Consider the following 55,997-nt stretch of genomic DNA (forward strand, 5'->3'; position numbering starts at 1 on the left):
GACCTGCACGCGCTGTTGATCCTTCTGACTCAACATGATCGTCTCCCTGGTCATAGTCCCAGGGTGACATAGTCACGGAACTGTTAGGGGGTGACATTATTGCTGAACTACTACATTTTTCGCGATCTTTCATTGACACAAACCGCCGCCGGGGCTATACTCGGCTCAAAGTTCGCAGCCCAACGTCGCAGTTATGCGTGCCACGTCCATTCATTGGGTCGGACCGGGACTATACGGCAGCGGACGACGGAGCGGCACCGAACCAAATATCGTGGTAGGGCGCGGCGGACCATGAAGCCCGGCCGGGGAGCGTGTACGGCTCCTGTGCTGGGCTTCTGCGTTTTGTGTAACGCGGCACCGACCGCCGGAACGATGCATCGATGGCCGACGTACAGTGGGGTAGATACTGAGTGGTCGGAGGTTCCGTGAACGGCAATCGCGTGGAGGTCTTGGGCCGTTCCGCGAAGCGGCGGGCGGCACCCTGCGGGATCGGGTGAGCCGGATGGGCGAGATGACAACGGTCGAGACGTACCTGGCCGCGAGCCGGCGCGATCGGCGTCTGACGCGGACGACGCTCCACTACATCGCCGACATGATCGACTACTTCGGCAAGGCCCGCGTGTTCGAAGGCGTGTACGGGATGGATTCCCAGCTCGACGAGATCGTCAGCTTCTTTCGCGGGTACGCGATGAGCATGGAGCGGCGGCTGCTGCTCCTCGTCGGACCGCAGGGCTCCGGCAAGTCGATGACGGTGGACCGCCTCAAGCGCCGGCTCGAAGAGTACTCGCACAAGCCGGACGGGGCGCTGTACGCGGTGGAGCGGTGCCCGTTCCACCAACACCCCTTCGACCTGATCCCGGCGGACGCGCGGGAGGCGGAAGGGCTCTGGTGGCACGAGGAAGCCGTGCCGTGTCCGGTCTGCGAGCAGACGGTCGCCGCGTGGGGCGGATGGCGGGCCGTACCGGTGCGGCAGATCTTCATCTCGGCGCGGGACAAGATCGGGGTGGCGAAGCACACGCCGACCGATCTCCGCCGTGAGGACATCACGAACTTTGTCGGCAACATCAACTTTGCGATGCTCAAGGAGCGCGGGTCCACCTACGATCCCGCGGCGTACGACTTCGAGGGCAAGGTGATCTGGGCCAACCGCGGGGTGCTCGATTGGACCGAGGTGTTCAAGAGCCGCCGCCAGCTGCTGTCGCTCCTGCTCGAGCTGATCCAGTCGAAGCGGATCGACCTGGCCAACTTTCCGACCGTCCACGTCGACTCCGTCGTGATCGGGCACACGAACTACCCCGAGTACAACGTGTTCCTCTCCGAGGACATCATGGAGCCGCTCCGGGGGAGGATCCACAAGATCGACTTCCCCTACAACGTGGACGTGGGTGGCGAGACGCGGATCTACCGGGGCCTGGTCGAGCGGGCGAATCGGGTTCGCGGGGAAGAGAAGCACGTTCCCTCGGACGTCTTCGACCTGGCGGCGACCTACGCGGTGAAGACCCGGCAGGAGTCGCAGGGCCTCAAAGGACTCTCTCCGCGCTTCTTTGAAGACGCGTTCTCGCTGGCCTATACTCGCGCCGGACGCTGCATCGATCTCGAGGTGATCACCGACGCGATCGAGCAGACCTTTGCACACCAGTCGATCAAGGACCTCAACCAGAAGGACCTGTTGAAGCTGTTCGAAGAGACCAAGGTCGAGTTCATCAACAAGAAGGTCGACGTGATCGTGGAGGAGATCGTCCCGAGCCACTTCTACGACTACGCGCAGAATCTCTACCTGAACTACCTCGACGTCGCGGCCCGCAGCGTGCTCGGCGAGGCGCTGTCGGACAGTGAGAAGGAGCTGCTCGACGAACTGGAGGGCGTGCTCGTGCAGAAGCGCCAGATCAGCCGCCAGGGGCGCGTCGCGTTCGAGAACGTCTTGCTGGAACGGCGGGACGAGCTGCGCCGGATGAGCTACCGCGACAACGAGCACCTCGCGGGCGCGATCAACGAGGTCGTGTTCAACAAGATCAAGAACTGCCTGCGCCTCTACGAGAAGACCGAGGAGATGGACCAAAAGAGCCGCGACCTGCTGGACGTCCTGCAGCGCAGCGCCGTCGAGGAGCACGGGTACTGCCCGTCGTGCGCGCCGTCGCTGTTCAAGATCATCGGCCGGAGCTTCTAGGGGACCCGGGGCGCGTGTCATGAAGATCCACCGCGGACGCATCGCCCAGTACAAGCACGATGCCCTGCTGCGGGACTATCTCAAGCAGAACCTGAACGACCTGATTCAGCAGAAAGAGCTGATCATCGACGGACGGGTGAAGACCCAGATCGCCACGCTGGATCTGCCGACCCTCAAATTCGGCGAGGACGCGCAGTTCCTGGCCCAGGGCGGGGGCGGCGGCGGCGCCGGGGCGGGCGGCGGTGCGCAGGGGGCCGGCGGCGAGCAGGTCCAGGCACTCGGCGGCTTGCTCGGCGGAGACCACCACGGCCGGGAGCTGACCGTCGAGCTGGACTTCGACGAGTTCGTCCGGTTGGCCCAGGAGGTGCTGCTCGACGAGCTCTGCCTGCCGACGTTCCACGAGCCCACCCGTTCCGGCGAGGTGGAGACCCAGGACACGCCGGAGCTGGACGATCTGGACCGGATCGGGCTCCGGGCCGACCTGAACCTCGAGGAGACGATGGCGCAGAGCCTGCTGCGCAACGCCCGGGAGCGGGGGCAGCTGCAGTACGACGTGGATGTGCAGCAGGACGGGTGGTACTTCATTGAAGATCCCACGACGTTTCGGAACCACCGCTCCGTGGAGATCTACGTCCTGGATATCTCCGGCTCGATGCGCGGCGAGTACCTCGCCCTCGTGCGCAAAACGATCTTCGTCCTCTGGCACTATCTCGAGCGGCGCTATCCGACGAACCTCCGCCGGTACGTCGTCTTCCAGGACGTGGCCGAGGAGAAGGGGCGTGACGAGTTCTTCTGCGTGGAGTCGAGCGGCGGGACGCACATCAGCACCGGGTTTCAGAAGGCGGTGGAGCTGCTGGCCGGGGTGACCGAGTACGACAAGTTCCTGTTCATCTTCACCGACGGGGAGACGAGTTCCGGCGACTTCGACGTGGCGAAGCGCGCGTATGAGGAAGCGCTCGGCGCGTTCGATCTCGTCACCTACGGCCACGTGAACCCCGGCGGCCGGGGCGTCGGCGGCTTCAGCGAGCACGTCCAGGAGACGGTGCGGTCCCGCCAGGGCGCCATCTTCGCGAACCTCGTCGATCTCGAGACGATCCGCGCGACGATGCGGGAGTTTCTCGGCTTCTTCGATGCCCGGGCGGCCGCGGCGGCGCCGCAGTGACCCGCGAGGGGACGGCGATGCTGAGCGAATACGAGCCGGTCATCCGCCGGTTGGAGGGGTTGGCCCACGACCGCGGCCTCGCGTTCGACCCCGTGATCTTCCAGATCACGGACAGCGACGCGATCGCGGAGGTCGCCAGCATGGGCCTCCCCAACCGGTTCATCCACTGGTACTGGGGCGGGGCGTACAAGGAGCTCGTGACCCAGCAGAACAAGGAAGTGTTCACGATCCTCGAGCTGGTGCTCAACACGGCGCCGTCGCACGCGTTCTTGCGGAGCGCCAACACCTATCTGCAGAACGTGTTGGTGATCGCCCACGTCCTCGGCCACGCCGACTTCTTCGCGAACAACCACTGGTACCGCAAGTCCAACAAGAACATGCTGAACCACACCGAGCAGCACGCGCGCCTGATCCGGAGCTACGAGCTCCAGTACGGCCGCGAGCGCGTCGAGAAACTGCTCGACGCGCTGTTGACGGTGGCGACGTCGGTGAACGCGTTCGAGCGGAACCCGCAGGAGCGGCGGAAGCGCCTGATCTACTACCTGGAGGAGCGCGCGCCGCTCGACGAGTTCGAGCGCGTGCTGCTGGACGCGATCTGCGAGGAGGCGGAGTACTTCGACCTCATCCAGCGGACACACCTGATCAACGAGGGCTGGGCGACGTTCATCGAGGCCGAGCTGCTCACCCGGCTGCTGACCGCCCGCCAGTGGGCGAGCCTGTCCGTGCAGCTCTGCAACCGGCCGGCGCCGTACACGATCGGGTACACGCTGTTCAAGCACGTGCGCGACCGCGAGGGGTTCGCGCGGGTGCTAGAGATCCGGCGGTTCTACGAGGACGTGAGCCTGATCGACGTCGCCCTGACGGCAGAGATGGTGCGGCGCCTCGATCTGTTTGTCTACGATCCCAAGGAGAAGCAGAAGAGCTACGACCTCCCGAAGGTCAAGGACATGCTGATCGCGCAGAAACTGTACAAGGGAGAGCCGCGCGTGGAGGTGGACCCGGCGTCGCAGGGCCGGGACCTGCTCCTCGTGCATATGGACGAAGACCGCAAGCTCGAATCAAAGCGCGTCGGGCTGTTCCTGAAGGCCGTGTACGCGTTGTGGCGGAACCCGGTCAAGCTCCGTGCGAACGGCAAGGTGTACACGTACGACCGCCGAGGGCTCTCCTCGACGTAGGGACTCTGCTATAATTGGCGTGAATCGGACGCGGTGGGCGTTGCGGAGGCGGTCCATGATCTGGATGAAGGTACGTACGGTGGCGATGGACCAGCAGATGAACCCCGTCGTGCTGCTCGTCGATCAAGCCGAAACGCTCGCGCTGCCGATCTGGATCGGCACGCCGGAGGCGCAGTCGATCGCGCTCGAGCTGCAGGGCGTGAAGATGCCGCGGCCCATGACCCACGATCTGATCCGCGCGATGCTCACGCACCTCACCGTGAACGTGAGCCGCATCGTGGTGACCGATCTGCAGAACGGGACCTACTTCGCCGAGATCCACTTGACCCGGAACGGCGCGGACGTCGTCGTCGACTCGCGGCCGAGCGACGCGATCGCGCTCGCGCTGCGCACCGAGGCGCCGATCTACGTCGAGGAGAAGGTCGCCGCGACGGCGATCCCGCTGAAGAAGGCGTTCGACGAGCACGAGGTGGAGGAGTTCAAGAAGTTCCTGGACGGCGTCAAGCCCGCGGATTTCGAGAAGAAGCAAAAGGACCGCAAGCTGGAAGAATCGTAGCCCCGCCCCCCTCAGGCCATCACCACCCCGCCCGACAGCACCAGCGTGTGCCCTGTCATGTACGCCGCGGCGTCCGACGCGAGGAACACGGCCGCGCGCGCGACCTCCTCGGGCCGGGCGAACCGGCGCAGCGGAATGCGGGATGTGATCTGCTCGCGCTCCGCGATCGTCCGGTCGGCCTGGAACGCGGTCTCGGTGTAGCCGGGCGCGATCGCGTTCACGCGCACGTGGGGCGCGAGGTCGCGCGCCAGGCACTTCGTGAGCATCAGCACGGCGGCCTTGCTGACGTTGTAGTGGAGCGGGCCGGAGCCCGGCTCGATGCCGCGCATCGACGCGATGTTGACGATCGCGCCGCCCCCGCCTTGCTTGATCATGACCTGCGCGGCGGCTCGGCCGGCGAAGAACGGCCCGGTCACGTGGACCGCCATCATCCGCGACCAGCGCGCTTCGTCGATCTGCCACAGCGTGGCCCGGTCCACGATCCCGGCGTTGTTGACGAGCACGTCCAATCGCCCGAACGCCTTCACCGACTTCGCGATCAGGCCCTGCGCCGCGGCCGGTTCGCCGACGTCGGCCTGCACGGCGACCGCCCGTCCGCCGCTCGCCACGATCGCCTCGGCCACGGCGCGCGCCTCCGCGATCGACCGGGCGGCGTTTACCACCACGGCCGAGCCCTCCCGCGCGAACGCCTGGGCGATCGCGCGTCCGATGCCGCGGCTCGCGCCGGTCACGACGACGACGCTCTCCCGCAGCCGCATCAGGACGGCTTCGGCGCGGATGCCGGGGCGCCGCCGTGCGTGGTCCGCAGTGTCCTGGATGCGGCTTCGACGCTGCGGGCGACCTCACGATACTCGCGCAGCACGCGATCGCGTGCTGCGGCGATCTCGGGCAGCCGATCGGCGGCGCTCGCCGGCACGCGATCCTCGTCGAGCACGCGGGCGCGCGCGTCCGGGGTCACGAGGACGTCCACCTCCAGATCCTCCCACTCCAGCCGCGCGTGCTCGATGCGGGGCGGGCCGCTGAGGTTGAAGTAGTAGGCGAGCGTGGTTCCGTCCGGAGCGATCCAGTGATAGACGTTGTAGGGCCGATCGGTCCAGTAGTATGCGACGGTGAGGGTGCCGGCGGGCAGCGTGAGACCGCCGACCGTCCCGGGCCGCTCGAGCGTGTACAGGAGCACCGCGCGGTCGGCCGTCATCTCCGCGGCGCGGCATGCGTACGTTTTGGTCTCCCCCGCGAGCGTGCGCTTGATCTCGAGGACCTGCATGCCCAGAGGATTCCAACCGCCGAACTCCTTCCCCTCCGTCGGCGGCGTGCCGGCGCGGTCTGACACGCGACGCGGCGGGGCATGGTACCAAATGGACACCTGCGCCGCCCTCCGGGCGTCGGCAGGAGCACGGGTCGCCGGAACGAATAAGCAAACGAGGCAAGCCCGCAGGGTGGGTGTTCCGGCCCGCACTGAACACTACGTCGGGGGGGCGGGGTTGACGACGCGGCACCTGGGTCTTGTCCTGATCGCGTGTGGGTGCGCGGTGCTCGCTCCGCTGGTCCCGCGCGCGGACGCCGCGTCCACCTATACCGTCCGTCAGGGCGACAATCTCTGGACGATCGCCGCCCACCTGAAGGTGAATCTCCAGCAGCTTCTGTCCGCAAACCATCTCACGGCGACATCCATGATTCACCCGGGGGAACGGCTGCGTGTACCCGATGGTCCCGCGGCGCTTCCCGAACAGGGCGCGGCGGCCGCCACGGGGTACGAGGTCCGTCCGGGCGACACGCTGACGGGGATCGCCGCCCGTTTCGGCGTCGGCGTCCAGGCGCTCGTCGCCGCGAACCATCTCTCGCTCGCCTCGACGATTCGACCCGGTCAACAGCTGGCCGTTCCCGGCGCGGTTGCTGCTGGCGCACCGGCGCCCGCTGTGACGAAGACCGCCGCCGTTCCGACGACGACCGCAGTCGTTCCGGCGAATGAGACGCCGCGGCAACCGGCGAACGTGGCCGCCGTCCAGGACGCTGTACCGGCACAGACCGAAGGCGCGGGATCTGAGACGGTGGCCGCGACCTCGACCTCCCGGGCCCCAGGGCGACCCGCGGTCAGAACCGCGCTCGCCCCGGTCCGCACGTCCCTGCCGTCCCGCGGCGCCGCGTTCACGTCGGGGGTGGTACGGACCGCGCTTCGCTTCCTCGGGCGCCCCTACCAGTGGGCCGGCATCGGGGACCGCGGGTTCGACTGCTCGGGGTTGGTGTTCCGCGTGTTTGCGGTGATGGGGCTCAGCCTGCCGCACTCTTCCTTCGATCTGTTCCGCGACGGGATCTCGGTGCCGCGCTGGGCGCTCTCTCCAGGCGACCTGGTCTTCTTCCATACGTACGGGTACGGTGCAAGCCACGTAGGCATCTACCTCGGCGCCGACCGGTTCGTGCACGCGTCCAGCGATCGCGGTGTGGTCGTGTCGTCGATGTCGGAGCCGTACTACTACTACCGCTACCTCGGGGCACGCCGGATCTAAGCCGTCGTCGAGCACCCACGGTCATCCGAGCGGCGTGCGGCGCTCGGGATGGGCGGGTCTTCCCCCCGGTCACCCGGCGTAGGCGCAGGCGGGGTCGCTGGCCAGCGGATCGCCATAGCGCGCATACGCCCGCGCGCGGGATCCCCCGCAGCTCCCGGCGAATGCGCAGTGTCGGCATCGCCCCGAGAACTCCGACCGGCGGATTGCACGGAGCAGCGGATGGCGCCGGTAGATCTCCACCAGCGGGTCGGAGCGGACGTTGCCGAGCGACACCGGCAGGAAGCCCGACGGGTGCACGTCGCCATTGTACGCGACGAAGACGACGCCGTTCCCGTCGCGTGTGGCGACGCTCGGCGTCGCCGCCCCGCCGGCCGGCGAGCCGAGGAGATGACGCAGGCGTCGCGATAGGCGCGCGTACAGGGGCCCGAGGCGAAACGCGCCGGCGACATCATCCCCGAGGTATTCGCGCCGCTGCGCGGCCACGCGTCGGAAGAACGGGGCCTCGACGGTCCGCACCACGATCCCGAAGCAAGACGCGTCGACCAGGAAGTGGCACACGTCCTCGTGCTCGTTCGGGGAGATTTCCTCGCAGCTTGTTCCTCGGCCCACCGCGACGAGGAAGAACACTTCCCAGATCCGGACGCCCGTCGTCCGGAGGAACGCGCACACATCGGCGAGCTCCCCCACGTTGCGGCGCATCACGGTCGTGTTAATCTGCACCGCGAACCCTTGGGCGGCGAGGGTACCCGCCGCCCGGCGCGTCGCCTCGAAATGGCCGTGCACGCCCCGGATCGCCTCGTGGGTCTCGGCCCGGGCGCCGTCGAGACTGATCGAGAGAGCGCGGACCCCGCGCGCGCGGACCTGATCGAGCAGCGCGGACGTGAGCCGCGGCGTCACCGACGGCGAGAGCGCCACCCGCACGCCGACGTCGGCGGCGTGGTCGAGAAGCGCGAGCAGGTCGCGCCGCATCAGGCAGTCCCCGCCGGTAAGAATCAGAATCGGGCTGGGCTCGCCGAACCGCGAGATCTCGTCGATGAGTGCCGTGCCCTCGGCCGTGGTCAGTTCATCCGGCAGCGGCTGGAGCATCGCCGATGCGCGACAGTGCCGGCAGGCGAGCGCGCAGGCCCGCGTCGTCTCCCAGAAGACAAGGAGCGGCCGTTGTGCGAAATCGAGGGATCCACCCGGTCCGCCTGGCTGCATCACAGTTGAGCATAGGCGATCGCATCCGGCGCCGGATATCGGGTTGAGACCCGATTGCCGGCACCGACGAGCGCCTCGGCGCCGGACAAGGGAACCGTTGCTGCGGGAATGAAGACGACAGACGGCTCACGCCGTCGCGGAGGCGAGACAGATGGTCGTTCATCCGCTCGAGAAGGATCAAGCGCCCCCGGAGGCGCGCGCGATCTATGAGGCGATCGAACGGCAGGGCGGTCGCGCGTCCAACTTCATCAAGATCCTCGGGCATGCGCCGGCGATTCTCAAAGCGTTCCATGCGCTCAACGAGGCCGTCTTCGCGGAGGGAGCGCTGCCGGCCAAGCTCAAGGAGCTTGCGTTCCTGCGCACGTCCCTGCTCAACGGGTGCTACCGGTGCGCGCTGGCCCACAGCGCCTCCGCGAAACGGCGCGGGTACACGGACGAGCAGATCGCGGCGCTCAAGGAACCCCAGGGACGGCGGCGCGCCGATCTGTTCGATCCCGTGGAGATCGCCGTGCTCCGGTTCACGGATCTGCTGACGACCCGCCCCGGCAACGTGGATCCGAGCGACCTGGACGCGCTCGGTCGCCACCTCGCCGGGCCGCAGATCGTGGAGCTGGTCGCGACGATCGCCACCGCGTCCTGGACCAATCGGATCAACGAGGGGTTGCTGACGCCTCCCGGATAGCGCCCGGAGGCGTGCTGCGCGGGCGCCGGTCTCGAAGGGCCCGGCCTCGGGGCGCGCGGCGACTCCCCATGAGGGAAGGACCGCTGACGGCCGGACAGCCACCGACCCTGCGCGTGCGTCTCTCCGTGGCCGTCGCGCTCGGGAAGGCGACGGCGATGCTCAGCCGCGCGCTGCGCCGCGGCGGCGGAACCACGATGCCGGGGCGCGTCGCCCGCGCGGTCGAACCGGCGGTTGTCGGGCTGCTGTCCGCGCGGCTTCCGCTCGGCAGCGTCGTGATCGCCGGGACGAACGGCAAGACCACCACCGCGCATCTGCTCGCGCACATCATGCGCTCGCTCGGGCACCGGCCCGTGCACAACCGCGCCGGCGCGAACCTCGCGGCCGGGATCGCCTCCGCCCTCGTGGAGAACGCGGACCTGCTCGGTCGGCTCCGCGGCGACCTGGGCATCTTCGAGGTCGACGAAGCCACCGTGCCCCGCGTCGTCCCCGCGCTCGGCCCCCGCGTCGCGGTGTTCCTCAACCTGTTTCGAGACCAGCTCGATCGCTACGGCGAGATCGACTACATCGCCGGGTTGTGGCGATCGGCCGGTGCCGCGCTGTCGCCCGACCTCGCGGCCGTGGCCAATGCCGACGATCCGCTGGTCTTCGAGGCGGTGCGCGAGCTGCCGGGGACGCTCGTGACGTTCGGCATCGAGGACGACCGGTACGCGCGCCCGGCGCTCGAGCACACCGCGGAGGCGCGCTACTGCTATCGATGCGGGACCGCGTACGCGTACGAGGTCACCTACTTCGGGCACATGGGCCGGTGGCGGTGCGTCACCTGCGGGGTGGCGCGGCCGTCGCCGGATCTCGCGGCGCGCGACCTAGTGCTGTCGGGACCCGACGGCAGCGAGTTCACGATCGACGCGGGCGCCGCCGGGACGGCACGCGTGCGCACGGTCCTCCCCGGGCTGTACAATGTGTACAATGTCCTCGCCGCGGTGGCGGCGGCCGGTCGCCTCGGGGCCTCGCTCGGCGCGGCGGCGTCGGCGGTCGGCTCGGTCGCGCCCGCGTTCGGCCGGGCCGAGCGAGTGTCGGTGGACGGGCGTGAGGTGCGCCTGCTGCTCGTCAAGAACCCCGCGGGGTTCAACGAGGTGCTGCGGGTGGTGCTCGCCGCGGGGCCGCCGGCCGTCCTCCTGATCGCGATCAACGACCGGACGGCCGACGGGCGGGACGTGTCGTGGCTGTGGGACGTGGATGTCGAGATGCTGGCCGGGCGCGTCGGTCACGTGGTCGTGACGGGGATTCGCGCCGAGGACATGGCGCTCCGGCTGCAATACGCGGGTATCCCGCCCGAGGCAATCGAGGTCGAGCACGCGTACGACCGCGCGCTTCGGCGCGCCCTGGATCGCGCGGCGCCCGGGGGACTCTTCGTGCTGCCGACGTATACTGCGATGCTCGCGCTCCGCGGCGTGCTCCAACAATGGGGCGCGGTGAGGGGGTTCTGGGAGACGTGACGCCCACGTTGCGCATCTGTCACCTCTATCCGGATCTCTTGAATCTCTACGGCGACCGCGGCAACGTCATCGTGCTGGTCAATCGCGCGCGGTGGCGTGGCATCGAAGTCGCGGTCACGGAAGCGACACTCGGGACGCCGATCACCGCCAACGATGCGGATCTCTACTTCATCGGCGGCGGCGAGGACCGCCAGCAACGCGTCGCGGTCGCGGACCTACTCCAGCGCAAGCGCGGGCCGCTGGCGGACGCCGCGGCGGCCGGGGCGGTGGTGCTGGCCGTGTGCGGCGGGTACCAGCTCGTGGGACGGTTCTACCGCCCCGCGGAAGGGGAAGATCTGCCGGGAATCGGGCTCCTGGATCTGTGGACGGAACACGCCGGGCCGGGCACCCCCAGGCTCATCGGGAACCTCGTCATCCAGCCCGAGGGCGGCGAGCCGCCGATGGTCGGGTTCGAGAACCACGGCGGGCGCACGTACCTCGGCCCCGGCGCGAAGCCGCTCGGTCGGGTCGTTTCAGGGTTCGGCAACAACGGCCGCGACGGGTGGGAGGGGGCCGTCGCCGGTCACGTCTACGGCACCTACCTCCACGGCCCGCTGCTTCCGAAGAACCCCGTCTTCGCGGATCGGCTGCTTCGGGAAGCACTGGGGCGGCGGTATCCGGGCCTGGAACTCGCTCCGCTCCCCGACGCGCTCGAAGCGCGTGCGCGGGAAGCGGTGCTTGCCCGCGCCGGCAGGTCGGTGCCGGCGTGAGGACGCGCGTATTGGTCGTCCGTCGAGGAGAGGTGAACACGGCCTCGGGCGGGGCGGCGGGTAGGCTCGCGTATCCCGCCGGCTACGGCGGCAGTTCGAACGTTGGAGGGGACGCATGAGCACGGCATCGCCGGCTCAGCACGGCAGCATCGCGGCCGCGATCGGTTGGATGTTGCTTATCTCGATCCTGCTGTTTTGGCTGCCGGTGGTCGGCCCGCTCATCGCGGGGATCGTGGGCGGACGGAAAGCCGGCGGCGTCGGTGCCGCGATCTTGGCCGTGATCCTGCCGGCGCTCTGCCTCGGGGCCGCCCTGCTCGTCTTCGGGACGACCCTGACCGGCATCCCGTTGCTGGGAATGCTCGCGGGTCTCGGCACGACCGTGCTCGTGCTGCTCCACGCGGGACCGCTGCTGCTCGGGGCGATCATCGGCGGCCTGACCGTCTAGCACAGCCTCTGAGGCGGTGTCTCCCCATCGGGCGCGGACGTACGCTGTTCCTGACGAGGGGGCCCTCCACGGAGCCGCTCGTCAACCCGGGAGCCCGAGCGGCAGCAGCGCGAGCGCCATCAGCACGCCGACCTGCTGATGCAACATCGCGGTGCCTCGGAGCGCGCCTCTCGTGAGCGTCCTCGGGTCCGTGTCCTCGCGGACGACCTTCCACGTGCGCACGGCAAGCGGCAAGGTGACGAGGGCGACGAGGGAGAGCGGCGGGAGATGCCGCAGAACCACCCCCGCCACCAAAGCCAGATACGCCCCCGCGAGGAGCGCGCCATATTCGACGCGTGTGCCGCCCGGACCGATCACCGTCGCGAGGGTGCGCTTGCCCCGAGCCCGATCCTCCCCGAGGTCGCGCAAATTGTTCACGACGAGGATCGCCGTCACGAGGGCGCTGATCGGGATGGATGCCCACAGAGCGGCCGGCGAGAGGGTGCGCACCTGGACGTAGTACGTGCCGAGCACGATCACGGGACCCATGAAGACGAATACTACGGCGTCGCCGAGCCCCATGTACCCGAGCGGCAGCGGGCCGCCGGTGTACGCGTAGCCGGCCAGGATGCTCAAGATGCCTACCGCCAGGATCGGCCACCCCGCGACGGCGACCAGCCAGAGCCCGAGGATGCTCCCTACGCCGAGTAGGATCAGCCCGCCGACGCGCACCGCGGCGGGCGACAGGAGTCCCCGCTGAATCACGCCGCTGGGCCCGACCGACTCGGGTGTGTCCACACCGCGCACGTGGTCGTAGTAGTCGTTGATGACATTCGTGCCCGCGTGGATCGTGACGGAGGCGACGAGCGTCACCAGGAACAGCAGCGGCGAAAACCGGCCCGCGCGCACGGCGACCGCCGAACCGACGAGGACGGGCGTGACCGACGCCGTGAACGAGTACGGGCGCATGGCCAGCCACCACGTGCCGAGCGCGGCGTTCATCTTGATCCGGGAGTATCGCTGGGGCAGCGGGCCGTCGGTCTGCGGTAGGGATGCCCGGTGACGCCCGGGAACCTGCCCATCACACATCTGATCACGACCACGAGGATAGGATAGGGAGGATACGATGTCAACCGCCGTCCGTCTGACATTCGTGACCGCCGAGGGCCGCTTCGCGGGAGACGTACCGGCCGCGGGCGTGTTTCACGAGGCGCTCGAGCACCTGCTCCCGGAGGCGCTGCGCGTGGGGCGGCGCGTCACCATTCGCACGCCGGCCGGCGATGCGGTCTATCCGGACATGTTCGTCGGCGAAACCGTGGCACACTTTGGGACCGGAGAGTTCGCGGTGCGCTCGGAGCCGCTGCGTGGCGGGGCGAGGCCGTGGCGGACGCTGGGCGTGGACCACTTGGCGCTGGCCGTGCACGACAGGCAGGACGCCCGACGGCTGCTCGAGGATGGCCTGGGCATGCAGGTCGTGCGGGACGATCCGCACCAGACCGTCCTGACCACGGGGTTAACGGCTGTGTTTTTGTTCGACGCGACGCCGGGCCCGCTGAATCCGGGACTCCCGTCCCGCGTACACCATCTCGGATTCGTCGTCGACGACCTAGACGCCGCGTGGCAGCATGTGCGTGCGCGAGGGTACGCGTCCGACTACATGGTGCTCGAGCGTGACGAGCGATGGTCATTGTACTTCTTCTATGAGAACGGGGACGCCCGGTTCATGATTCAGCTCTCGGAGATCAAGGCAGAACAGCGCGGCTTCGACCATCCGACACGGTTTACGGACCGCATGTTCGACTACAGTCGGCACCGGTACGGTGTGCGATTCGACGATCGGCAGGGCTAGCGCAGACGCACCCGCCCAGGCGGCCGCGTTGCGAACGGCCGGGATTGGGATAGTATACTAATGGGGGACTTTCGGCTCGCGGCCATGGTGCGGAGCATGCGTCCACCCCAAACCGGCAAGGTGTCAGGAGTCACGATGATGACGCGCTACCCGATGGCCGTGCTCGTGATCGCGTGCCTGCTCGCGGCGGGCACCGGGGCGTACGGTGCTGCGGCGACGCCCGCGGGCGCAGACACGCTCCAGCCCATCTTCGGCCGGCTGCTCGGTGATCCGTCGGTCATTCGCCTGAGCGCCGTGCCCGATCCGCAGGCGGGCGACTACTCACGGATCAATATTTACGCAGAGCACGCCGCGATTCAGGGCCTGCGCATCGATCAGCTGTGGATCCGTCTACTCGATGCGAGTTTCGACGCCGGCCAGCTTCGACAGGGCGCGCTCAAGGTCCTCAACGTTCGCGACAGCGCGGTCTATGGACGGGTGGCCACGGCGAGCGTCGAAGACTTCCTGAACCACGAGAACACGGTCAAGGACGCGAAGTTGAGCACCGACGGGGATACGACGGCCGTGGAAGGGACCGTCGTCTACCAGGGCCTCCCCACGCACGTGCAGATGCAAGGCGTGTTCCAGGTCTACGGCCAGCCCGAGATATTCTTTCACATCCAGACGCTCGTCGTTGACAGGATTCCCATGCCCCAGCAGCTCGCCGACCAGTTCGAACGTCAGATCAACCCCGTGGTGGACTTCCGCGGGTGGCCGGTGGCGTTTCCTCTCCGCGCCTTCCACCAAACAGGCACCGCGTTCGTGCTGAGCAGCCAGGCCGATCTCTCGCAGCCGTGCGATGCCTGCGGCGGCGCCCCCGTACAGTTGAAGCCCTAGCGGACCGCGTCCACCGAGACGTCGGTTTCTTCGGATCCGACCCCGTTCCCGTGAGCCGCGGTCCCGCGGCAGTATTGGCTCGTGCCGCGGCACGGTATCGCGCCGCCTAACCGTCTACGGGGAGGGGGTTTGTGGCATATTCTAGATATTCACGCTTCACAAACTCCAGTTCCTGGGTTCAGAGCAGGGCGGAGGCGGGGCATGACCGGGCGTCTGATTGCCATACGGTCGGCGCGGGGCCGCGAGATCGCCCCGCTCGTGGTCGTGTTCCTAGTGTACGTTGTCGCCGCCAAGCTCGCGCTGAGGCTTGCGATCGTCAACCCGAGTGCGACGCCGGTGTGGCCGCCGACCGGGATTGCCATCGCATCGCTCCTCCTGTTGGGCGTGCGCGTCTGGCCCGCCGTCTTCGCGGGGGCGTTTCTGGTCAATGTGACGACCGCTGGGACGGTGTGGACGTCGCTCGGCATCGCCTCCGGCAACGCCTTGGAGGCCGCCCTCGCGGCGCGGCTCATCACGGTGTACGCCGGTGGCGTCAACGCGTTCGAGCGTCCCCGGCACATCTTCGCGTTCGCGGCGCTGGCGGCCGCCGTGAGCCCCGCGGTCAGCGCGTCCGTCGGGTCGACCAGTCTCGCGCTTGGCGGTTTCGCACCGTGGGCCGACTATCCACGCGTGTGGCTGACGTGGTATCTTGGCGACGCGACCGGGGCGTTGATCGTGGCTCCGTTGCTCATCCTGTGGGGGCTCGACCGCTCCGTGCGGTGGAGCCGCGACGAGGCGCGCGAGCGAGTTGCGTTCACCCTCCTGCTCGTGGCCGCCGGCTGGATGGTGTTCGGCGGCGTGTTCTCGCTGGAGTTCCTCACGGTGCCGTTCTTCGTCTGGGCGGCGTTCCGGTTCGGCTGTCGCGACACTGCGACCGTCATCGCCGCACTCTCGGCGATGGCGGTCTGGGGCGCGATTCGGGGCGCGGGGCCGTTCGCTGGCGCCACGCCCAACGAATCGCTGCTGTTGGTGCAGGCGTTCATGGCCGTCATGGCGATCGTCGCGCTCCCGCTGGCCTCGGTCGTGTCGGAGCGGCAGCGGCTGTACACGCTCGTGGAGCGCGAGGCCATGCGGGCCGGCCGCCTTCGCGACGTCACGCTCGAGACGCTCAACGCCATCGTCTCCTCGGCCATGTCCTCCAGTGACCTCCCCACGCTCCTGGAGTCGACCGTCGATCTGGCGCTGAAAGCACTGGGGTGCGAACGGGGGGGGATCTGGGCCGGAGGCGTCGAGGTGTTCCGTGGCGTGCCCAGGGAGGTCGGGGAATCGATGTTGCACGCCGCCCAGTCCTCCGGGCGCGAACTGCGCGCCCCGGTGGCGGTACAGGATTGGCAAGACCGCCCAGCCCCGGGCGCCGACGACTTGGTCCCCGTCATGACCCGGTTCGACACTCGCGCGTCCCTCACGGCGCCGATCCAGACGAACGGCCGGTGCATCGGCGGCGTGGCGGTGCTTTCCGCGAGCCCTCGGATGTGGTTGTCCGACGAAGCGATGCTGGTCGAGGCGATCGGGAAGCAAATCGGCGAAGTGGTGGAGCGGTTGCAACTGGTCCAGACCACGCAGCAGCGCACCGCCGAGCTGGAGGCGTTCTACGATTTGAGCCGGGAGTTGCGGAAGGCCCGGAGCGTGGAACAGATGTATCCGATGATCGTGGGGCACGCACTCGGGCTGTTGGCGGCCGACCACGGCGCGCTGGTGTTGGTCGGCCCGGATCGCAAGACCCTCGTCCACGCGCACACTGCGGGGATGGAGGCACAGGAGCCGGGGTCCGCGTTCCCCGCGGAGGGGACGCGGTCGGAGATGGTGTTGAAGACGGGTGTGGCGTTTGTCACAGAGGACTTCAGCACCGAGGCGCCGCCCCGATTTTTCCGGCGCGACGCCTACCGCCAGTTCGGGCCGCTCGTGATCGTCCCGGTGCGCTCGGAGGAGGAGAATATTGGGACGCTCCGGCTGGGGCGTCGGAAGCGCCCGGGCGCCCGCCCGTTTGCAGATGCCGAGGTGCGGCTGCTCGAGGGGATCGCTGAAGTCGCGGGGACGGCCATCCACCGCGCGCGCCTGCACCAGGATCTCGAACAGTCCTACATCGAGATGGTGCTGGCGCTGGCCCGAGCCGCCGATGCACGTGACAACTACACCGGCGATCACAGCGAACGGATCGCGACCCGGGCCGTGGCGCTGGCGCGGGCGCTCGGGCGCACGCAGGCCGAGGTCCAGGACATCCACTGGGGCGCGCTCCTGCACGATATCGGCAAGCTCGGGGTGCCCGACAGCATCCTGCGGAAGCCGGGTCCGCTGAGCGAGGCGGAGTGGCAGGTCATGCGCCAGCACCCGGTCATCGGTGCGGAGATCCTCCGGCCCGTCGATCGCATGCGCAACGTGGCGATCCTCGTTCGCCACCATCAGGAACGCTGGGACGGCACCGGGTATCCCGACGGGCTCCGCGGCGAAGGCATTCCGCTCGGCGCTCGCATCCTGGCCGCGGTCGATGCGTACAGCGCGATCACCGACGACCGCGCCTACGACCGGGGGCGGACCTCGGACGCCGCGGTGGCGGAGCTCCTGCGGTGCGCCGGCACGCAGTTCGATCCGCGGGTGGTCGAAGTGTTCTGCGGGATGGTGTTGGGTGGAGACGATCAGGCGAACCTGCCCGCGCGACCGGCGCTCGCGCGTGGAGGGTCGGCCATCCGGCACCCCGCCATGGAGATCGCGCGCTCCCTGTCGTACGCGCAACAGGTGGGACGGGCGGTTCCCGCCATGACCGATCTCGCACGGCGTCTCCTGCGCCCGCTTGATCTCGCGGCCGTCCTCGACGAGATCCTCGGCCAGATTCATGAGGTGTTTGGATATCCCATCTGCGCCGTGCTCTTCATCGACGAGCGGACGCAGGAACTGCACGTCAAGGCCCAGCGCGGCTACGATCCCGGCGTGGTGAAGGACCTGCGCCTTCGCGTCGGCAAGCAGGGAATCGCCGGGTGGGTCGCCGACCACCGGCGCCCGCACTATGCGCCCGACGTCGCGAAGGATCCCCTGTATGTGGCGGGAGCGCCCGACGCCCGATCCAACGTCGCGTATCCGCTCATCGTCGACGATCGGGTCATCGGGGTGCTGGACGTGGAAAGCCCGGCCGTCGATGCGTTCCCGAAGGACGTCCGCGACCTGCTCGAGGCCTTTGCCGTGTTGGCCGGGCTGGCCATCCTTCGCGCGGAACGAGACGAGGAACTGAACCACCTCGCCTTGACCGACGGGCTCACCGGACTGGCCAATCGTCGGGCGCTGTGGGACGCCCTGGAGCGCGAGACCGCGCGGGCGACGCGCGCCGGCTGCGCGGTCTCCGTGGTGCACGTCGAAGTCGACAAGTTCAAGCAGATCAACGACAGCCTGGGCCATCTGCAGGGCGATGCGATCCTGCGATCGGTGGCGGACGTGCTCAAACGGAACAGTCGCGCCGCGGACCTCGTGGCGCGCGTCGGCGGGGACGAGTTCGTGCTCCTCCTGGCCGACACGCCAAAGGCCGCGGCCGCGCAGATTGCCGAGCGCGTGCGGCACCACGTGGAGAAGATTCTCGTGCTCGGAAACCCGCCGCTCACCGTCAGCGTGGGCCTGGCGAGTCTGCCTGAGGACGGCGGCAACGCGGAGGCGCTCATGGACGCGGCCGACCGGGCCATGTACCGGGCCAAGCACGCCGGGGGCAACGGCGTCCAGGTCGCCTGAATCCCACTTCGCCCGCGCGGGGTTGCGTCGCTACCTCATGCCCCGCCGAGCGTGAGGATCAGATCGGTCCCCAAGGCGATGAAGAATCCCGCCGCGAGGCCGGACGCCGCCCACACGGGCGCCGAGAGACGCCGGCTCACCGCGAACATCTCGCCGATGATATAGATCAGCGCGCCCGCGGCGAGGCCGAGGAACAGCACGAACGCCGGCAGCACCGTCACCTCGTACCCCACGAGTGTTCCGACGAACGTGGGCCCGCCTCCAATCAACCCGAGGAGTCCCAAGAATCGCCACGGCGCGCGCTCGGCGGATACCGACAGCGGGGCGGCCACGGCGAAGCCTTCGGTAATGTTGTGCAGCCCGAACCCGATGATGAGAATGGTCGCGAACCCGATCGCGTTCGTGGCGGCGGCCTGGCCGATCGCGAGCCCCTCCGAGAAGTTGTGCAGACCGAGGCCGGTCGCGATCATCAGCGCCATCTGCCCCGGCAGCCGGTCGTTCGGTGCGCGCCCGCGGGTGTTTCTGGCGTCGAAGACGACCAGACCCACGAGTCCCACCACCACACCGAGCACCAGCATGCCGGCGAGGATCGCGAACGTCCCCCAGTGCCCGGTCTTGGCGCCGGTCTTCATCGCGTCCACGACCGGTTCGAGCGCCTTCGACAGGATGTCCCAAATGAGAAACAGCAGAACTCCGAGCGCGAGCGCGGTGAGCAGGCACTGCAGTTGCGTCGTCTTCTGCTTGAGACGCGCAACAGGCAACCCCAGGTAGATGGTGAACCCAGCCAAGGCCCCGAGCACAACCGTTTGAGCGAAACTCACCTGTGCCTCCTCACTGCTCCGCTGCGTTCCACCCCGACGCGGGCACGGTCTTGGTATTAGGATAACCGAATGATTCTAGAGTAAATCACTCAAGAATATCCTGTCAAGAACTGAACATGTGCGGCGCTCGAAAGTCGTAGGGACGCAGGGCGATTTCGGTCTACTCGGTTACGACGCACCTCCTTGATAGGCGCAAGATCCTCCACACAATAGTCCGGAATCTCTCACTTTGAACGCAGTGTGTCGCGCCGTTGCTCCTGAAGACGACGGGGATGAAACGGTTGTGGCTCTTGCTGCTCTTTCTCGCGGCGCTCCTTGTCGGAAGCGCGCTACCGCCATCCGCGCTGTACCCGAAAGCGGCGCGGTATTACGGGCCGACGTGGATCGAGAACTGCCGGTTGTGGGTAACGTCGGCCAACGGGCTTTCGCGCTGTCTCAGATCCGAATGATCTTGCGCTTGCCAAAAGGGGAGGAGACCAAGATGCGCGGGATTCTTGCGGTGCTCTGGTTATTGACGCTCGTGGTCATCACGTATCCTGCGCCCGGGGGCCCGTTGCCGACCTATCCATCGCCGCCCGGCGTGGCGCTGCCGGCCTATCCGCCCGCACCGGGTGGGCTCGCCGCGACACTGTAATCCGCGTTCGACCCCCCAGACACAGGCGTTACTTGCAGGCCCCACACCCGGCCTAATACAGGCCCTCGTTTACCGCCACAAGGAACTCCCCACCGCTGCGGTCGCGCGACCTTGCTCGCGCCCGGCGCGCGCGGCCCCTTCACGAACCGAAGGATCGAGTACGTTCCCGCGGACCGAGGCGAGTGTCGACACGGTCCGCGTCGTCGGGAAGGATCACCTCGGTTCGCGCGCCGCCGCCCCGCAACGTTGCCAACACGGTCCGGAGCGATACGACGCAAATGGGAGGGACGGGGGCTTTCAGCGTCAGGATCAGCACCCGATCATACCCGGCCGCCAGATCCGCGTTGTCGATCGAGTAGACCCCGCCGTCCATGTCGCCGCGGCCTTCGATCGTGACGAGACGCCGAAGACCGGGGACCGCGCTACTGGCCGCGAGCGCGTCGATCAGGTCGACACCGCCGGCCCGGTCGACGGTGCGCCGCTCTCCGCGTCGACGGCGATCACCAGCACGTTCTGCTCGGGCCACGTGTGCACCGGAAGGCGCGAAGCGATCTCCTTCCACCGCTCCGACTCAGGCACGGTGGTTGTCGGCGCGGTCAGCGATCCGAGCCGCTTCAGGATGTCGCTGGTACCGACGGCTCCCTCTTTCGCGCGCATGAAGGCGGCGCGCCATTGCTTGAAATCGACCGCCGGCGGCGATTCTTGTGTTTGCAGGCGGGGGTCCACCTGTCGCGGTACAATTCGTCCAGTGACAGCCCACCGCTTGTGATCTGAACCGCGACTTGAGCGCCGGCGGAGGTACCCACAAACAGGTCGGCGTTACGAACGTCGATGCCCGCGTCGGCCAGACCCGCAATCACCCCGATCTCCCAGGCGTTCGCGGCGTGTCCTCCCGCTCCAAGGACCAACGCGCGACGTATCAGCAACCTTCCTCCTTGCGCTGAATTCCGAGGAGGCCGGCCGACTCCCGGCCTAGCCGCACCCTCCCGTGACGCCCAGGTTCCATGTCTTGCAACCGTCGCTGGGACCGCGTCATTCGCGGCCCGGAATAGCGTTTGGCCGCTCCTATTCTTCGATGGCACCACCAATCCGGCGCAAGTGCTCGCGAAGGGTCGCCGCCGGATTGGACGCACGCCAGGCAAGGAAATCGGCGAACTGCAGTTGCGCGCGCAGTGACGTGCCGCCGCGCATCTTCCCCGCCTGGGCGCGCTCGGTATCTCGAATCGAGCGTGCGATCATCGCAATCTCTTCCGCTCGCGCCAGCGGCAGGAACAACACACCGTTCACGTCGCCGATCGCGACATCGTCGGCGCCAACGGTCCAGGAGCCAATGCAAGCCGAGCCGAGGGCATCGGCGTCCCGCGGATCGAGCCGGAGCGGTCCGGTCGGGCACTCGCCAAGGCTGAACATCGGGAGGCCAATCTCACGGAGCTCCTGCGTATCCCGGTGCAGCCCCCAGAGGACCATCCCCGCCAGGCCGGCGAGTTTTGTCTCCAGGGCAATGAGATCTCCGACGCATGCTTCGTCTCGACGGCCGGAGTTGTCGATCACCAGAACGTCGCCCGGCGAAGCATGTTCCAAGGCTTCAAGAAAGATATCGACGCTACCGTAGTGCCGGACGGGCCGAACTCTGCCGGCGATCCAGTCGGATGGGCATAGCGCCCGAACTTCACATGGCGCACAGCGGACGTCCACCCCGGCTCGTACGCAGGCATCGGCCACGTGAGGCGTTGTGAGGCCCTGAAAGAGCGTGGACACACCCGTTGCGTGCATCTTTCCTCCTTAGCTCTGCCGTGAGTCCGAAGCAGAGGTCTCAGGGAACTGCAGCGCTCTTGTTATCGCCCCGTGCGCGCATCGCATCCAAGCCCGGGAAACTAGTACGCGTCCAATCCGAGAACTTCCGACAGCCTGTCATCCCGGCGTCGCAGGATGGACGTGATCGTCGCAGTGATGGTGCCGGCGTCGTCGCAATCGGCGATCGCCTCCTCGATGTCGGCAAGTGCGCCCTCACCCCACAGGGTGTCTGCGTGGCGGGTAAGTTGGATGACCGGGATGAGAATATCTGCCTCGTGCGCGGCCGCAAGTCGATGGGCCCCACAGAGCGCGATCTCGTCAAAGGCGACAATCGGACTCTCCGTCCATCCATTCGATTGCATCGCTTGGGCAAGACCGGCGAGCTTTTCACGGTCTGTTACTGGATGGGGGACAATCAGGGCCCTGGGGTTCAGCAGGTCGCACAGATCATCAAGATCGTCAAGGATGCGGGCCCGACTCATCGGCGCACCTTTCGCGGCGTCGTGTCCGCGTCAGTCAGCCATGCCTCGATGAGTCCGATGGTTCTTCGAGGGTCCCGGCGCGACGAGGACCCGGTTGAAGCTCCGAGTCAAGGTTCGACGAGAGGCTGCGACCCGACGATCTGTCCGCTCTGCTTGGCCCATCCCGTGGTGCCGCCTGGCGCAGGCCGTTGAGCAGAAGTCATCTTCTTGCTCAACCGCGAGTACGGGCTTCTCTCGCCCGCATTCCAAGCAGCGCGTGGGTGACATTGCGATACCTCCAGAGACGTTCGTAGAGAACAACCGGGGTGACCGAAAGCGTCACCCCGTCAGTAAGGAATACTCGGAACGGGCCTCGTTTATTCCACAATCCTCTCAGGCGACTCCGCGACGCCGCTGGCCTTCTGCGGCATCAAGCGGAGCGCGGTCTATCGGTTTCGGGCAACGTCGACTCTGGATTCGCGCGCGCCGTACCATGCAAGCCTCGCAAAGTTGGGCGCTGTGCACGCGGTTCCAGAGCGGGATAACGAGAGAAGCGATGTGCCCGATCCCGCGACGGGGCGGAACCGGGATACGCATCGCACGAGACTCCCCGTCCACAAGTTGACCCTCAGGGCGGGGCGTGTCTATACTTGAGTTGAAAACCCCGCACGTCAGAGTACCACTACGGAGGTGCCCCATGGAGCTCGCCGGCAAGAAAGTCGCAGTGCTCGCCGAGGATCACTACGAGAACCTCGAACTTTGGTATCCTGTGTTCCGGCTCCGCGAGGCGGGTGCGCATGTCGCGATTGTCGGCCCGAAGGCCGGGGAGACCTACAAGAGCAAGGAAGGGTTCCCTGCCAAAGCGGACATGTCGATGGACGATGCGCGGGCGTCCGACTTCGACGCGGTCATCGTTCCAGGCGGATACGCGCCAGACCGGATGCGGCGACATCAGCCGATGCTGCGCCTCGTACGCGAGGCGTTCGAACAGGGCAAGGTGGTCGCGTCGATCTGCCATGCCGGCTGGGTGCCGATTTCGGCGGGAATCCTCAAGGGCCGGACGATGACATGCGTGAGTGCGATCAAGGACGACGTGGTGAACGCGGGAGCGCACTACGTCGACAAGGAAGTCGTCGTTGACGGCAACCTGATTTCCTCGCGGACGCCCCCGGATCTGCCGGCGTTCTGCCGCGAGATCATCAAGGCCCTCAGCGGGGCGAAGGTCGGGGCGCGGGCGTAGCCCACCCGCACGCATTCGCTGCGATGGCGCGGATCGCGGGATGATTCTCGAGGGCTTCCCGGTCGGGCCGGTTCAGGCGAATTGCTATCTCTTCGGGGACGACGCCGTCGGCGAACTCTTCGTGATCGATCCAGGGGACGAGCCGGAACGGATCCTGGCCGCGGTGCGCAGGCACGGCGGACGCGTCGCGGCGATCGTCAATACCCATGGCCATTTCGACCACGTGATGGCCGTCGAGGCGGTGCGCCGGGCGACCGGCGCACCGTTCTGGATCCACGAGGCCGAGCGCCAGGTGCTGGCGGAGGGGCCCGCGCGCGCGAAGGAGATCTTCGGCGTGGACGTGCCGCCGTCCCCGGCGGTGGACCGGTGGCTCAAGGACGGGGAGCTGCTCCGTGTGGGGAGCCTCGGCCTGACCGTTCGTCACACGCCCGGGCACAGCCCCGGGGGCGTGTGTCTCCTGGGGGAGGGGTTGGCGTTCGTCGGCGATACGTTGTTCGCCGGCAGCATCGGACGGACCGATCTTCCCGGCGCGAGCACGGAGGCTCTCTTGGAGTCGATTGCGCGCGTGCTGCTGCCGCTACCCGACGACACGATCTGTTACCCTGGGCACGGTCCGGAGACGACGATCGGGGAGGAGCGGCGATCCAACCCGTTCCTCCAAGGCCTCCAGGCCGCTCGGAAGCCCAAGTAGATATAAGCTTCACAGGCTCCAACCGGGCCGATCCTGGAAACCGATTGGATACGTCCTGTCGGAAGACCGGCGAACGCGGGTCGCGAGAGACGTTTGGGCAGGTCGGAGAGAGCCCGGACGATTTCCAGTTTTTTTCACGCGGTGATCCTCCGTTTCAGTCAGACTCCGTGTGCGACCGAACGGTCAGGAATTGATACCCGCAAACCTCGTGGATAGCGGCCTCTTGGTGGAGTGAAGCGAGGATCGGCGGAATGCCCCCGCCATGAAAGAAGGCGATGCGTTTCACGACATAGACCAGAGTTTCCCCATCTCGTTGTCGAACTCACGAGGTTCGAAAGCGAATGTCCCAGCTCCCGGCGTTGGCGTCAGTTCGCCGAAGTAAACTTTGTCCGCGGTATCGTACAGGTCCACCCGGACGTAGTCCAGCCCTTTTGCCAAAGCCTCAGCATACTCGATCATCGCTTCAAGGTGCCGAGGAGGAGCTGGGTCTGCGTCAAGCTGCTCCATGCCCCACTTTATGTCCAATTTGGTCCAAGGGCGTCGATGCACTGTGCAGCGAATGTCCTGAAACCGCCCGGCCATGACGGAAATGATCTCGACCCGCCCATCGAAGACATGGAGCTTGTAGTCCCTAGGCACCAACCCGGTGCCATCGTTGATGTACTCCTCGATCATGATGCGGGGGACGATGCTCTTATAGGGCCGTTCTCGAGAGCAGTGGAAGAAGTTCTCACGGAGCCACCGCTGGCAAGTCCCGACGAGCTCCCGCTGATTAAGTCGTGTCTTATCCTGCACGAGCACGATCCACCCCGAGGCGTGGGTTGGCTTCACGACAAACTTGTCCGGTAGCGCGTCGAATGGGATGTCGGCCGGGTCCTTCGTCACCCAGTACAAGCGCGTCAACGCCTGTTCGCCGATTCGTTCTTTGACGTACTCGCGCACCGCGTACTTGTCCTGCAACCGCGCCCAAATCGGTCGGCGGTCGAACAAGATGCGATGCACCAGCTTCTCATTGTACGTCACTGGATGAAGAAGATTCGGATAGACTCCGAATATGAGCTTGTGACGCCGCATCAAAATGAGCATCGATGCGACCTGTTCTGGCAGCACAGCCTTCACCGCACGTTCCAGCGCTCTCTGCACGGTGACCTCCCGGGCTGGCGCATACGACGTTCCGAATTCGACACCACACTACCAATATGAGAGGCTTTTCGCTATCCGTGCCCAACCCTCTCGCCCCAAGACCACCCCGCCGCCGACTGAACCCTCTGCCGCAGCATTCAGTCGCCGACGAGGCTCAACCGTTTCCACGTGCGAAACCGCCATCCACGTGATTCGCTCGATCGCTCACGAGATGCTCGAGAGCTCTCCGCCGCCTGCTACTCTACCGCCTCTCAGCCTGCCGCCATCGTCGCGGGCGTGGCGACGATGGGAAATGGAACCATGCGGGCCGGAACGGGCCAAGGAAGGGTCGAGAGCGTTAGGGAATCGATTAGCGAATTTCCAAACTCGGGAGCGCGTAGTCGGGAGCGTCAAGGAGCGTCTGGAATGCCAGGGCCGAACATCCTGCCTGTCCGTCGCGGCGCTCGCCCGCGAGCTGCGTTGTTCGGTCGATACCGCGCGGCGGCCCCCGTGTCGTGACGCAGACCGTGAACCGCCCCGCTCGCGTGGTGTTCGTTCACGGGGCAGGTGGGATGGCACGCGCCTGGGATCTGCAGCGGCTCGCCTTCCCCGACGCGGTCGCGCTCGATCTCCCTGGACACGCGGAACCGGGCCCGGGTTGCCGGCGAGTCGAGGACTACGGCGCGTGGCTCCACACGACCGTACAGGCGCGCGGGTGGGTTCCGGCGGTCATTGCCGGCCACTCCATGGGCGGCGCGATCGCGCTATGGTACGCGCTCACCCACCCAGACGATCTCGCGGGCATCGTATTGATCGCGACCGGCGCGCGATTGCGTGTGCACCCGGAGATTCTGGCCGCGCTCCGCCGCGACTATCCAGCTGCGGTCGACCGCATCGTGCAGCTCTCGCTCGGGGAAGGTGCGTCCCCCCGGCTCCGCACCCGCCTTCGCGAAACGATGCTCGGCATGTCTCCGGACGTGACGCTCGGCGACTTCGAGGCGTGCGATGCGTTCGACGTGCGCGACCGCCTGGGGGCGATCCGACTGCCGGCGCTCGTCGTGGTGGGTAGCGAGGATCGGATGACGCCGCCGCGGTTCGCGGAGTACCTGTGCGACCACCTCGCGGGTGCGCGCCTCGTCGTGGTCGCCGGCGCCGGGCACAGCGTTCCGCTGGAGCGTCCTCGCGAGGTCAATCAGGCGATCCGGGAGTTCCGCGAGACGCTCGGCGCGGCACCGCACCTCCCGCCGCCCTCAACTCCGTGAGGAACAGTCCGATTCCGGCGGCCGCGAGGGCGGCCGAAAGGGTCCAGAAGAGGCTCCCGTAGCTTCCCATCCAGCTTCCCAGCAGCGCGGCTCCGATGGGGGCCAACGCCCGCGCGCCGTTCGAGCCCACGGCGATCGCCCCGCTGACGCTCGCGTAGTACCGGCGACCGAACGCGTCCGCGACCGCCGACGGCCGCGCGAGGGTGGCCATGCCGTTCGCGGCGCCGAGCAGCAGGATCGCGGGAATCAGTGCGGGCAGGCGCCCCACGAACGGCAGCATCGCCATCGCCACCGCCTGCGCGACAAACACGGATCCCGTGACCGCGCGGCGGCCGAGCCATGCCGCGACCGGGACGAAGAGCAGTCGTCCCGGGATCTGCATCGCGCCGATCCAGCCGACGGCGGCCGCGGCGTACGCCTGCGGGTATCCACGTTGAGTCAGGAACGGAATCAGGTGTACCGTGATCGTGACGGTGGCAAACGCCCCCACCGCGAACGCCGCATTGAGCGCCCAGAACACCGACGTGCGAAGAGCGGCCTGCAGCGTCACGCCCGTGCTGGGGGGCCCGACGGTGCTGCCGGTGGCGCCGTCCCCGGCGTGCGTGAGGCTCGACGGGCGGAGCACCAGCGCGTGGATCGGGATCGTCACCACGGCGAGGAAGACGCCGAGGATTTCGACCGCGTCGCGCCACCCGACCCGCGAGAGCAGCCACGCGCCCAGAGGCATGAAGATCGTGCTGGCGAGCCCTGCGACGAGGGTCACGGTCAGGAGCGCGCGGTCTCGGTGCCGGCCGAACCACTGCACGATCGCGGCGAACGCCGGATCGTACAAGGTCATCGCCATGGCGAATCCCATTCCGCACCACACTGCGTACAACATGCCCAGGCTGGTGGTGCGGGCCCAGGCAATGGTGAGTGCGGCCGCAAGACACGATCCCGCCGTCATGAGGCCGCGCGGCCCGGCCCGGTCCATCCACCGTCCCACCGGCACTGCCGCGAGCGCGGTGATCGCGAGCGCCAGCGAGAACGCGCCGGCAACCGAGATCGCGGACGCGTTGAACTCGTGCTCCATCGCCTGAAGGAACACCGGGAACCCGTAGTAGATGATGCCCCACGAGACGGTCTCGGTCACACACAGCGCCGCGACGATGATCCAACCGTAGTACACATGTGCCGCGTCTGGGCCGGCTGCGGGCTGCGGCGGCGAGATCATCTGCCGGGGCGCTCCGCGCGGCCGGACGCGCAAACGCCTGCGGAATGTTCGGAGCGTCGGTGGTGTGGACGTCGAGTGCGCATCACGTCGCCGTTTCGTTCGAGAGCGCGCGATCGGCCCCTGCCCGGCCCGGGGCACCCGTGGGCCGGCGCGGGGAGGACGGGCGCGGCGATCCGGGGAATATCACGCCATGTCTTCGACGACCGACGTCGACGCGTCCCGCGGGGCGTCCCCGCGCGATCTCCGGATGCGGATCCGCCGCGGCGAGTGGGACCGGCCCACGGCCGGCCTCGCCCCCGGGTTTGCGCAGGCCAACCTCGTCGCGCTGCCGCGCGAGCTTGCGTACGACTTCCTGGTGTTCTGCCAGCGGAACCCGAAACCGTGTCCGTTGATCGACGTCACCGATCCGGGCTCTCCCGAGCCGACCCTGGCGGCCCCCGGGGCCGATCTCCGGACCGACATCCCGCGCTACCGGATCTATCGGCGCGGTCGGCTCGACGCGGAGGAGACCGAGATCACCCGGTACTGGCGGGACGATCTCGTCGGGTTCCTGCTCGGGTGCTCGTTCACGTTCGAGGCGGCGATGGAGCGCGCCGGGTTGCCGGTGCGCCACATCGAGGACGGTCGGAACGTGGCCATGTACGTCACGTCCATCCAGTGCCGGCCTGCGGGCGCGCTCCGCGGACCGATGGTGGTCAGCATGCGGCCGCTGCCGCCGGCGGCGGTCCCGCGCGCGGTGCTCGTGACCGGGCGGTATCCGCGGGCGCACGGGGCGCCGGTGCACGCCGGCGACCCGGCGGCGATCGGCGTTCGAGACCTCGCGCGTCCGGAGTTCGGCGATCCGCCGCGGATCGAGCCGGGCGAAGTGCCGGTGTTCTGGGGCTGCGGCGTGACCCCGCAGGCGGTCGCCATGGCGGCGAAGGTGGAGTTGATGATCACCCACGCGCCGGGCCACATGTTTCTCACCGACCTGCTGGACGAGGATCTGGCGACCGGGTGAACGGACGGGCGCGTGCTACGGCGTTTGCTTGACCTCCACCCCGGCGATTCGCTCCCACACCTTCACCACCGCGACCGTGTCCTCGGCGTCGAGACCCAAGCTTCGGGCGACCGTGAACGTGAACAGCGCCCCGGTCGCGGCCGGCACCGGCAGATTGTGCTCCTGCGCGAGTTCCTGAGCCAGCCGCAGGTCCTTGTGCGCGAGCGCCACCTGAAACGACGGCTCGAACTCGCGCTTGAGAATCCGCGTGCCGCGTGCCTGAATCATCGGCGTCGCGGCGCTGCCCGCGCTCAATGCGCCGACGAGTTGGGCCGGGTCGAGGCCGGCGCGCACGCCGAGAGACAACGCCTCCGCGAGGATGGCCATCGAGGAGAGCGAGATCATGTTGTTGAGCAGCTTCGTCACGTGCCCCGCCGCGATGTCGCCCATGTGCAGGATCGTGCGTCCCATCGCGTCGAGCGCCGGCCGGATGCGGGCGATGTCCTTCGTGGACCCGCCGGCGTAGATCGTGAGCGTGCCCTCGGCGGCGCCGTGCACGCCGCCGGTGATCGGGGCGTCGACCATCGCGATGCCGCGCTCGCGAAGCCGGGCGGCCAGCGTCCGCGTCGACGCCGGCCGGCTCGTTCCCATGTCGACGAAGATGGCGCCGGCACCCGCGGTTTCCAACATTCCGCCGGGCCCGAGGACGGCGGCCTCGACCTCCGCCGAGGTGGGCAGGCACGCGATCACGATCGGGCAGTCCTTGATGAGCGCGGCGAGCGACCCCGCCACGTGCGCGCCCAGGGCTTCGAGCGTGCGCGCCGGCTCGGGCCGGTGGTGAATGAGGACCGTGACGTCGAACCCCTTGCGCACCAAGTTCGCGGCCATGGGCTGGCCCATGGCTCCGATGCCGAGAAACCCGATACGTTCCGCCATGTTGATGCGCCGCGCCCGGATCAGAGCGGCGGCGTGCCTCCTTGGGAATGGGATGATGATAGAAACGTTCGGATCGTCTGAGAGGGCTTCCTCCGGGCGAACACGTATCTGGGTGGAGAGGGGCAACCGAGGAGGGGTCCGTGACGCGGACGGTAGACTTTAACAGCGACCTGGGCGAGAGCTTCGGCGCCTACACGATCGGCGCCGACGCCGAGATGATGCCAGCGATCACGTCGGCGAACGTGGCGTGCGGGTTCCACGGCGGCGATCCGCTCGTCATGGAGCGAACGGTCCGGTTGGCGCGGCAACACGGGGTCGGCATCGGCGCCCACCCCGGGTTTCCCGACCTCGTGGGATTCGGACGCCGCGAGATGCGGTTGTCGCTGGACGAACTGCGCACGACGTTCATCTACCAGATCGGCGCGTTGGAGGCGTTCGCGCGCGCGCGGGGTGCGGCCCTGCAGCACGTGAAAGGCCACGGGGCGTTGCAGAACATGGCGGCCTACGACGAGGCGCAGTCGCGGGCGATCGTCGACGCGATCGCGAGCGTGGACCGCCGTCTGATCGTGGTGGCGTTCTGTGGGTCGGTCCTGGAACGCGTCGCGCGCGAGGCCGGACTTCGGGTCGCACGGGAGGCGTACGCCGACCGCGGCTATACGCGCAGCGGGGCGCTCGTGAGCCGGAGCCATCCGCGGGCGCTCCTGACGGATCCGGACGCGGTGGGCAGCCGGGTCGTGCGCATCGTCACCGAGGGCGTGGTCGACGTGGTTGACGGCGGCGAGTTTCGGCTGGAGCCCGACACGTTCTGCTTCCACGGCGACACGCCGGGCGCGCCCGCGCTGGCGCGGGCGGCGCGCAATGCGCTCACGCGGGCGGGCGTGCAGATTGCGCCGCTCGGGCAATGGCTGTCCTAGCCGCGCCGCGCGTGCCGTGGATCGACTGGGGGCGCACGATCGCCTATATCGATCACAACGGGAGCGAGATGGAGCGGGCGCGGCTGCGCGGCATACTCGGCCGGCCGCGCCCCGACGCGAAGGTTGTGCGGGCGCTCGAGGCCCGTCAAAACGAGGACGGCGGGTTCCCGTACGAGTTCGTGCAGGGCCGCGTGTCCACGATTGACGCGACGGCCACCGCGCTGAACTGGCTCGAGGATCTGCGGCTCTTCGACGGGCCGCACGTCGAACGCGCGTTGGTGTTTCTGCTCGCGGACCAACGCCCGGACGGGTCGTGGGACGAGCCGCCCGGAATCCTCCGGTATGCGCCGCCGCCGCGCCTGCTTCCCAGCGACCTCCGAGTCCGCACGGCGTCGACGGCGCTCGTCGGATACTGGTTGGCGCGCGCGGGCGGGCGTGACGACGCCATCGGGCGGGCCGCCGCATACCTGCGTGGACATCAGGCGCCAGGCGGCCGGTTTGTGGGCTTCCTGCGGACGACGTGGCTGGCCACGGCGTTTCTCCACCTCGTCGAGGGCCCGGGGTCGGACGCCGCGGTCCGCGGCCTCCAGGCGCTCGGGGCAGTGGACGGCAGCCGCTGGCGGCCCGGGGCTCTCGCCGACATGCTCGTACGTCTCGGCGGCGGCGGCGTGGAGGACGACACGCCGGTCGTCGTGCGCACCCTCGAGCGCCTCTGCGTGCTGTCCCAGCCCGACGGGTCGTGGGTGTCCGAGGACGGGGACGCCTATCACGTTGAGGCCACCTTGCAGGCACTGCGAGCGCTACTCCACTATGGCGGCGACACGGACGCGCCGGAGGGAGCAGGCGACGCCCTTCCCGAGGCGAACTTTGCAGACGAGGAAATCAGGGGATGACCGAACAGGTGCTGAAGGAACTGCAGGGCGTGGTGGGCGCGGCGCTCGAAGAGCGACGCGGGTTGGTCGTGTACTCCCGGCTCGAGCCCGTCGAGATCGACCGACTGGCGCGCAAGGTCGAGCGGGAGGCGCTCGAGAAAGTGCAGGGCCTGCTGCCGGAGGAGACCATCGATCAGCGGGTGCTCGGGTTGCGGAACCGGCTGCAGCGGATGCGGGACGAGCTCGAACAGTTGGGCGAACTGGGCAATATCCGGGAGCACAGCCGAAGCCTGCAAACCGATGAGATCGTGTGGCAGACGTTCGAGGACGTGGCCTGGATGCTGGGGGTGCAGTAGCCTCCGGCGGACTCAGCGCCGCCGCCCGCCGCGCTTCGCCTCCGTGTTTCGCTTGAGATCGAGCAGCCGCTCCTCGCTCTCCTTCATGAACCTGGTGAGCTTCTCTTCGAACGTCGCCTTCGACCGCGCGCGCGCCTGCCGCTCGGCGGGATCCAGCGCCTGCTTGACGGAGAGATCCAGCTTGCCCTTGTCGTTGTAGCCGAGCACCTTGACCTTGACGCGCTCCTGTTCCTTCAGGTAGTCGCGTACGTCTTTGACGTAGGTGTCGGCGATTTCGGAGATGTGGACGAGACCGCTCTTGCCGTCCTGGAGTTCTACGAACGCGCCGTAGTGGGTGATTTTGACGACCACGCCTTCAAGGACCGTTCCAGCCTCAAGGCTCATACCGGTGAAACCGAACCTCCCAGTGAGAGATGCAGAGCGTATTATAGCCCACCCCCCCAAAGGTGTCAACAAACTGCAACGAAACGTGCAACAAACGTAAAGGCACGTCGCGCCGGAGATCAAAAGGGGGAGGCGCCGCCCCCCGGCGACCGCCGGATGAAGCGGGAGGGCGCCCCTTTCGCGGCCCGGCGGCCCTTGACACCACGCCTGCGGTGTGGTGTTCTATCAAACAAGCCGCGAGTCCGCGCCGACCGCGTGGCCTTGGGTGCCGTGACGCCAGCCCAACGAACCGTTGGGGTGGCGTTTTTTTGTGCCCCGGGCGGCTTGAGGCCGGGACGCCTCCGATTGCGAGACCTGGACGCGCGTGGCGGCAGACCACCGCGCCTGTGACGAGGAGGAGGCACGATGACAACGACACCGACGCTCAACGGGGCGGATCTTGCTTGGATGATGACCGCGACCGCACTGGTGCTCCTCATGACGCCCGCGCTCGGCTTCTTCTACGGGGGCATGACCGGCAACAAGAACGTCCTGAACACGATCCTGATGAGCTTCACCACGCTTGGGTTCTCCCTGGTCGCGTGGGCCCTGGTCGGGTACTCGCTCGCGTTCAGCCCCGGCAGCGCCCTGCTGGGCGACCTCCGCTGGATGCTGCTCAACCATGTCAACCTGGCGCCCGGCCAGTCGTTGAGCCCCACGATCGCCCCTGTCATCTACATGGCGTTCCAGGCGACGTTCGCGATCATCACGACGGCGCTCGTCTCGGGCGGCATCATCGGGCGGATGCGGTTTCAAGCGTACCTGGTGTTCATCACGCTGTGGATCGTGTGCGTGTACGCACCGATTGCCCACTGGGTGTGGGGCGGAGGCTGGCTCGGGAGTCTCGGCGCGCTCGACTTCGCGGGCGGGACCGTTGTGCACGTGAACGCAGGAGTCGCCGCGCTTGTCGCCGCGCTCGTCGTGGGCAACCGCACGGACTACGGACGGCAGGCGTTCGTGCCGGGGAATGTCCCGTTCGTGCTGCTCGGCGCCGCACTGCTCTGGTTCGGGTGGTTCGGCTTCAACGGCGGCAGCGCCGTGGCGTCGAACGGGCTCGCCGCCCTGGCGTTCGTGAACACGTTCCTGGCCCCTGCGGGAACGATGGTGGTGTGGGCACTGCTCGACATGCGGCGTCTCGGGAAGGTGACCGCGATCGGGATCGCGAGCGCGATCGTCGTCGGACTGGTCGTGATCACGCCCGCGTCCGGCTTTGTGCCGCCGATCTGGGCCCTCGTCATGGGCGGGCTCGGCGCCGTCCCAAGCTACTATGCGATGCAGTGGCGGGCCAAGACTCCGGTCGACGAGTCCCTGGACGTCTTCGCCGGGCACGCGGTCGGAGGGGCGACCGGCGCGATCCTGACCGGCGTATTCGCGGTCAAGGCGTGGAACACCGTGCAGAACGGGTTGATCGCCGGCAATCCGCAGCAGATCCTCATCCAGGCGCTGGCGGTTGCCGGGGCGGCGGCCTACAGTGCGCTCGGTACGTTCGTACTCCTCAAGGTGATCGGCGCCGTGATGCCGCTGCGCGCCGCCCGTCAAGATCAGGCGCTGGGGATGGATCCCACCCAGCACGGCGAGGAAGCGTACACGGGCGGCGAGGGTACCGTGTTGGTGCTGCCGGAGATCTCGCCGCAACCGAAGCTGGAATCAGCGAGGGCGAAGGCATGAAGATCATCGTGGCGATCGTGCGTCCCGAGAGGGCCAACGACGTCTTGGAGGCGCTGTACAGGGCCGAGGTGCGCGGACTGTCGCTTAGCCGCGTGCAAGGGCACGGCGGCGAGCTTGAGCGCATGGAGACGTATCGCGGGATGACCGTCAAGGTTGAGCTCACCGAGAAAGTGCGCTTCGAGATCGGCGTGTCGGACCACTTCGTCGAGCCGACCGTGCGGGCGATCATGCTCGCGGCGCGCACCGGCGAGGTCGGCGACGGGAAGATCTTCGTGCTGCCGGTGGACAAGGTGTACCGAATTCGGACCGGCGAAGAGGACACGGCGGCGGTGACCCCGGTCGGCTGACGCGGCGGAGAACCGGTCGTCGTCGTAGAAGCAGCAGACGGACGGAACGGCGAATCTCGGAGCGGGCCAGCCGTCGGGCGAGCCCCGAGCGCGGGAGGCTGCTACGTACCGCATCGAACGCCTCGCCACCGCAGAGGTCGATGGGTATCTGGATCGGCTTGCTGACCTGCTGCGGGACGCGGTGGAGGACGGGGCGTCCGTAGGTTTCCTCCCGCCCCTGGCCGCCGCGGACGCGCTGGAGTACTGGCGCACCGTGCTTCGGGCGGTCTCTCAAGGGTCCCGCGTGCTCCTGGTCGCGCTCGACGGCCGCGACGTGCTGGGATCCGTGCAGCTCGATCTGGCGGCGATGCCGAACGCGCGGCATCGGGCGGAAGTGATGAAGTTGCTGGTGCACCGGCGTGCCCGCCGCAAGGGGATCGGCCGCGCGCTGATGCTGGCGATCGAAAATGCGGCCCGAGCGGCCGGGTGCACGCTGCTGGTGCTTGACACGCGGCGGGGTGATGCGGCCGAGCGGCTGTATGCGCACCTCGGGTACACGCGCGTCGGCGTGATCCCTCGGTATGCGCGCAGCGCGGCGGGGACGCTCGACGACACGGTGTACTTCTACCGGGAGTTGTAGGACCAGCGCGAGGGGGCCCGGGACCGCGCGGCGAATCGCTACGGGCGGGGTCGTGGGGGAGGACGGCTATGGATGAGGTGCGCCTCGACCGGCTCACCGCGGGGGCCGTCGGCGACGGCCACTACGACAAAGCCATCCTCCCGCTCGGTGCCACCGAGTTTCATGGACCGCACTTGCCGTACGGGACCGACACGATCGCGGCGGATGTCCTTGCTGGCGCTTTCGCGAAGGCGCTCGGACGTACGCTCGTACTGCCACCTCTGCAGTTCGGGGTCAGCTATCACCACCTCGCGTTCGCGTGGACCATTTCCGTCCGGCCGGAGACCCTCTCGTTGGTCATTCGGGACGTCGGCGACTCCCTGGTGCGCCACGGCATCCGTAAGTTCTTGCTGGTCTCGGCACACGACGGGAACGCGCCGGTCGCCAACGCGGCCGCGCGCCAGTTGTCACAGGACCACGGCCTGAGCGTCGCCGTCTTCGCGGGATGGCAGCGCAAGGCGAGGGCGGCGCTCGCGGGACGAACCGCTATCGATCTGGATCACGCGGGGCAGTCTGAAACGTCCCTCGTCCTGTACGCGGCGCCCCAGTTGGTACGATTCAACCTCGCGTCGACCCAGCGAAATGAACGATCCGACCATCCGGTTGATCTCGTGGGGAGCTACGCGGACATCGCGCCACTGGGCTATTCAGGCGACGCGGCTGGGGCGACCCGCGCCCAGGGAGAGGCCATCGTCGCGTCGCTGGTTGGGCTCGTTGTCCCGTACCTCAGGCTGCTCGACTCGCACGGATGGAAGGGCGGGTCGTGGCTGAGCGAGATCGAGTGATCCCTGCGGTTCACCGACGACCGAATCGATCCAATCCGCGCGCGCGGCTGGTCGCGCCTCCCCGGCGTCTCCGACGCGCCCGCGCCTAGAGGTGCAGCGTCGATATCAGGGAGGAGAGGCGCGTCCACAGGCGGCCGATCCATGCCCGCGCACCCGTCGGCGGCTGCGCCGCGCCTGGGTCCGGCGCCGGCGCGGTCACGGCGCCCGGGTCGCGCGCGGCGCGATCGAGGCGATCGGACGGCGGGCCTTGGGTAGGATCAGGATGCCCGGTCGCACTTCGTCCGCTTCCGGCCCCGTTCGGCCCCGCGGGCACGATCAGAAACTCGACCTCGCCCGGGCGCACCATGCCAAGCTCTTTGCGGGCCAGCCACTCCAGGTAGCCGTCGTCCGTCCTGAGGCGTTGGATCTCGTCGCGCAACTCCTGATTCGCGGCGATGAGGTCCCGCCGGTGCTGGTCGAGCTGGGAGGCCTGCCTCGCGAGGGCGTACGTGCGCGCGTACTCGGCTGCGAGTGCGGCGGTGGACCAGGCAAGCACCAGACTGACGGCGACCACCACCACGCGACGCCACGGGGACATGGAGGCCCGGCGCACGGCCTGAGCCTGGTTGGTCCCCTTTGGGGCCGCTTGATCGGGGCGGCGGGGGGTCACCACCTGATCGCCCCCGCACGCCGCGGGCTCGCCCAGAGAAGTGGCAGCGCCAGCGTGGAGACGCCGCCCGCCAGCGCCGCGCGCGCACGCTGCCACACGTCGAACGAGCGCAGCACCCCTCGCCAGAACGGCGTGAGCGTGCCGTCCCGCTGCAGCTGGAACCACGCGAGCGCCACCTGTCGCAGGTAGCGGGCGGTCTCCGGGTAGGGCGGGACCCCGCCGTGCTGCTCCACCGTTTCCGCGCCGGCGTTGTACGCGGCGAGCGCCAGCAGCAGATTGCCGTTGAATCGGCGGATGAGACGGCGCAGGTAGGCGGCGCCTACGTCGAGATTGGCCGCGGGGTCTTCCATGCACGGGGGCGCGGTCAGCGAGGCGGTCTCGGGCGCGCACGAGGGTGCGACGCCGACTTCGCGCCACGTTGTGGGCAGGACCTGCATCAGCCCGAACGCGCCGCGGCGCGAGTGGGCGCGGGCGTTGAACCCGCTCTCGGCAGCGACGACCGCCGCCACGAGCGCCGGGTTGACGTCGTGGGCGGAGGCGGCCCCGTTGATGAGATCGGCGTATGGGATGCCGTGCACGGGTCGAGGCGGAGCATCGCCCCGGCCAAAGCGCGAGAGCGCCGACCGCACGTGATCCGTCGTCAGCAGGTAGATGAACGTGAGTGCGAGTAGGAGGGCCGCCGCGACGCTTCCCGCGCAGATCTGGAACCATCGCGGCGCCCCTCCCGTGCGGCGACCGATGGCCATAGCTTTGGTCAGATTCTTGGCGCCGACACGGATTCCTTCCGCGGTCGGCCGACGATCGTCGCGACGTCTCCCGGCCGTCGCCCGGGGGGCGCGCCGCGTTAGCGGAGGTGCGCGAACGATACGCGCCCGGGGTAACGCGCGCCGGCGCCGAGCGTCTCCTCGATGCGGAGCAACTGGTTGTACTTACAGACGCGCTCCGAGCGGGCCGGCGCGCCGGTCTTGATTTGTCCCGCCGCGGTGGCCACGGCCAGGTCGGCGATCGTGACGTCCTCGGTTTCGCCGGACCGGTGCGAGATCACCGCCGTCCACCCCGCGCCGCGGGTGGCCTGGATGGCTTCGAACGTCTCCGTCAGGCTCCCGATCTGGTTCAGTTTGATGAGCACGGAGTTGCTCGCGTGTTGTTCGATCCCCCGCGCGATCCGCGCGGAATTGGTCACGTACAGATCGTCGCCGATGAGCTGCACGCGACGCCCGAGCCGCTCCGTGAGAGCCGTCCACCCCGACCAGTCGTCTTCCGCGAGCCCGTCTTCGATCGAGACGATCGGAAACCGGTCGAGCAGGCCGGCGTAGTACGCGATCATCTCGTCGGTGGAATGTCGGGTGCGCCCTCCGTCCAGCACGTAGCGTCCGTCGTGGAAGAAGTTGCTGGCGGCGGGGTCGATGGCGAGCGCGAGGTCCTGCCCCGGCGCATATCCGGCTTTGGCGATCGCGGCGACGAGCAGGTCGAGCGCCTCCTCGTTCCCCCCGAGCCGGGGAGCGAACCCGCCCTCGTCGCCGACGCCCGTCGTGAGCCCGCGCTCGAGCAGGATACGGTGCAATTGGTGGTAGGTCTCCGCCCCCATGCGCAACGCTTCGGCGAACGACGGCGCGCCCACGGGCACCACCATGAACTCCTGGAAGTCGAGTCCGTTGTCGGCGTGCTTGCCGCCGTTGACGATGTTCATCAACGGTACGGGCAGCGTCAATGCCTCGCCGGCGTTCGCGCCCGCGAGTTCCGCCAGATGTCGGAACAACGGCATCCGGCGATCCGCGGCGGCGGCCCGCGCCACCGCCAGCGAGACGCCGAGAATGGCGTTGGCCCCCAGGCGGCTCTTGTTCGGCGTGCCGTCCGCATCGATCATCGTCCGGTCGATCGCCGCCTGGGCCGACGGGTCGCGGCCGGCGAGCAACGGGGCGAGCGTCTTCGTGACCTGCGCGACGGCCGTGCGCACCCCGAGGCCCCCATACCGCGCGCGGTCGCCGTCGCGCAGCTCCAGGGCCTCGTGGACCCCGGTGCTCGCCCCCGACGGCACCGCGGCCCGCCCGGTCGCGCCCGAGTCCAGCGTGACGTCGGCTTCGACGGTTGGATTACCCCGCGAGTCCAAGATCTCTCGGGCCGTGATCGCAGTGATCTTCGACACCGCTGTGTCCTCCTTCGCGCCAATGAACGCTATTCGGCGGTCGTGTCTTCGAGGATTTCGACAAGGCCGGTTTCGTCCCGGCGCCGTCCCTCCGGCACCGCCAGCACACGGGCGCGGATCCGCCGGTCCGCGACGTTCACCGTCACGATGTCGCCCGGCCGGATCGACGCCGACGGCGGCGCTGCCCGTCCGTTGATGGTCGCCCGACCGGCATGGCACAGGCTGTTCGCGAGCGTTCGGCGCCGCACGAGGCGGCTTACCTGGAGGAACTTATCGAGCCGCACGCCACAGCGCCGCCAGTTCCTCGGGCGTGCAGTCGTGAAGCGACCGGCCGCCCGCGCGCACCGTCTGTTCCAGACGCGCAAAACGCTCGCGAAACTTCGTGCATGCCGCCCGCAGCGCTTGCTCTCCATCGAGGCCCAGGTATCGCGGCAGGGTGGCGACGGTGAAGAGCAGGTCCCCAAGCTCCTCGGCGACGCGGTCCGGCGGCTCGCCGGCGTGCGCGCGCTCGAGCTCCGTCAGTTCCTCGCGCACCTTGGCCGTCGCCTGAGCGAGGGCGGGCCACTCGAACCCGGCGCGCGCCGCGCGGGCCTGCATCCCCTGCGCGAGCGCTAGCGCCGGCAGCGTGCGCGGGAGGCCTCCAAGCGCGCCGTCCTGGGACTCGCCGTCGGAGGGAGCGCGGCCGAGCTCCTCTGTCGTTCCCGCGCGCTCCTCAGCCTTGATCACCTCCCAGCGCTTGAGGACGTCGTCCGCGGTCGCGGCGTCCGCCTGCCCAAACACGTGGGGGTGGCGGCGCACCAGTTTTTCCGAGAGGCCGGCGATCACGTCCTCGATCGTGAACGACCCCGCCTCCCTGGCCATCTGGGCGTGAAAGACGACCTGAAGGAGCAGGTCGCCCAGTTCCTCGCGCAGTTTCTCGGCGGCGCCGGCGTCGATTGCCTCGAGCGTCTCGTACGTCTCCTCGAGCAGGTACGGCCGCAACGATGCGTGGGTCTGCTCACGGTCCCACGGGCACCCCCCCGGCGCGCGAAGGCGCGCCATGATCGCGACCAGGTGCTCGAACCCCTGCCGACCGATGCTCACCGCAGCGCTCCCTCCCGTTGCCCGGGTCGCGCCGCCCCGGCGATCTTTGCGAGGAATTGGCCGATCATCTCCGCGGTCTCCGCGAAGCCGGCGCCGTTCGCGCGGAGCCGGATGCCGTCCGCGGTCCACCGAGCATCCGGGAGGCGGGACAACAGCGGGCGCACGCGTGCGCCGAACGCGTCCGCGTCGGCCGGGCGCAACAGCACGCCGTCCCGATCGCGCGAGATCGCCGCGATCCCCAGGCCGCGGGCGGCGACGCGGAGCCGAATCACCCCGCCGAGCGTCTTCACCGGTTCCGGCAGCGGCCCGTAGCGGTCGCGGAGCTCGTCGAGCGCGGCGCCGACGTCGTCGAGGCTCCGGGCATCCGCCAGCCGGCGGTACGCCGCCATCCGCTGATTCGGGGCCGCGATGTAGTCCTCGGGGAGATAGGCTTCCACGTCCAGGTCCACCGTGGTCTCGGGGGCTTCGGCCACTCGTTCGCCGCGGACCTCCCGGACCGCTTCCTCCAGCAGCCGCATGTACAGGTCGAACCCGACCGCGGCGAGGTGGCCGTGCTGTTCCGCGCCGAGCAGATTGCCCGCGCCGCGAATCTCGAGATCCCGCATCGCGAGGCGCAACCCGGAGCCGAGCTCGACGAACTCCCGCATCGCGACGAGGCGCTGTTCCGCCTCGTGGGTGAGCCGCGCGTGCCGCGGGTACAGCAGGTAGGCATACGCCTGTCGGTCGGCGCGCCCGACGCGGCCGCGCAGCTGATAGAGTTGGGCGAGGCCGAGGCGGTGCGCGTGCTCGATGATGATCGTGTTCACGCGCGGGATGTCGAGGCCGATCTCGACGATCGTCGTGCAGACGAGAATGTCGTAGCGCCCGCCGAGGAAGTCCAGCATGACCTGCTCGAGTCGCGCCTCGGGCATCTGGCCGTGCGCCACGGCGACGCGCGCCCCCGGGGCCGCCTCGCGGATGCGGCGGGCGGCGCGTTCGATCGTGTCCACGCGGTTGTGCACCACGTAGACTTGGCCGCCGCGCTCGAGTTCCCGGTTGATCGCCTCCTGGATCAGCGCGGGGTCGTCTTCCCGAATGAACGTGCGGATCGGCTGGCGGACGTCCGGCGGGGTCTCCATCACGGACAGGTCGCGCAGCCCGGCGAGCGACATGTGGAGGGTGCGTGGAATCGGTGTCGCCGTGAGCGTCAGCACGTCGACGTGGGTCCGCAGCTGCTTCAACCGCTCCTTGTGGGCAACGCCGAACCGTTGCTCCTCGTCGATGATCACGAGGCCGAGCCCGCGGAAGGTGATCGCCTTGTTCAGGAGCTGATGGGTGCCGATCAGCACGTCCACGGTGCCGGCTTGCGCGGCGTCGACGATCGCCTTCTGCTCCTTGGGGGTCCGGAACCGGCTCAGCATGTCGACGTGCACCGGGAACGCCGCGAAGCGCTCGCGGAACACGGTGTAGTGCTGCTGCGCGAGCAGCGTCGTCGGCACAAGGACGGCGACCTGCCGGCCGTCCATCACCGCCTTGAACGCCGCGCGCAGCGCGACCTCGGTCTTGCCGTAGCCGACGTCGCCGCAGACGAGGCGATCCATCGGCCGCGCCGCCTCCATGTCTCGTTTCACGTCTTCGATCGCCTTGAGCTGGTCGGGCGTCTCCTCGTACGCGAAGGCGTCCTCCATCTCGCGCTGCCACGGCGTGTCCGGCGGAAACGCGTGCCCTTGGGCGCGTTCCCGCGCGGCGTACAGCTGGAGCAGCTCGCGGGCCATCTCGCGCGTGCGCTCGCGCACGCGACGTTTCTCGCGTTCCCACTCGGTGCCGCCCAGCCGGTTGATCTGCGGCGGCTGGCCGTCCACGCCCACGTACCGCTGTACGAGCGCGATCTGGTCGGTCGGGACGTACAGCGCGTCGCCCTGCGCGTACTCCAGGTGCAGGTAGTCGCGCTCGCCGTCACCGAAGGCGAGGCGCTCCAGCCCGCGGTAGAGACCGATCCCGTGGTGCACGTGCACCACCAGATCGCCCGGCGTCAGCTCGGTCCAGCTCCCGAGGCGCGAGCCGTCGCGGAGCCACCGGAGCTTTTTCGGCCGCCGGTGCCAGCCGAGGATCTCGCTGTCCGTGACCAGGGTCAGGTCGTCGAGCGCGAACCCCTCGGTCAGCGGGTGCGGTACGACCAGCGCGCGTCCGGGGTCGGGCAACGCGTCCACGGCGTCCGTGAGCGCGGCGGGGATCGCGTGTTCCGCGAGCAACTCCGCGATCCGGTGGCCCTGCCGGCTGGCCACGACGATCCGCCTGTGTTCGGCGATCCACTGGCGCGCGTGCTGAACGAGCGCGTCCATCTGACCGGCGAACGACTCGACCGCTCCAAATCCCACCTCGACGGCGTCGCCCCCAGGCGGTCGGTGAAGCGTCGAGAGCGCCACGGTCCGCCGGGTCTCCAGCGCCCCGGCGATCTGCTCCCACCGGGCCAGAGGTACGGCAACGTCTGCGGGGATCCGCTCGGTCTCCACGGCGCGCTGGTAGGCGGCGGCCGCATGCTCGTACAGGGCCCGGGCCTGCCGTTCCAGCTCGGCGGGTTCATCCAGCACGCACACCGGGTCCGGCAGGGCCTCGGGGAGCAGCAGACGATCGGAGGGGGAGAGCCGGGCCGCCAGCACGGTCGTCTCGCCGATCACGGCCAGGGTGCGCTGGGTGTCCGGATCGAACGTCCGGACCGACTCGACCTCGTCGCCGGTCCACTCGATGCGGAGCGGCCGGTCCTCGGTGGAGGGAAACACGTCGATCAGGCCGCCGCGCACGGCCATCTCGCCGCGGGCGTGCACGAGGTCGGTTCGCTCGTACCCGCCTGCCGCCAGTCGTGCGACCACGTCCTCCAGCCGCGCGCGCTCGCCGGCGCGCAGCACCACGCGCGCGGCCGCCGCGCTCGCGGCGTCCGGCAGCGACGAGAGGAAGCCCGCGGGCGGAGCGACGACGACGACCGGCGTTCCGGCTCGAACCGCGTCGAGCAGGCGCTGGCGTGCACCCTCGGCGTCCACGGATGGTGGATCCTCCGGCCCCAGCGCCTCCCAGGCGGCGAGGGCATGGACCTCGTGGGTACCCGCCGGGAGAAACGCCGACAGGTCGTCGGCGAGCTTCTCCGCCTGGTCGCGGCTCGGTGTGAGGACGATCCACGCCGGTACCCGGACGCCGGCTTGCGCCACGCACGCGGCGATCAGGCAGGCTTTGGCAGAGCCGGCCGGCCCGGTTACCCACGGGCGTCGGCGGCCCTCGATTTCCTCGGAAACGAACAGAAACTCCCGTCTGCGCTGCAGAAGCGGGAGCACGCCGGACAGCGACATGCTGAATCCTCCGTAGCTATTGTACGGGAGGGTCGGAAAACGCGTCAACATGAGGCCTGCGGCCGGTGCCCCGTGCGGTGCGCCGCCTGCGGATCCACGCTGGCCCGTGTCTCAGCGTCTTTGGGGCGAAGGGACGAGCCCGTGGAGGCCGGGTTCGCACGGAGGGGCGAACGATGCAGAACAGGGCGCGTTGGCAGGACGGTCTCGGAACGTTGTGTCAGGTCGGCGGATCTGGTTCACATCACGCGTTCGGGAGAGTGGATGTCACGCTGAGCCGGTGTGAGCCGGCTCGAACGCGAGAAACACGTGCTCTCCTTGTTCTCCAATCTTGACGAATCCCGCATTCTCGAACGCGGCGATCGCGCGGTGGTTACGAGCGACCGGGTCCACGGTGATCTGGCGCCATCCGGCTGCACGCAGATGCACTGAGAGGGCGCGCACGGCATCGACGCCGAACCCGCGCCCCTGCGCCTCGGGCACGAGCACGATGTCCACTCCTCCGTCAGGCGGTTGGTCCGACCACGCTTGAATGTACCCGATTGGCATGCCCACCGCTTCGACGATGAAGGCCTGTCGTGCCGGGTCGCGCCTCAGGTATCGTTCGGCAACCTCTTCTCGGTTCTTCGGCGTGCCGCCCCACCACACAACGAACGCTGGATCGCCGAACCAACGCGCCAGAGTATCGAGGTCCGCGTCTGACGCTGGTCGCAGCGTCGTCGTCCTTCCGGCGATCAGCACGGCGCCGTGCGCATTCCCTTGTCCCGTGTCCTCGCGTGGCGTCACGGCTGCGGAGTTAGCCAACGGTGGTCGCATGTCCAGCGGAGGCGCCGCGCGGGGATTCGGCGTCGAATCGTTGGCGTCGGTGGATCCTGCTCAGAGGTGCGTCACCGAGAGGATGCCGTGCCATTTCTCGTTGAGGTATTCGCACACCAGCCGCCGATGACAATGTTCGGGTGTCGCCTCGGAGCAAAGGAGGCACGCACCCTCTAACATCTCGGGACGGATCTGGTCTTCGACTCTGCGTGCTCTCATCAGGGCGAAGAATCGGGCTCGGTATGCGCTCCAGTCGCCTTTTTGTTGTTTGTAGGTCTTCATGATCTCGTCCGTGGGAGCGAGCAGCGGCTCATGGGTGTAGCGAACGTTGCCAATCTTTCTGAGGAAATACTCGAGATCCCCGGCCTTGGCAAAGCCGGCGAGCTGTGACGTGTTATGGAGGCGCACGTCCATGACTTTCTGGACACCGGCGTTGAGCAAGCGCTCGAAGAAGTGCTCGGCTGTAGTCCTCGTGAACCCGATGGTGCATACCATGGTGCGCCGTTGAGGTGTCATTTCCCTAGGGACACGCTATCCGGCGATCCCATGCGTGAGCACCAGGGTGAGCCAGAGCGCGCTGCCGAGCAATGTCAACGCCGTCGTGACCGCACGAGGCCGACGTAGACTACGGCGAGACGCCTCCGCCAACATGGTGACATCGGGCCGCTCCGGCGGGGGTCCCTCGCGCCTTCGTCACACCGTGGAGGGTGTTGTGCTCGGGAGGCGCCGGCGGCCCCGGTACTGATTGGTGATCGGCAGGCGGCGGTCCTTCCCGAACGCCTTGGGCGTGATCTTCACGCCCGGCGGGGCCTGGCGCCGCTTGTATTCGCTGTGGTCCACCATGGCGATGACCCGCGCGACGACGTCCGGGTCGAAGCCGTCGGATGCGATCTCATCGGCCGAACGGTCGTTCTCCACGTACGCTTCGAGGATCGCGTCGAGCGTCTCGTACGGCGGGAGCGTGTCCTGGTCGGTCTGGCGCTCGCGCAACTCGGCCGTCGGGACACGGTCGATCACGCCCTGGGGGACGAGCTCGCGTCCCGCGTGGGCATTTCGCCAGCGCACCAGGCGGTACACGAGCGTTTTCGGCACATCCTTGATCACCGCGAACCCGCCGGCCATGTCGCCGTACAGCGTGGCGTAGCCGACGCTCATCTCGCTCTTGTTGCCGGTCGTGAGGACGAGCCAGCCGAATTTGTTCGAGAGCGCCATCAAGAGATTCCCGCGTGTGCGGGCCTGCAGGTTCTCCTCCGTAATATCGCGTGCCCGTCCGCGAAAGGCCCCGGTGAGCGTCGTCTCGTACCCGCCGACGATCGTGTCGATCGGCAGGTCGAGGGCCTGGATGCCGAGCGCGTCCGTCAGCACCGCTGCGTATCGCCGGCTCTCATCGGCGGTGAACCGGGAGGACATTGTGACGCCGTGCACGTCGGCTGCGCCGAGCGCGTCGACCGCGATGCACGCGACGAGCGAGGAGTCCACGCCGCCGCTCAACCCGATCGCCACGCCCTGAAACCCGTTCTTGCGCACGTAGTCCCGCGTGCCCAAGACGAGCGCGCGGTACACTTCCTCGAGTTCGTCCTGGGGGGCGGCCAGCAGCGCGCGGGAGATCGGCGGGCGTGGCGCGGACGGCGGCGCGGTCGAGAGCGTGTAGACCGGCGCCCGGGTCCCTTCTTCGCGCAGCGCGTCCGGCGTGCGGATCGGATTGTACCGGCGGATACCCCGGATCGCTTCAACGTCCAGGTCGCTGACGATCAGCGCCTCGTCAAACGCCGGCCCGCGGGCGACCACGACCCCTGCCGGCCCGACGACCAGGCCCATCCCATCGAACACCAACTCGTCCTGACCGCCCACGAGGTTGTTGTACGCGATCGCCAGGGCGTAGTCGCGCGCGCGCGTCTTCAGCATCTCCTCGCGCACGCGCCACTTTCCCGCGGAGTACGGTGAGCCGTTGATGTTGACGGCCACGAGCGCGCCGGCGAGCGCCTGGGCGAGGAGAGGCCCGCCCGGCGCCCAGACATCCTCGCAGATCGTCACGCCGACCGGGACACCGTGGATCACAAACACCGGGCTCTCGATCCCCGGCTGGAAGTACCGCTTCTCGTCGAACACCCCGTAGTTCGGGAGCCGCATCTTGCGGTACACGCCCGCGATCCGGCCGTCGTGCAGCACCGCGGCCGCGTTGTACAGGTGATCGCCGGAGTCGGCGAACCCGACGACGGCGGCTGTCGTGGTCGCGTGTTTCGCGATCTCTTCCAGGCAGGAGAGGTTCTCCTGGATAAAGTCGGCCTTGAGGAGCAGGTCCTCCGGTGGGTAGCCGGGCACCGCAAGTTCGGGGAACGACACGATGTCCGCGCCCAGGGTTTGTGCTTCCTCCAGGCGCTCGATGATCTTGCGCGTGTTGCCGTCGAAATCGCCGACCGTGGTGTTGATCTGGGCCATCGCGACCCGGAATCGCGGCGCCATGCGCGTCCTCCCGCTGCGGCGTTCGCACCACGCCTCATCCGGCGTTCATTATAGCACCTCCGCGGCAGTCGTCCGGTTCCCGCGCCGGCTGTGTGGGAGGTTGCGGCCGCGCGCGGCAGGGGTCGGGCCATGCCGCTGCCAACACATAGCGAGATTCGGGAGGGGACGATGCGCACGCCGTTGGTGATGAGCCGGGAAGGGGTAGCACGGTTTCTGCTGCACGCCCAGCACCTGAGCCGTGCGGCGGCGCCAGGACGAGCCGGTCGGGTGTCCCCCGTCGTGACCCTCCGGAAGATCCGGCGGCTGGAGTGCGTGCAGATCGACCCCGTTGCGGTCGTCGAGCGCAATCAGCACCTCGTGCTGGCCGCACGCCTGCCGGGCTACGATCCGGGAAGCCTCGAGGCGCTCCTGCGGCGAGGTCGTGTGTTCGAATATTGGGCCAACGCGGCGTGCATCATTCCGATTGAAGCGTTTCCGGTGTTCGAAGGCACGCGGCGTCGGTTCCGCAGCCGCCTCGGCTCGGAGCTCCGGACGCTGCGCCCGATCGTGCGCCGGATGATGGCGGCGCTCGAGTCCCGCGGTCCGCTGCCCGCCCGCGAGTTTGCGTCCCCGGAGCGTCTCCGAGGCGCCTGGGACCTGTCGGAGGCGCGCACCAAGGCGACCTCGCACGCGCTCACGTTGCTCTTTCGAACCGGGGCCCTCGTCGTCGCGAAACGCGACCGCGCGGAGCGGTATTTTGATCTGCCGGAGCGCGCGATCCCGGCAGGTCTGCTCCGGGACGCCGCGGCGATGAAGACCGCGGATGCCGACGACGCCCTGTTGGAGATGTATCTGCACGCGTATCGAGTGTTCGACGCCGGTGACCCGCGGTTCGGTTGGCGCGCCATGACCATCGCGGGACGCCGCGACGCCGTCCAACGGCGGATCCGCGACGGGGCGATCGTGCCGCTGACGATCAGCGGCGTGGCGCGGCAGTACTTCGTGCTGGCGCGCGACGTGCCCGCGCTCCAGCGCCATGAGCGCACCGCGGCGGCGGGCGACGATGACGCTGGCTTCCCCGCGCGCTTTCTGCCGCCGCTCGACAACCTGCTCTGGCGGCGCGAGCGGATCGCGGACGTGTTCGGCTTTCGGTACCTGTGGGAAGGGTATCTGCCGGTAGCCCGGCGACGATACGGACACTACGCGATGCCGATCCTGGTCGGATCGAGGTTGGTCGGACGCATCGACCCTCGCCTGGACCGGGCGCGTGGGCGTCTCGTCGTGCGGCTGCTTCATCTCGAACCCCACGTCGCGATCACGCGCGGTCTCCGCGAGAGCTTGGCGACCGGCCTCGAGGCGTTTGCGAAGTTCCACGAGGCCGGCGACGTCGAGGTGGAGCGAACGTATCCCGCGCGGCTGCGGGTGTGACGGCGCGACGCGTGCGCCCGGCCGATTCACGGGCCACCGGTGTCGGCGACCGGCCAAGCGATGCTTGAGCCCCAGACCCGCTGTCAGCTTTCCTGACCGGTGGCGCAACTCATCACGCGCCAGCGCCGGCTATTTCGTCGCGAGCCGGAGAGGGACCTGACCCCACGCGTTTAGGGGGCGGTCGCGTTCAGCGGGATCGGACAACGGCGCGCCTGCAAGCGCCGGGGCTCGTGCATGCGGTAGTCCATCGAGTGTGAACGTCGCCGCGCCGCCGTAGGACCGACGAATGCCTTACCGCCGCCGGATCGCCTGGGCGCCCCGGACTCTTCCCGACGACGGTTGCGCTCGATCTCCGTGAGACCCGGGACGACTGCATAAGCGCGCTCCTGGGCGCCTCTAGATGCGGTGAGGTTGGGCATTTCAGGCGTGGCCATCGTGCGTCCCTCCTGCGACCGCAGCGCGAGCCCGCTCTGCTCTGGTTGACTCACCGACTTCAACCGGTCGGGCCGCAGTTGGCCGATGACGTACCGTGCGGGCCGCGCACGTCCTGGCCGCGGTCGAGCGGGCGCTTCCCATGGAGGCCGCTCATTTGTCGGGATCTTCTGTCGGCCGATTCGGACCGCGAACAGCCGTTCCGGCGGGCGCACTCGAAAGATTCGTTTGGCCGGCCCGAAGGTCGGGGACCTCGTAATCAGAAATCGCCACCGGATCAACGGGCAATCCGGTATCGGTCGACCGCGGCGTGGCCGCGGGTTGCGCAGGACAGGCAGGCGGTGGGTGAGATCAACCCGGGGGTGATCCATGAGACCTGCACGGCAGATGGTTGCGGTGATCGTCGGCGTCGTCCTGGTGGCCGGGCCGTGGTCCCTCGCCCGGGCGGTCGCCCAGCAAAGCACGGGGGTGATCATTCGCGGCACGGTGGTGGCGGTGAATCCCGGAGCCTCGTCCTTCGTGATCTCGCCGACCGGCGATCGTTCGCACCCAGTCACGGTGTTCGTCCAACGATTTACCAAACTGTCCGCGCAGCGAAACGGGACACTTGCGGTCGCGACGTTCAAGGACCTCGTCCCCGGCGACTATGTGGTGGTGGAGACGCTGACGCTCGACAGTGGACAGGTCGTCGCGCTTGACGCACAGATCACCCTGCCAGGGACAGGAAGGACGGCGAGTGCGGGTGGCGGGAACATCGCAACAGGGGCGAGCCGCGGATCGTCGACGCAGGGCGCGTCCGTCGGCTCCGCGGCGGACGGAACGACCTCTGCGGGGCCAGGCACCGGCGGCGCTGTCGGCTCGACGTCCGGCGGTAGTCCGAACGTGAACGGCAGCGTGGCGGGCGGATCGGGCGGCGTCGACGTAGGCGGCAACGGATCGTCCGGCACCGGCACAAGCGTGGACGCCAGTGGATCGGCCAGCACAAGTGGGGCAACCACCGGCGTCGGCGGCAACAGCAACGGTGCGGGCGTGAGCGGGAACGCCTCCGGTGGCGCCGGTGGCGCGAACGCGGGTGCCGCGGGCGCAGCGGGCAACGGTGGTCCAAGCGCGAACGCGAGTGGGAGTGGGGCGACAAGCGGCGGCGCCAATGCAAGCGGCGGCGTGTCGTCCGGCACTGGCGGTTCGGGGGCCAGCGCCGGGGCGTCTGTCGGCGGTGGCGGGGTGAACGTCGGCGTCAACGGTCATTAGCGCGGGTGGAGGCCGGGAGTCGATCGGCCTCCACGCCCGCTGTGCCGGGCCAGAACGCGGTTGGCACTCAGCGTGCAGCGACGTGAGGCCTCGGCGGCCACGGGCATCAAACTCGTCGACGCCCGACCGTGGGCGGAGGGAGGGGCGGGCGAAGAGAAATCGGCGAGGCCCCACCGAACTTCCGGCGGGGCCTCGCCTCCGGCCCGGGAGGGGCGTCCCGGAACCTACACGTCGTAGTAGAGGAAGAACTCGTACGGAACCGGTCGGATGTCCACCTCATAGAGCTCTTTCGTGCGCTTGTAGTCGACCCAGGTGTCCAGCAGGTCCCGCGTAAAGACGTCTCCCTCCATCAGAAACTCGTGGTCTGACTCGAGCGCCGCGAGCGCGGCGCCGAGGGAACCCGGCACGCTCTTGATCTTGGCCGCGTCCTCGGGCGAGAGGTGGTACGTGTTCGTGTCCAGCGGACCGAACCCCGCCTTCGTCGGGTCGATCTTCCGCTTGATCCCGTCCAACCCGGCCATCAGCATCGCGGCGAACGCGAGATACGGGTTGCACGTCGCGTCTGGACACCGGAACTCGAGACGCTTGCTCGCCGCGGCCGCGGGCCCGGCGAAGTACATCGGGATGCGCACCGCCGCGCTCCGGTTGCGCTTGCTGAACGCGACGTTCACCGGGGCTTCGTAATGCGGCACGAGCCGGCGGTACGAGTTGGTCGTGCACGCGCACAGCGCGAGGAGCGCGTCGACGTGCGTCAACAGTCCGCCGACGTAGTAGAGGGCGTCCTGGCTCAACTCCGCGTAGCCGCCCTCACTGTAGAATAGGTTCGCGCCGCCTTTCCAGAGGCTCTGGTGTGTGTGCATCCCGGTACCGTTGTCGCCAAACAACGGCTTCGGCATGAACGTCGCCGTCATGCCGTGGCGTCGCGCGATGTTCTTCACGATGTACTTGTAGCTCAGCAGGCTGTCGGCCATCCTGGTGAGCGTGTTGTACTTCATGTCGATCTCGCACTGCCCCGCCGAGGCGACCTCGTGGTGCTGCATCTCCACCTCGATGCCCCACGCTTCCATCTGGAGCGACATCTCACTGCGCAGGTCCAGCAGCGTGTCGGCCGGCGGAACAGGGAAGTAGCCCTCCTTGGTGCGGATCCGGTTGCCCATTCCGGGCTGCCCGGTGTTCCAGACGGCCTCGGGGGAGTCGATGCTGTAGCCCATCCGGTGCGGAAGCACTTCGTACTGCACGTTGCTGAAGACGAAGAACTCCGCCTCCGGCCCCCAGTAGCTCACGTCCGCGACTCCCGACTGCTTGAGGTAGTCCTCCGCCTTCTGCGCGACGTACCGGGGATCGCGGGAATATGGCTTGCCCGTGGTGGGATCGTTGACGTTGCAGACGATCGACAGCGTCGGGATCTCCGTAAACGGGTCGGGATGAGCCGTCGCCGGATCGGGCATGAGGAGCATGTCGCTCTCTTCGATCGCCTGGAAGCCGCGGATGCTGCTCCCGTCGAACCCGATGCCGCGCTTGAACGTTTTGTCGTCGATCTGGCTCGCCGGAATCGTCGCGTGCTGCCACGTGCCGGGCACGTCCACGAACTTGAGATCCACCATCTTGATGCCGCGGTCCTTGATATACGCGACGACATCCTGTGCGGTCATCTCCTTGCCAGGCATTTCTCCACCTCCGCATCCCCCGCCCCGGGATTATGTCTGGATTGTCGGGCCAAACAAAAACGCCCTCCGAGCCGATGCTCGGAAGGCGTCCAGGCCCCCGGTACCTCTGAGTACCTAGTGAGTTTTATACCACGTCAGGCGGATGAAGTCAACCGGACGTCCCTCATGTGTCACGGTTCAGGCGGTTTGTTGCCCCGTAGCTGCTCAGCGATTCTGTCACTTGGGCATGAAGGATCCGGGAGCCGATTGCGTCGACGCGGAGCAACCACCGGGCGCAGGTCCTGACACAGGTGCAGCGGGGGCGCTCACGGTGGAAGAGGCGGCCTGCTGTTGGGCCGCTTATGACCGGGACGGCCGCCGACGGCACGGCACCGCTCGGCGGCCGTCCCGGATGCGCGGAGTGGTGCCTTAGCTCTTGACCAACCCGACGCGATTGCCGTCCGGATCGGCGAAGAGCGCGAACGTCACCATACCCGGGATCTCAGTGGGCGGAACCACGGTCTTGCCGCCCAGCTGCTGGACTTTGTTCAAGTACGCTTGGAGGTCGTTCACGCGCACGTAGAACGTGACCTGCTGCTGCCCGTCCGGCGACGTGCCGATGCCCCCGCCGACGCCGCCGGCGTCTTTGCCGTCGACGAGCCCGTACCCCATCGGGTTGTCGGCGTTGACCTTCCATCCGAAGAGCTGGCCGTAGAACCGCTGGAGCTTTGGGCCGTCCTTTCCCATGATCTCCCAGTGCACGACCGGATCGCCCATCATCATCCTCCTTGATCGATCAGGGTGCCCGAACTGGCGTGCGCCCGTGGACCTGCTCCAGGCTCGAACTCGGCGAGGCAGAGGAGCGCGAAGCGGCGCGTTTAATGCGGCGTCCTCCAGTCTGCCAGCGTGGAGTAACGTTCGTGTAGCGCAGCGCGGTCGGGCCGGATGCCGCCCGGACGGTTGCGGCGCTAGCGTCCGGCAGCCTCGGGAGCGACCCACGGATCCGGCCCGGGTTCCTTCCCCGCTGCGGCGAGCGCCAGCCGGTCAAGATAGTGTGTCCATCCCTCGCCGTGACTGTCGCGACGATCGGCGCGCAGTCCCCGGTGTGTCAAGCGGACGATCGTTTCGTCGCCGTCCGGCGTCAGCGTGATCTCAACGGTCGTCGATCCCGGAGGCACGACGTCCGGTTCTTGCTCCCATCCCCACGTGAAGACGATCCGGCGGTAGGGCACGAGCTCCACGTACCGGCCGCGCGATCGGTGGCCTCCGGTGACGTTGACATAGTACACACCGCCGGGGCGAGGATCCAGGTCCGCCTCAATGCCGTGCCACTTGACCATCTTGGCCGGGTCGGTGAAGAACGCGTAGATCGTCTCCGGACGGGCGGCGATTCTGATCGAGCGGGTGAGGCTATCGGGGGCGTCGGGCGCCACGGCGGATCGGCCTCCTTTGTTCGGTCTCCGCGGCCTGCTTGAGCCGCGCGAGGTTCTCGTCCCAGAACGTCTCCAGGAAGGCCCGCAACTCGGCCAACCCCTCGGGGCGCGCCCGGTACAGCCGGCGCGCGCCGTCGCGGCGCTCCGCGAGCAGGCCCGCGTCGACGAGGACGCGCAGGTGCTGCGAGACCGCGGGACGCGTGACCTCAAACTGTGAGGCGATCTCGCCCGCGGAACGTTCGGCGTCCCAGACCAATTCGAGGATCCGGCGCCGCCGGGGCTCGGCGATCGCGCGAAGAGCAGTGTCGAGCGCGGGAGTCCCCATGTCGGAAGGTTAGCATATACTTACGTTAGTGTCAACTAACTTACGTGTGTGGCCGATGACGTCGATTCAGACGGCGCCGGGTGGGGGGTACGCGCGCGGCTTGACACGGCTCCCCCGCGGTGCGGGCGATGACGCGTCCGGCCGTTCGGGCCCGGGGGTCAGCGGTGCTTTCGCCGGGCACCCGACGCCGCCGGGCGCGAGCCGGCAGGCCGACGGGCCGGGTGCTTGGCGCGGGCCTTGGGCCCGGCCCGCTTCGCGGCCGCGCGCGCGGGCTTCGGGGCCTTCTTTGCTCCTGGCTTCGCCCTGGTTCGGGGCTTCGACGTCTTTGCGGCCGCGCGCCGGGGCGCGGCCGGGGCGGCCTCCACGCCGCCGACCGGGACGAGCTCGAACATGGTGGTCGGCGCCGGCACCCCGGCACCCTTGACGGCGCCCGGAAGGATGCGAAACACGGGGCACAAGAACACCTCGATCCTCCCCCCCCCGGGGGCGAACAGCGCGGGGAGGTGCAGTGTCCGGAGCCCCACGATCGTCAGCGGTCCGCTCGGCGGCGTGGTAAGCCATCTACGCACGGTGTCATAGGCCGGCGTGCTGGGGGCCGCGACGGCAGTGATGCGCGTCCGGCCGGCAGCGTCCCCGAACGCGAAGAGAAACGGCCGGCCGTCCACGAATTGGCTCCGTCCGCCATAGAACTGGCCGGTCATATAGACGTACGCGGTTTCGGTGACCGGGGCGTGCCTGAACGTCATCGTGCCGCCGGTAAACGCCACGCGGGTCGATGGCTGGAAATCTGGGAATGGCATCGGGTGGACGCTCTCGACCTGTGTCCACTCCGCTCCACCGGGGGCATCGACGGGGATCGGCGGAAACGTGAGCCCCCGTTCCGTCGTGACGCTCCGCACAGGATGGATCTCCAGCAGTCGGGGTACGGCGGGGTGCGTGCCCGAGGCGTGGTCAGGCAGCAGGCGCAGCAGCCCCGTCACGGTGACCCGCTGCTGCGTGGCGATCACCTCGTCCAGGAGTTGCGCGTACTGGCTGTGGGCGGTTCCTCCGGCGTCGAGCGCGCCCGGCCGGATTGTGTTTTGGATCACGCACGCGATGATGCCGCCGTCGGACTCCCCGGTAGAGGGCGCCAGGCCGAACGCCACACCGAGCCCGTACTCGCCTTCGGGGCCGCGGGCGGTGACGTGTCCCTCCACGCTCACGTCAACCCCCGGTGTGAAGCGAAGGTAGGCGAGGGGTTCGGCTCCCGACACGACGAGATCCGGTTGGTCCGTCGATCCCGGCATCATCCGGACGGCGCTGAGCACGCGCAGGAGATCCGCCGGCGTCCTCACGTCGATCCGTCCGGCGGGGCGGGCCGGCGTGTGCTGCCGCATCTCGTCCGAGACGAGGATCGCGCGGGCGATTTCGCGCATCGGCGTGCGCGAATTCCGGCTCTGCCGTTGGATCCGCAGGAACGCCTCCTGCTCGTCGATGCCCTCGCGCTGCATCAAGATGCCCTTCGCTCGGTCCACCAGCTTGCGGGTCTCGAGGGTCTCCTTGAGATTGCCCACTTCCTGCTGGAGCGCGCGCAGCTCAGCGAAGCGCGCCATCGCGACTTCGATCACGGGAACCAGCTCGGCCTCGCGCACCGGCTTCACGAGGTAGGCGAGCACGCCGGCCTCCTGGGCGCGCTGCACGAGGTCGCGCTCGCTCCACGCCGTGAGGAGGATGATCGGCCGCGGCTGGCGCGTCATGATCGTGGACGCCGCCGAGATGCCGTCGAGGCCAGGCATCTTGATGTCCATGAAGATCAGATCGGGGGCGAGTTTGCCGGCGAGCGTCACCGCCTCCTCGCCGTCCCCGGCTTCCCCGACCACCTTGTAATCGTGTTCCTCGAGCATCGTCCGCAGGCCCATACGGATGACCGGCTCGTCGTCGGCGATCAGGATGCGCATCGCGTCGATCATGCTACACTCCCGCCGGCCGTGGCATCGTGATCACCGCGCGCGTGCCGCCCGCGTTCGTGAAGTCGATCCGGCCCTTGAGGTCATCCCGAACGAGCGTGTGCACAATCTCGAGCCCCAGGTCGCCGGACCGATCGGGGGAGAACCCCGGCGGCAGTCCGATCCCGTCGTCCTGGACCTCGACCCGCAGCGTGTCGCGTCCGGCCGCGAGCGTGATGAGCACCGTGCCGTTGGTCCGCCCGTTGAACGCATGCTCCATCGCATTCTGCAGCAGTTCGTTGACGACGAGCGCGAGCGAGGTCGCCTGCCGGCTGGGCAGACTGACGTCGTCGCCGGTGACCTTGACGGCGAGCGCGAACCCGGGCGGGGCCATCGTCTGTGAGACGGTCTGAGCCACGTGCTCGAGCATCTCGCGGGCGACGACCTGGCGTACGCCCTCCGCGGCGAGAATCTCGTGCACCGCGGCGATGCTGAGGATCCGGTTGATCGTCTCCGTCAGCACCTCGCGGCCGGAGACCTCCCGGCCGTCGCGCAGTTGCAGGCGGAGGAGCATCGCGATCATCTGCAGGTTGTTCTTGACGCGGTGGTGCATCTCGCGGACCATCGCCGACTTCACGACCAGACTGGCGTTCTCGATCGCAAGCGCGGTCTGGTTGGCGAGGGTCTGCAGCATGTTGATCTCCGACTGGGTGAACTGGTGCCGCCGCGCCGTGTAGCAGTTGATCACGCCGAGCGTGCGGTCTCGTACCCGAAGCGGCACCGAGAGCAGTGACCGCACGTGGGGCGGCTCGACCAGCTCGTGCGCGAGGAAGCGGGGGTCGCTGGCGAGGTCCAGGCTCGCCGCCGGCTGGCCGCTGGCCGCGGCCTCTCCGGGAATACCCTCCCCGGCGCGAAGGGTGCGGCGGGGGCGGCTCCCCGATGGTTCGGGGTGGGCCGCGGCGAGCACGAGCTCATCGCCGTCGAGCAGCATCAACGTGCACATCGGCGCGTCGAATACCCGCGCGGCCATCTCCACCACCAGCCGGAGGATCTGCTCGAGGTAGAGCGGCGAGGTCAGCGTCTCGCTGACCTCGGCGAGCGTACGGAGCTCCATGATCTGGCGCCGCATGCTGTCGTACAGGCGCGCCTTCTCGAGGGTGCCGCTGGCGAGGTCGGCGATAATGCTGAGCAGCTCGACCTCGTCCTCGCCCCACTCGTGCGCGCCGGTCGTTTGGACGTTGATCGCGCCGAGCACTTTGCCGGCCACGGTCAGCGGCACGGCGAGCAGCGACTGGAACAGCACCTCGTGCGTCTCCGGGAGGAGCTTGAAGCGCGGATCCG

55 protein-coding genes and 1 pseudogene (1 of these 56 running past the window's edge) are annotated in these 55,997 nt (G+C 68.4%); 27 read left to right on the forward strand and 29 right to left on the reverse strand.

What is annotated here, in order from left to right; all coding sequences use genetic code 11:
* Positions 1–511: 511 nt before the first annotated feature.
* The 4 genes from VKZ50_16150 to VKZ50_16165 are packed head-to-tail and all read left to right on the forward strand — an operon-like array spanning position 512 to position 5,060.
* The gene (locus VKZ50_16150) at positions 512–2,167 is read left to right on the forward strand and encodes a hypothetical protein (protein HLJ61258.1); all 1,656 of its coding nucleotides are present in this window, start codon (positions 512–514) and stop codon (positions 2,165–2,167) included.
* Between the two features lie 19 nt (positions 2,168–2,186).
* On the forward strand, positions 2,187–3,329 hold the full coding sequence (locus tag VKZ50_16155) for a DUF444 family protein (GenBank protein HLJ61259.1): 1,143 nt from the start codon (positions 2,187–2,189) through the stop codon (positions 3,327–3,329).
* Between the two features lie 17 nt (positions 3,330–3,346).
* Positions 3,347–4,504 (forward strand): SpoVR family protein, encoded by a 1,158-nt coding sequence (locus tag VKZ50_16160; protein ID HLJ61260.1) that lies wholly within the window; start codon positions 3,347–3,349, stop codon positions 4,502–4,504.
* Between the two features lie 55 nt (positions 4,505–4,559).
* Entirely contained in the window at positions 4,560–5,060 is a 501-nt protein-coding gene (locus VKZ50_16165; GenBank protein ID HLJ61261.1) for a bifunctional nuclease family protein, read from the forward strand.
* 11 nt (positions 5,061–5,071) lie between these two features.
* Here VKZ50_16165 and VKZ50_16170 read toward each other — a convergent pair whose 3' ends face one another.
* Positions 5,072–5,818, reverse strand: coding sequence for a 3-oxoacyl-ACP reductase family protein (locus tag VKZ50_16170; protein HLJ61262.1), 747 nt, complete (start codon positions 5,816–5,818; stop codon positions 5,072–5,074).
* Positions 5,818–6,423 (reverse strand): DUF402 domain-containing protein, encoded by a 606-nt coding sequence (locus tag VKZ50_16175; protein ID HLJ61263.1) that lies wholly within the window; start codon positions 6,421–6,423, stop codon positions 5,818–5,820. Before VKZ50_16175 ends, VKZ50_16170 begins: the two co-directional genes overlap by 1 nt.
* Before the next feature lie 118 nt (positions 6,424–6,541).
* Here VKZ50_16175 and VKZ50_16180 point away from each other — a divergent pair, with 118 nt between their 5' ends.
* Positions 6,542–7,564 (forward strand): LysM peptidoglycan-binding domain-containing protein, encoded by a 1,023-nt coding sequence (locus VKZ50_16180; protein ID HLJ61264.1) that lies wholly within the window; start codon positions 6,542–6,544, stop codon positions 7,562–7,564.
* 69 nt (positions 7,565–7,633) lie between these two features.
* Here VKZ50_16180 and VKZ50_16185 read toward each other — a convergent pair whose 3' ends face one another.
* Entirely contained in the window at positions 7,634–8,764 is a 1,131-nt protein-coding gene (locus tag VKZ50_16185; GenBank protein HLJ61265.1) for a TIGR04053 family radical SAM/SPASM domain-containing protein, read from the reverse strand.
* Between the two features lie 151 nt (positions 8,765–8,915).
* On the opposite strand from VKZ50_16185, the gene VKZ50_16190 reads away from it, so the two are divergent.
* The 4 genes from VKZ50_16190 (at position 8,916) to VKZ50_16205 (ending at position 12,136) form a co-directional block, all read left to right on the forward strand.
* Positions 8,916–9,446 (forward strand): carboxymuconolactone decarboxylase family protein, encoded by a 531-nt coding sequence (locus VKZ50_16190; protein ID HLJ61266.1) that lies wholly within the window; start codon positions 8,916–8,918, stop codon positions 9,444–9,446.
* Between the two features lie 68 nt (positions 9,447–9,514).
* Positions 9,515–10,942 (forward strand): MurT ligase domain-containing protein, encoded by a 1,428-nt coding sequence (locus tag VKZ50_16195; protein ID HLJ61267.1) that lies wholly within the window; start codon positions 9,515–9,517, stop codon positions 10,940–10,942.
* A complete protein-coding gene (locus tag VKZ50_16200; protein ID HLJ61268.1) occupies positions 10,939–11,691 on the forward strand; it encodes a glutamine amidotransferase in 753 nt (250 codons plus the stop codon). Before VKZ50_16195 ends, VKZ50_16200 begins: the two co-directional genes overlap by 4 nt.
* A gap of 115 nt (positions 11,692–11,806) precedes the next feature.
* Entirely contained in the window at positions 11,807–12,136 is a 330-nt protein-coding gene (locus VKZ50_16205) for a hypothetical protein (protein HLJ61269.1), read from the forward strand.
* A gap of 81 nt (positions 12,137–12,217) precedes the next feature.
* Here the strand turns inward: VKZ50_16205 and VKZ50_16210 are convergent, their stop codons facing one another.
* The gene (locus VKZ50_16210) at positions 12,218–13,204 is read right to left on the reverse strand and encodes a 1,4-dihydroxy-2-naphthoate polyprenyltransferase (protein ID HLJ61270.1); all 987 of its coding nucleotides are present in this window, start codon (positions 13,202–13,204) and stop codon (positions 12,218–12,220) included.
* Positions 13,205–13,241: 37 nt separating this feature from the next.
* Here VKZ50_16210 and VKZ50_16215 point away from each other — a divergent pair, with 37 nt between their 5' ends.
* The 3 genes from VKZ50_16215 to VKZ50_16225 all read left to right on the forward strand — a co-directional run bounded on the left by VKZ50_16215 (position 13,242) and on the right by VKZ50_16225 (position 18,590).
* The gene (locus VKZ50_16215; protein HLJ61271.1) at positions 13,242–13,964 is read left to right on the forward strand and encodes a VOC family protein; all 723 of its coding nucleotides are present in this window, start codon (positions 13,242–13,244) and stop codon (positions 13,962–13,964) included.
* Positions 13,965–14,102: 138 nt separating this feature from the next.
* Complete coding sequence (locus VKZ50_16220; GenBank protein ID HLJ61272.1) at positions 14,103–14,840, forward strand: hypothetical protein; 738 nt, start codon at positions 14,103–14,105, stop codon at positions 14,838–14,840.
* Positions 14,841–15,041: 201 nt separating this feature from the next.
* Positions 15,042–18,590, forward strand: a complete 3,549-nt coding sequence (locus tag VKZ50_16225; GenBank protein ID HLJ61273.1) for a diguanylate cyclase — start codon at positions 15,042–15,044, stop codon at positions 18,588–18,590.
* Between the two features lie 35 nt (positions 18,591–18,625).
* Here VKZ50_16225 and VKZ50_16230 read toward each other — a convergent pair whose 3' ends face one another.
* A complete protein-coding gene (locus tag VKZ50_16230; protein HLJ61274.1) occupies positions 18,626–19,411 on the reverse strand; it encodes a zinc permease in 786 nt (261 codons plus the stop codon).
* A gap of 272 nt (positions 19,412–19,683) precedes the next feature.
* Between VKZ50_16230 and VKZ50_16235 the strand changes: the two genes are divergently transcribed.
* Both VKZ50_16235 and VKZ50_16240 read left to right on the forward strand, forming a co-directional pair.
* Positions 19,684–19,860 (forward strand): hypothetical protein, encoded by a 177-nt coding sequence (locus VKZ50_16235; protein HLJ61275.1) that lies wholly within the window; start codon positions 19,684–19,686, stop codon positions 19,858–19,860.
* Positions 19,861–19,892: 32 nt separating this feature from the next.
* Positions 19,893–20,045 (forward strand): hypothetical protein, encoded by a 153-nt coding sequence (locus VKZ50_16240; GenBank protein ID HLJ61276.1) that lies wholly within the window; start codon positions 19,893–19,895, stop codon positions 20,043–20,045.
* A 139-nt stretch (positions 20,046–20,184) separates the two neighbouring features.
* Here VKZ50_16240 and VKZ50_16245 read toward each other — a convergent pair whose 3' ends face one another.
* The 5 genes and pseudogenes from VKZ50_16245 to VKZ50_16265 all read right to left on the reverse strand — a co-directional run bounded on the left by VKZ50_16245 (position 20,185) and on the right by VKZ50_16265 (position 22,321).
* The gene (locus tag VKZ50_16245) at positions 20,185–20,418 is read right to left on the reverse strand and encodes a hypothetical protein (GenBank protein HLJ61277.1); all 234 of its coding nucleotides are present in this window, start codon (positions 20,416–20,418) and stop codon (positions 20,185–20,187) included.
* Positions 20,419–20,442: 24 nt separating this feature from the next.
* Positions 20,443–20,493, reverse strand: a pseudogene (locus tag VKZ50_16250) (hypothetical protein).
* Positions 20,490–20,771: a hypothetical protein gene (locus VKZ50_16255; protein HLJ61278.1), complete on the reverse strand. Its 282-nt coding sequence runs from the start codon at positions 20,769–20,771 to the stop codon at positions 20,490–20,492. Before VKZ50_16255 ends, VKZ50_16250 begins: the two are co-directional and overlap by 4 nt.
* Positions 20,772–21,110: 339 nt before the next feature.
* Positions 21,111–21,818, reverse strand: coding sequence for an RraA family protein (locus tag VKZ50_16260; GenBank protein ID HLJ61279.1), 708 nt, complete (start codon positions 21,816–21,818; stop codon positions 21,111–21,113).
* A 101-nt stretch (positions 21,819–21,919) separates the two neighbouring features.
* Complete coding sequence (locus tag VKZ50_16265; GenBank protein ID HLJ61280.1) at positions 21,920–22,321, reverse strand: ParB/RepB/Spo0J family partition protein; 402 nt, start codon at positions 22,319–22,321, stop codon at positions 21,920–21,922.
* Between the two features lie 676 nt (positions 22,322–22,997).
* Here VKZ50_16265 and VKZ50_16270 point away from each other — a divergent pair.
* The gene (locus VKZ50_16270; GenBank protein ID HLJ61281.1) at positions 22,998–23,540 is read left to right on the forward strand and encodes a type 1 glutamine amidotransferase domain-containing protein; all 543 of its coding nucleotides are present in this window, start codon (positions 22,998–23,000) and stop codon (positions 23,538–23,540) included.
* Between the two features lie 40 nt (positions 23,541–23,580).
* On the forward strand, positions 23,581–24,231 hold the full coding sequence (locus VKZ50_16275; GenBank protein HLJ61282.1) for an MBL fold metallo-hydrolase: 651 nt from the start codon (positions 23,581–23,583) through the stop codon (positions 24,229–24,231).
* A 282-nt stretch (positions 24,232–24,513) separates the two neighbouring features.
* Here the strand turns inward: VKZ50_16275 and VKZ50_16280 are convergent, their stop codons facing one another.
* Positions 24,514–25,374 carry an ATP-grasp fold amidoligase family protein gene (locus VKZ50_16280; protein ID HLJ61283.1) on the reverse strand — a complete coding sequence of 287 codons (861 nt, stop codon included), beginning with the start codon at positions 25,372–25,374 and terminating at the stop codon, positions 24,514–24,516.
* 527 nt (positions 25,375–25,901) lie between these two features.
* Here VKZ50_16280 and VKZ50_16285 point away from each other — a divergent pair.
* A complete protein-coding gene (locus VKZ50_16285) occupies positions 25,902–26,615 on the forward strand; it encodes an alpha/beta fold hydrolase (protein HLJ61284.1) in 714 nt (237 codons plus the stop codon).
* Here the strand turns inward: VKZ50_16285 and VKZ50_16290 are convergent.
* Positions 26,542–27,828, reverse strand: coding sequence for an MFS transporter (locus VKZ50_16290; protein HLJ61285.1), 1,287 nt, complete (start codon positions 27,826–27,828; stop codon positions 26,542–26,544). The two genes, VKZ50_16285 and VKZ50_16290, sit on opposite strands and share 74 nt — an antisense overlap.
* Positions 27,829–28,018: 190 nt before the next feature.
* On the opposite strand from VKZ50_16290, the gene VKZ50_16295 reads away from it, so the two are divergent.
* Entirely contained in the window at positions 28,019–28,828 is an 810-nt protein-coding gene (locus VKZ50_16295) for a putative hydro-lyase (protein HLJ61286.1), read from the forward strand.
* A 15-nt stretch (positions 28,829–28,843) separates the two neighbouring features.
* Here VKZ50_16295 and VKZ50_16300 read toward each other — a convergent pair whose 3' ends face one another.
* Positions 28,844–29,743, reverse strand: coding sequence for an NAD(P)-dependent oxidoreductase (locus VKZ50_16300; GenBank protein HLJ61287.1), 900 nt, complete (start codon positions 29,741–29,743; stop codon positions 28,844–28,846).
* A 140-nt stretch (positions 29,744–29,883) separates the two neighbouring features.
* Between VKZ50_16300 and VKZ50_16305 the strand changes: the two genes are divergently transcribed.
* Genes VKZ50_16305 through VKZ50_16315 form a run of 3 tightly spaced genes read left to right on the forward strand, consistent with a single transcriptional unit; the run spans position 29,884 to position 31,885 of the window.
* Positions 29,884–30,657, forward strand: coding sequence for a 5-oxoprolinase subunit PxpA (locus VKZ50_16305; protein HLJ61288.1), 774 nt, complete (start codon positions 29,884–29,886; stop codon positions 30,655–30,657).
* Positions 30,645–31,550 (forward strand): prenyltransferase/squalene oxidase repeat-containing protein, encoded by a 906-nt coding sequence (locus VKZ50_16310; protein HLJ61289.1) that lies wholly within the window; start codon positions 30,645–30,647, stop codon positions 31,548–31,550. Before VKZ50_16305 ends, VKZ50_16310 begins: the two co-directional genes overlap by 13 nt.
* The gene (locus VKZ50_16315; GenBank protein HLJ61290.1) at positions 31,547–31,885 is read left to right on the forward strand and encodes a hypothetical protein; all 339 of its coding nucleotides are present in this window, start codon (positions 31,547–31,549) and stop codon (positions 31,883–31,885) included. Before VKZ50_16310 ends, VKZ50_16315 begins: the two co-directional genes overlap by 4 nt.
* Before the next feature lie 12 nt (positions 31,886–31,897).
* On the opposite strand, the gene VKZ50_16320 is transcribed toward VKZ50_16315, so the two are convergent.
* Positions 31,898–32,269 (reverse strand): S1 RNA-binding domain-containing protein, encoded by a 372-nt coding sequence (locus VKZ50_16320; protein ID HLJ61291.1) that lies wholly within the window; start codon positions 32,267–32,269, stop codon positions 31,898–31,900.
* A 405-nt stretch (positions 32,270–32,674) separates the two neighbouring features.
* Between VKZ50_16320 and VKZ50_16325 the strand changes: the two genes are divergently transcribed.
* The 4 genes from VKZ50_16325 (at position 32,675) to VKZ50_16340 (ending at position 35,766) form a co-directional block, all read left to right on the forward strand.
* Positions 32,675–33,976 (forward strand): ammonium transporter, encoded by a 1,302-nt coding sequence (locus VKZ50_16325; protein HLJ61292.1) that lies wholly within the window; start codon positions 32,675–32,677, stop codon positions 33,974–33,976.
* Positions 33,973–34,323, forward strand: a complete 351-nt coding sequence (locus VKZ50_16330) for a P-II family nitrogen regulator (protein ID HLJ61293.1) — start codon at positions 33,973–33,975, stop codon at positions 34,321–34,323. Before VKZ50_16325 ends, VKZ50_16330 begins: the two co-directional genes overlap by 4 nt.
* A gap of 181 nt (positions 34,324–34,504) precedes the next feature.
* Positions 34,505–34,942, forward strand: a complete 438-nt coding sequence (locus VKZ50_16335; GenBank protein HLJ61294.1) for a GNAT family N-acetyltransferase — start codon at positions 34,505–34,507, stop codon at positions 34,940–34,942.
* Between the two features lie 68 nt (positions 34,943–35,010).
* On the forward strand, positions 35,011–35,766 hold the full coding sequence (locus tag VKZ50_16340) for a creatininase family protein (GenBank protein ID HLJ61295.1): 756 nt from the start codon (positions 35,011–35,013) through the stop codon (positions 35,764–35,766).
* Between the two features lie 85 nt (positions 35,767–35,851).
* On the opposite strand, the gene VKZ50_16345 is transcribed toward VKZ50_16340, so the two are convergent.
* The 9 genes from VKZ50_16345 to VKZ50_16385 all read right to left on the reverse strand — a co-directional run bounded on the left by VKZ50_16345 (position 35,852) and on the right by VKZ50_16385 (position 46,240).
* A complete protein-coding gene (locus tag VKZ50_16345) occupies positions 35,852–36,418 on the reverse strand; it encodes a septum formation initiator family protein (protein ID HLJ61296.1) in 567 nt (188 codons plus the stop codon).
* Positions 36,412–37,161, reverse strand: a complete 750-nt coding sequence (locus tag VKZ50_16350; protein HLJ61297.1) for a lytic transglycosylase domain-containing protein — start codon at positions 37,159–37,161, stop codon at positions 36,412–36,414. Before VKZ50_16350 ends, VKZ50_16345 begins: the two co-directional genes overlap by 7 nt.
* A gap of 98 nt (positions 37,162–37,259) precedes the next feature.
* Positions 37,260–38,561 (reverse strand): phosphopyruvate hydratase, encoded by a 1,302-nt coding sequence (eno, locus tag VKZ50_16355; GenBank protein HLJ61298.1) that lies wholly within the window; start codon positions 38,559–38,561, stop codon positions 37,260–37,262.
* A 29-nt stretch (positions 38,562–38,590) separates the two neighbouring features.
* On the reverse strand, positions 38,591–38,845 hold the full coding sequence (locus VKZ50_16360; protein HLJ61299.1) for a S4 domain-containing protein: 255 nt from the start codon (positions 38,843–38,845) through the stop codon (positions 38,591–38,593).
* Entirely contained in the window at positions 38,832–39,644 is an 813-nt protein-coding gene (mazG, locus tag VKZ50_16365; GenBank protein HLJ61300.1) for a nucleoside triphosphate pyrophosphohydrolase, read from the reverse strand. The genes VKZ50_16360 and mazG overlap by 14 nt, the downstream gene beginning before the upstream one ends.
* The gene (gene mfd / locus VKZ50_16370; GenBank protein HLJ61301.1) at positions 39,641–42,964 is read right to left on the reverse strand and encodes a transcription-repair coupling factor; all 3,324 of its coding nucleotides are present in this window, start codon (positions 42,962–42,964) and stop codon (positions 39,641–39,643) included. The genes mazG and mfd overlap by 4 nt, the downstream gene beginning before the upstream one ends.
* 264 nt (positions 42,965–43,228) lie before the next feature.
* The gene (locus VKZ50_16375; GenBank protein HLJ61302.1) at positions 43,229–43,765 is read right to left on the reverse strand and encodes a GNAT family N-acetyltransferase; all 537 of its coding nucleotides are present in this window, start codon (positions 43,763–43,765) and stop codon (positions 43,229–43,231) included.
* A gap of 72 nt (positions 43,766–43,837) precedes the next feature.
* On the reverse strand, positions 43,838–44,293 hold the full coding sequence (locus VKZ50_16380; protein ID HLJ61303.1) for a DUF488 domain-containing protein: 456 nt from the start codon (positions 44,291–44,293) through the stop codon (positions 43,838–43,840).
* A gap of 177 nt (positions 44,294–44,470) precedes the next feature.
* The gene (locus VKZ50_16385) at positions 44,471–46,240 is read right to left on the reverse strand and encodes an NAD+ synthase (protein ID HLJ61304.1); all 1,770 of its coding nucleotides are present in this window, start codon (positions 46,238–46,240) and stop codon (positions 44,471–44,473) included.
* Positions 46,241–46,408: 168 nt separating this feature from the next.
* Between VKZ50_16385 and VKZ50_16390 the strand changes: the two genes are divergently transcribed.
* Together VKZ50_16390 and VKZ50_16395 are read left to right on the forward strand one after the other, a co-directional pair.
* A complete protein-coding gene (locus tag VKZ50_16390; GenBank protein ID HLJ61305.1) occupies positions 46,409–47,647 on the forward strand; it encodes a crosslink repair DNA glycosylase YcaQ family protein in 1,239 nt (412 codons plus the stop codon).
* Between the two features lie 801 nt (positions 47,648–48,448).
* Positions 48,449–49,327 (forward strand): hypothetical protein, encoded by an 879-nt coding sequence (locus VKZ50_16395; protein HLJ61306.1) that lies wholly within the window; start codon positions 48,449–48,451, stop codon positions 49,325–49,327.
* Positions 49,328–49,551: 224 nt separating this feature from the next.
* On the opposite strand, the gene glnA is transcribed toward VKZ50_16395, so the two are convergent.
* The 6 genes from glnA to VKZ50_16425 form a co-directional block, all read right to left on the reverse strand.
* Complete coding sequence (gene glnA, locus VKZ50_16400) at positions 49,552–50,994, reverse strand: type I glutamate--ammonia ligase (GenBank protein HLJ61307.1); 1,443 nt, start codon at positions 50,992–50,994, stop codon at positions 49,552–49,554.
* A 408-nt stretch (positions 50,995–51,402) separates the two neighbouring features.
* Positions 51,403–51,750, reverse strand: a complete 348-nt coding sequence (locus tag VKZ50_16405) for a VOC family protein (protein HLJ61308.1) — start codon at positions 51,748–51,750, stop codon at positions 51,403–51,405.
* A 191-nt stretch (positions 51,751–51,941) separates the two neighbouring features.
* The gene (locus VKZ50_16410; protein HLJ61309.1) at positions 51,942–52,406 is read right to left on the reverse strand and encodes an SRPBCC family protein; all 465 of its coding nucleotides are present in this window, start codon (positions 52,404–52,406) and stop codon (positions 51,942–51,944) included.
* Positions 52,384–52,731: a metalloregulator ArsR/SmtB family transcription factor gene (locus tag VKZ50_16415; protein HLJ61310.1), complete on the reverse strand. Its 348-nt coding sequence runs from the start codon at positions 52,729–52,731 to the stop codon at positions 52,384–52,386. The genes VKZ50_16410 and VKZ50_16415 overlap by 23 nt, the downstream gene beginning before the upstream one ends.
* Before the next feature lie 158 nt (positions 52,732–52,889).
* Positions 52,890–54,680: a response regulator gene (locus tag VKZ50_16420; protein ID HLJ61311.1), complete on the reverse strand. Its 1,791-nt coding sequence runs from the start codon at positions 54,678–54,680 to the stop codon at positions 52,890–52,892.
* A 1-nt stretch (position 54,681) separates the two neighbouring features.
* Positions 54,682–55,997: the 3' portion of a GAF domain-containing protein gene (locus VKZ50_16425; protein ID HLJ61312.1), read on the reverse strand. It continues 334 nt past the right edge of the window; the window shows 1,316 of its 1,650 coding nt (coding positions 335–1,650); its start codon lies beyond the right edge, outside the window; its stop codon occupies positions 54,682–54,684.

It is taken from the genome of bacterium (genome assembly GCA_035295165.1).
Lineage (GTDB): Bacteria > Sysuimicrobiota > Sysuimicrobiia > Sysuimicrobiales > Segetimicrobiaceae > JAJPIA01.

What these genes read in the sequence shown, in the direction of transcription:
- VKZ50_16210 (HLJ61270.1), bottom strand. Translation starts at nt 13,204, where the DNA reads ATGTGTGATGGGCAGGTTCCCGGGCGTCACCGGGCATCCCTACCGCAG.
- VKZ50_16315 (HLJ61290.1), top strand. Translation starts at nt 31,547, where the DNA reads ATGACCGAACAGGTGCTGAAGGAACTGCAGGGCGTGGTGGGCGCGGCG.
- VKZ50_16310 (HLJ61289.1), top strand. Translation starts at nt 30,645, where the DNA reads ATGGCTGTCCTAGCCGCGCCGCGCGTGCCGTGGATCGACTGGGGGCGC.
- VKZ50_16380 (HLJ61303.1), bottom strand. Translation starts at nt 44,293, where the DNA reads ATGACACCTCAACGGCGCACCATGGTATGCACCATCGGGTTCACGAGG.
- VKZ50_16220 (HLJ61272.1), top strand. Translation starts at nt 14,103, where the DNA reads ATGACGCGCTACCCGATGGCCGTGCTCGTGATCGCGTGCCTGCTCGCG.
- VKZ50_16265 (HLJ61280.1), bottom strand. Translation starts at nt 22,321, where the DNA reads ATGAGTCGGGCCCGCATCCTTGACGATCTTGATGATCTGTGCGACCTG.
- VKZ50_16190 (HLJ61266.1), top strand. Translation starts at nt 8,916, where the DNA reads ATGGTCGTTCATCCGCTCGAGAAGGATCAAGCGCCCCCGGAGGCGCGC.
- VKZ50_16295 (HLJ61286.1), top strand. Translation starts at nt 28,019, where the DNA reads ATGTCTTCGACGACCGACGTCGACGCGTCCCGCGGGGCGTCCCCGCGC.
- VKZ50_16195 (HLJ61267.1), top strand. Translation starts at nt 9,515, where the DNA reads ATGAGGGAAGGACCGCTGACGGCCGGACAGCCACCGACCCTGCGCGTG.
- VKZ50_16390 (HLJ61305.1), top strand. Translation starts at nt 46,409, where the DNA reads ATGCGCACGCCGTTGGTGATGAGCCGGGAAGGGGTAGCACGGTTTCTG.
- VKZ50_16415 (HLJ61310.1), bottom strand. Translation starts at nt 52,731, where the DNA reads ATGGGGACTCCCGCGCTCGACACTGCTCTTCGCGCGATCGCCGAGCCC.
- VKZ50_16405 (HLJ61308.1), bottom strand. Translation starts at nt 51,750, where the DNA reads ATGGGCGATCCGGTCGTGCACTGGGAGATCATGGGAAAGGACGGCCCA.
- VKZ50_16320 (HLJ61291.1), bottom strand. Translation starts at nt 32,269, where the DNA reads ATGAGCCTTGAGGCTGGAACGGTCCTTGAAGGCGTGGTCGTCAAAATC.
- glnA (HLJ61307.1), bottom strand. Translation starts at nt 50,994, where the DNA reads ATGCCTGGCAAGGAGATGACCGCACAGGATGTCGTCGCGTATATCAAG.
- VKZ50_16185 (HLJ61265.1), bottom strand. Translation starts at nt 8,764, where the DNA reads ATGCAGCCAGGCGGACCGGGTGGATCCCTCGATTTCGCACAACGGCCG.
- VKZ50_16235 (HLJ61275.1), top strand. Translation starts at nt 19,684, where the DNA reads ATGAAACGGTTGTGGCTCTTGCTGCTCTTTCTCGCGGCGCTCCTTGTC.
- VKZ50_16155 (HLJ61259.1), top strand. Translation starts at nt 2,187, where the DNA reads ATGAAGATCCACCGCGGACGCATCGCCCAGTACAAGCACGATGCCCTG.
- VKZ50_16225 (HLJ61273.1), top strand. Translation starts at nt 15,042, where the DNA reads ATGACCGGGCGTCTGATTGCCATACGGTCGGCGCGGGGCCGCGAGATC.
- VKZ50_16205 (HLJ61269.1), top strand. Translation starts at nt 11,807, where the DNA reads ATGAGCACGGCATCGCCGGCTCAGCACGGCAGCATCGCGGCCGCGATC.
- VKZ50_16260 (HLJ61279.1), bottom strand. Translation starts at nt 21,818, where the DNA reads ATGCACGCAACGGGTGTGTCCACGCTCTTTCAGGGCCTCACAACGCCT.
- VKZ50_16330 (HLJ61293.1), top strand. Translation starts at nt 33,973, where the DNA reads ATGAAGATCATCGTGGCGATCGTGCGTCCCGAGAGGGCCAACGACGTC.
- VKZ50_16240 (HLJ61276.1), top strand. Translation starts at nt 19,893, where the DNA reads ATGCGCGGGATTCTTGCGGTGCTCTGGTTATTGACGCTCGTGGTCATC.
- VKZ50_16395 (HLJ61306.1), top strand. Translation starts at nt 48,449, where the DNA reads ATGAGACCTGCACGGCAGATGGTTGCGGTGATCGTCGGCGTCGTCCTG.
- mfd (HLJ61301.1), bottom strand. Translation starts at nt 42,964, where the DNA reads ATGTCGCTGTCCGGCGTGCTCCCGCTTCTGCAGCGCAGACGGGAGTTT.
- VKZ50_16160 (HLJ61260.1), top strand. Translation starts at nt 3,347, where the DNA reads ATGCTGAGCGAATACGAGCCGGTCATCCGCCGGTTGGAGGGGTTGGCC.
- VKZ50_16340 (HLJ61295.1), top strand. Translation starts at nt 35,011, where the DNA reads ATGGATGAGGTGCGCCTCGACCGGCTCACCGCGGGGGCCGTCGGCGAC.
- VKZ50_16275 (HLJ61282.1), top strand. Translation starts at nt 23,581, where the DNA reads ATGATTCTCGAGGGCTTCCCGGTCGGGCCGGTTCAGGCGAATTGCTAT.
- VKZ50_16290 (HLJ61285.1), bottom strand. Translation starts at nt 27,828, where the DNA reads ATGATCTCGCCGCCGCAGCCCGCAGCCGGCCCAGACGCGGCACATGTG.
- VKZ50_16385 (HLJ61304.1), bottom strand. Translation starts at nt 46,240, where the DNA reads ATGGCGCCGCGATTCCGGGTCGCGATGGCCCAGATCAACACCACGGTC.
- VKZ50_16420 (HLJ61311.1), bottom strand. Translation starts at nt 54,680, where the DNA reads ATGATCGACGCGATGCGCATCCTGATCGCCGACGACGAGCCGGTCATC.
- VKZ50_16325 (HLJ61292.1), top strand. Translation starts at nt 32,675, where the DNA reads ATGACAACGACACCGACGCTCAACGGGGCGGATCTTGCTTGGATGATG.
- VKZ50_16300 (HLJ61287.1), bottom strand. Translation starts at nt 29,743, where the DNA reads ATGGCGGAACGTATCGGGTTTCTCGGCATCGGAGCCATGGGCCAGCCC.
- VKZ50_16170 (HLJ61262.1), bottom strand. Translation starts at nt 5,818, where the DNA reads ATGCGGCTGCGGGAGAGCGTCGTCGTCGTGACCGGCGCGAGCCGCGGC.
- VKZ50_16270 (HLJ61281.1), top strand. Translation starts at nt 22,998, where the DNA reads ATGGAGCTCGCCGGCAAGAAAGTCGCAGTGCTCGCCGAGGATCACTAC.
- VKZ50_16150 (HLJ61258.1), top strand. Translation starts at nt 512, where the DNA reads ATGACAACGGTCGAGACGTACCTGGCCGCGAGCCGGCGCGATCGGCGT.
- VKZ50_16165 (HLJ61261.1), top strand. Translation starts at nt 4,560, where the DNA reads ATGATCTGGATGAAGGTACGTACGGTGGCGATGGACCAGCAGATGAAC.
- VKZ50_16350 (HLJ61297.1), bottom strand. Translation starts at nt 37,161, where the DNA reads ATGGCCATCGGTCGCCGCACGGGAGGGGCGCCGCGATGGTTCCAGATC.
- VKZ50_16215 (HLJ61271.1), top strand. Translation starts at nt 13,242, where the DNA reads ATGTCAACCGCCGTCCGTCTGACATTCGTGACCGCCGAGGGCCGCTTC.
- VKZ50_16245 (HLJ61277.1), bottom strand. Translation starts at nt 20,418, where the DNA reads ATGGACGGCGGGGTCTACTCGATCGACAACGCGGATCTGGCGGCCGGG.